We start from the raw sequence: 56,785 nt of genomic DNA, 5'->3' as shown, positions 1-56,785 counted from the left end.
CATCAGGTGATGGTGGTCCCCGCGTCCGGGCCGTCGCACAACATCCCCCTGAACGGGGGTGGGGCCGTTCTCGCGCAGTCCGTACCGTCAATGACGTACCCGAGATACCTCCCAGATCGCGGGTGCGTCCCCAAGTCGACAGCCCCGGCCATCCCCCCTCCGGCCGGGGCGTCGCTTCATTTCAGGGCAGTTCAGGACACGGTGCTCAGCGCCCAGCCGAGCGTGGCCGGCGCATTGAACCGGCCCTGCGGCAGGCCGGGGGAGTCCTTCAGACCAGCGACCTGTCGGGCCGGAGACGCGGTCAGTTGGACGGATCCGCACCCGCGGTGGTTGACGACGATGCCCGTGACCTTGCCGGTGGCGGAGACCAGGGAGATCAGTGTCCGGGTGGGGAATCCCTCGGTGCAGGACGTCATCATCCTCGGGGACGGCGTCGTGAGCCCGCGGACCCCGGCCAGCACACGACGCTGGGCGGCCCCGGTGACCTTGACTCTCTGCACGGTGCCGCCGGCGTCGGGGTAGGCGCAGACCCAGACGGCAGCGGGCGTCTCGAACTGGGGCACCACGGTGGCTGCAGCATCGGTGGTCCTCCAGTCAGAGGTACCGCTCGTGGCCAGCTTCGTCGGGCAGGCCTGCTTCGCGCTCAGCTTCTTGGGGGCCTGGTACTCGGTGGTCACCGGGCGCCGGGGCAGGGTGGCGATGAAGTCGGTGCGGGCCTTGAGCAGTGCCTTGTCGGAGACCAAGACCTTCGCCTTGCCCAGGGAGTACTTCTTGGCCTTCGCCACGACGCGGCTGCGCGACACGCTGCGCGACGTCTTCTTGCTCGGCGAGATCGCGTGCGCGTCGATCGTGAACGACACCTTCCCGGAACGCTTCGCCGACGCGACGACGCTGCGCTCGGCGACCCCACAGTCCGCTGAGGCGTACCGAGTGGTCGCGGTGGCCGAGCCGGTCGTCGTCCACGTCACGGTGGCCTTGGTGAAGGTGCGCCACCCCTTCTTCTTCGGGTTCTTGCTGCGGTGCGTGACCCGCTCGTGGATCTTCACCTTCGGGTTGCTCAGGGTGACGCCGGAGGTGGTGATTCGGGTGGCGTCGACGTCCTGGGTGACCGCGCAGCCACCGCGTGGGGCAGCGGGGTGGGGCGTGGCGGCGACGCCGTCGTCAGGTGCTGCCCACGCGCCGGTGCTGGCCAGGGCAGGCACGGTGAGGGCGAGAGTTGCCAGTACGGACATGGTGCGGGGCAGTCGGTTCACGTGGTCTCCTCGGGTCGGCTTCACGAGTCTGACGCCTTCGGTGGCGGGAACGTGTCGGGCCGGGAGCAAGGTCTGGACCGGGCGAGGTGCAGCCAGTGCCCACGCTGTGACGCGCACCATGCCAGTGTGGATTCGGAATGTCATGCGCGTCGGTGGTGTTGTTGAGTCGTGACGTACTTCCAGGGACACGAAGGCGAGCTGCTGACGCGCCGCCTCGTCGTCGACCTCGGACGTACCAACAGCACCCGTTGTCGCTGAGGGCTTCTGGTGCGAGGCTCGTAGGAGGACTCCTCGAAGGAGGTACCCCCGGTCTCGCACGTCCACTGAGTCGACCCATCGGCCGACGTGTGCCATCTGGGCCCGTCGTGCCGTCATCGAAAGGCACCCCCATGAGTTCTGCCCCCGCTCCCACGACCGGGAAGGACGCTGAGGCCCCGCGTCGCAGGCGTCGTTTGCCGTCGTTCGGCACCCAGGTCCTGCTCGGTCTCGTCCTCGGCGTCGTGCTGGGGCTCGTGGCCCGCGAGATGGGCGCCGACGGTGTGGACGCCGAGACCGGCGTCGTCGACCCGAACTGGCTCACCGAGACTCTCGCGACCATCGGTTCGACGTTCGTGACCCTGCTGCGTGCGATCGTCCCGCCGCTGGTGTTCCTGGCGATCGTGGCCTCCATCGCCAACCTGCGTGAGGTCACCGGCGCTGCCCGCCTGGCGTGGAAGACGCTGCTGTGGTTCGCGATCACCGCGCTGATCGCCGTGGCCATCGGCATCGTCCTGGGTCTGGTCATCCAGCCCGGCGCCAACACCGACGTCACCGCCGACATGGCGGCCGAGCCGTCCAAGACCGGTTCCTGGATCGACTTCCTCACGGGCCTCGTGCCCGCCAACTTCCTCGGCATCCAGGCCGCGGCCGGTGGCGACGGATCGATCTCGCTCAGCTTCAACGTGCTGCAGATCCTCGTCATGGCGATCGCCTTCGGCATCGCGACCCTCAAGATCGGTGACGCCGCCGAGCCGTTCCTCGTCGTCGTGCGTTCGCTGCTCAAGGTCGTCCAGAAGGTCCTGTGGTGGATCATCCTGCTGGCCCCGATCGCCACCGTGGGCCTGCTCGGCAACGCCGTGGCCACCTACGGTTGGGACGCGTTGGGCTCGCTCGGCAGCTACGCCGTCGCCATCTACATCGGTCTCGCGATCGTGCTGTTCGTCGTCTACCCGGTGCTGCTCAAGAGCAACGGCCTCTCGATCAAGCAGTGGTTCTCCGGCGCCTGGCCTGCGATCCAGCTCGCGTTCGTGTCGCGTTCCTCGATCGGCACCATGCCCGTCACCCAGTCGGTGACGGAGAAGAACCTGGGCGTCCCGCGCTCCTACGCCTCGTTCGCCGTGCCGCTGGGTGCGACCACCAAGATGGACGGTTGCGCCTCGATCTACCCGGCGATCTCGGCGATCTTCGTGGCCCAGTTCTTCGGCCTCGAGCTCGGTTTCACCGACTACCTGCTGATCGCGTTCGTCGCCGTCATCGGCTCGGCCGCCACCGCTGGTGTCACCGGTGCCACGGTCATGCTGACCCTGACGCTGTCGACGCTCGGCCTGCCGCTCGAGGGCGTCGGACTGCTGCTCGCCATCGACCCGATCCTCGACATGGGCCGCACCGCGGTCAACGTCGCCGGCCAGACCGTCGTCCCCGCGATCGTCGCCAAGCGTGAGGGCATCCTCGACCAGGACGCCTACGACGCCAAGCGTGACGGCCAGGCGTGGCGTGAGGACGACGAGGAGTCGGCCACCGTCGCTGCCTGATTGACGTCGTCCGTTCAGGCGAACCCCGGACGAGGGCTCTGCCGCACTGCGGTGGGGCCCTCGTCGTGTCCCGGGTGCCCCGCGGGCGGTTGCAAAGGTGTCGGCGCGAGGTGTTGGAATCCTCCGCGTGGAGTTGACGGACGTCCGGCGCATGGCCGAGGAGTTGATGGAGCAGCACGGCCTGAGTGGCTGGTCGTTCGTGTTCGACCGGGCAGTGCGTCGGGCCGGGAAGTGCTCCTACCGCGAACGCACCATCTCGTTGTCGGCTCCGCTGGCGAAGCTGCACGACGAGGCCGAGGTCCGCGAGACCGTCCTGCACGAGATCGCGCACGCGCTGACGCCCGGTGAGGGGCACTCCGCGGTCTGGCGCCGGACGGCGTTGCGGATCGGCAGCAACGGTGAACGCTGCGTCGATTCAGCAGCACCTCAGGTGCCGGGGGCCTGGCAAGGAACCTGCGCCGCCGGGCACACCGTCCAACGTCACCGGGCCCCGCAGCGCGTCGTCTCCTGCCGGCAGTGCGCTCGCGGGTTCGACCCCGCCCACGTCTTCACCTGGACCCACCACGGTCGGCCGGGCGAAATGCCTGCCTCCTACGTCCTGGAGGTGGCGCGTCTACGGGAGGGACGTCCCGCGGTGCTCGTCGGTGTGGGCGCGAAGGTCCGGATCGTCGTGCCGGGCAGGTTCGACGGCGTCGTCGCCACCGTCACCAAGCGCACGGCGATCAACTACGTCGTACGGATCCGGGGGAGCCTGTACCGGGTGCCGCACGCGGGCGCAGTGCCGGCCTGAGGTCCGAGGTCAGAGGACGCCGCTCAGAACGGCATGAGCGACACCACGGCGCCAGCGGCAACCATCAGTGTCCCCAGTGCCACCAGGACGACGTGCATCAGGGCGTTCTCCCGCATGACCGCAACCCATTCGCGCAGGAACGCGCTCGGGACGTAGTACGACGCGGTCGGTGCTCCCACGACGACGGCCGGCATCCGCAGCCGCTTGGTCAACAGTGCAGCCCGGAAGACGTGGTAGCTGGTGGTCACCACGATCGTCGGGGTGCTGGGGGAGGGCAGCAAGGCTCGGGAGAACTCCAGGTTCTCCCGGGTGGTGCGGGCCCGGTCCTCGACGAGGATCCGTTCGGCGGGGGTGCCGTTCTCCTGCAGCCACGCAGCCATCGCGGCACCTTCGGAGGTGTCCTCGTCGGCGCCCTGACCACCGCTCGGGATGATCACCGCAGGCGGGGTCTGCGCGTCGGCGACCTTCTGGCCGGTCCGCAGCCGAGAGGCCAGCAACGGCGGGACCCGCGAACCGATCAGCCCTGATCCCAGGACGATGACGTGACCGGCGTCGGTGCGCCGCGGCACCCGTCGGTACGCGATCGCGGACGCCAGGAAGACGACGAAGCAGAAGCCGAGGTAGGAGCCGACCCCGAAGATCACCAGCACCAGGGCGGTGAAGACGACGTCGAACTTGCTGGAGGTGTCGATGCTGCCCAGCGCCCACAGCACCACCGGCAGGACGGCCAGGGCGACGCCCACCAGCAGTGACAGGGCGTTGCCCAGGGAGCGGCGTTCCTTGCGCAGCATCGTGACACCGTTGACCAGCAGGAACAGTGTCAGCAGCGGGTAGCCGATGAAGTACAGGCCCACCACCGCGAAGATCAGCAGGACGTGCCAGGTGCGGGCGCTGCCGTCGGGGTTGGCGGTGTTGAGCATGAGCATCGGCAACGCGATCGTCGCGCCGACGAGCACCAGTGCCGTGTTGGAGAGCCGGCGCCGATCACGAGCGAACCGGAACACTCCGAACGCCATGAGCCCGACGCCGACGGCGAAGACCACCCAGATGTGCCACATGCAGCGATCCAATCATCCCCACGGGGTGGAGCGCCCGGGAGCGCAGCAGAACGGGTGCGACGGGCGTGGCGCCCATGCGGTTAGCGTCGGGGGATGAGCTTGGACATCGGACACGTCACGATCAACAGCACCGACGCGATCGCGTTGGCTGCCTGGTGGGCCGAGGTCCTGGGAGGGACCGTCGAGGATCCGTACGGCGGATGGTTCGTGAAGGTCAATCTCCCGACCGGGCCGGGGGTGGCGGTGCAGAAGGTCGAGAACCCGATGCCCGGGGGACGCGTCCACCTGGACCTGGTCGCCGAGGACCTCGCCGTCGAGACCGAGCGTCTGCTTGCCCTCGGCGCCCGCGTGGTTGCGGAGCGAGGCGAGCCTGGAGGCTTCCGGTGGACGGTGTTCGCCGACGTCGACGGGAACGAGTTCTGCGTCGTCCCGGGGTGACAGGCCACCTCGGGACGACGGGTCAGAAGCGGTCCAGGTCCCACTCACACACGTGGTGGTGCACCAGCCGCTGGGCGTCGCGTCGGTCCAGGGCGCGGGTGCTCGTACGGCAGGCCTGGCACGCCATCGCCCACCAGCCGTCGTGGTCGGCCGCGATGTAGGTCGCTGCGGGCTCGACGCCGTCGAAGTCCCGGTGTCCTCCGAAGCCACGGATGTCTTCGGTGACGAGGCCGCACGAGCAGGCACCCGCCGTGAGTCGGTGCACTTGGGCGTGCTGGTCGTCGAGAACCGTCAGGAACTCCTCGCCGAGCGGGGCGCCACTGCCGTCGATGATGCCGTCGAGCACGGCTCGTTGGGTGGTGGCGATGATCGAGAGCATCACCAGACGCGGTGCGGTGTGGTCCACCGAGTAGCGGTGGCCGTCGATCTCGAGAACGTGCACGGCGCCTCCTGGTCTGAACTGCAGCGGAATGGTCCTGGGGGAGAAGAAGATGAGGGGACGGTCGGGCGCGTGCTCACCACGGCGTTGCGTCCGACCGTCCCGGGAGGCCCGAGGGCCTCGCCCTGTCGGTCTGGGCCCCGCGCCCTGACCGACCGCGTCGTCCCAATGGGGGTGGGACCACGCGTGGGCTGATCGTGGAAGCGGTCAGGTGACCGCAGGGCGTCGGGAGGACCCGGCCGTCGCGGGCGCCGGGGAGATCACGACGCCGAAGAGGGAGAGGAAGGAACTCAGCAGTACGCCGAGCGGAGTGGAGGTGATCCGGTGGAGGAGTGTGCTGGTGTCCACGATGACCCCGCTCCTGATCGCCGTGGCGATCGAATCGTTGCGAAACGGTCTGCATGACCGTTGCTGATGTACCTATCGTCATGCGGAGAAGGGCTACGGCGCCATGTGCCGTGGTCCAGAGTTCTGGAAGGTGAGTTGTGACTGCTTCACAAACACGTCTGGGGCCGCAGATATCGTTGGGCGGAAGGCCGTTGTCAGCGCGGATCGCGGAACGCAAGGGCCTTCTGGTCGAGACGGTTCTGGCGGGGCTGGCCGAGGAGATCGTGACCTACGAGCAGATGCCGCGTGAAGCCCTGACCGAGGACATCGTCCGGGCGATCCGACTCGGCATCGACCTCTTCCTCACGACGCTGCAGACCGGAGACCTCCCCTCGGAGGACGAGTGGCTCGACCTCGGGGAGTCCGCCGCACGGCGTGCCGAGGAAGGCCTGCCCCTGTCCTCGGTGCTCACGGCCTACCACACGGCGTCGCGGCTGGTGATGGAAGACCTGCGCCAGTTCTGCGGACCCGACGACGCCCAGGGCGTGATGGACGCGTGCGTGCTGGTGATGCGGTTCACCGGGATCGCGTGCGACATCGTCGCCGAGCGGTACATGGCTGAACGGGTGGCGATCAGTGACGTCGACGCCGACCTGTCTGCGGACCGGTTGCGGCGCCTGCTCGACGGTGACCCCGACCCGACCGACGTCGCTCCGGCGCACGTCGTGGTCCGGTTCGCTACCGGGCGTCTGCCTGACGAGGAGGCCGATGGCCTCACCGGTGAGATCGCGTTGCGACGCAAGCTGCGCCGGCTGCGACGGGTGCTGCGGGGGATGAGCGACGACGTCCTGGGATCGGTGACCCGCGAAGGCGGTGTGCTGGTGCTGCTGGTGCGCGACGGAAACCTCAAGGCGGCGTGCGACCGGGTACCGGGCAAGATGGCTCGCCTCGAGAGCGCGGCGGGTGTCGGAGTCGGGTTGCACGCCGCTGTGGTGCCGACCGGGAGCGCGACGGTTGTCGATGCCACTGAACTCTCTGCCGAACTGCTCGACCTGGTGCTGCAGTTGGGGCGCGAGCCCGGGATCTACCGGGTCGAGGACGTCGCGATCGAGTACCAGATGACGCGTCCCGGACCGGCCCGGACGCTGCTCGCCCAGACCGTCGCGCCGCTCGCAGCCCGCCCCGACCTGTTGGAGACACTGCGGATGTTCCTCCGCACCGGTCAGGATCGACGCGCCACCGCGCAGCGTCTCCACGTGCACCCCAACACCGTCGACTACCGCCTGCAGCGGGTTGCCGAGGCCATCGGCGTGGACCCGACCGACTCGCGGCAGGCGGTGTCGTTGGTGGGGGCGATGTTGGCGTTCGGGGCAGAGCAGCGGGACGCGAGCGAGTAGGGTGCGAGGTAGCGGCCGCTCTGGTTCCCTGGTGGCCTGCGGTGAACAGCGAATTCAGTTGCTCTCGTAGGGTTTAATGGTGAAACTCCCCCGCGAACTGACCCACCCGACCTCTTTTGAGTTGCGTGAAGGCTGGCGTCAAGTCCTGTCTCGTCCGGCACCTGACCCGGGCAAGCGGCAGAAAGCCTTCGTCCCCGTTGAGACACTGGCGGCCTACTTTGCAAGCAAGGTGGTAAATCATCGCAGTTATGGGGGAAGCACCGCGCACGCTGCGCCCACCCCTGTGCCGCAGTTGGCGAAGCTGGGAGGACGCCCTCGTTCAAGCATCTTGGCGAAGATGGCGAATCTCGACATGTCGCGTGTCAATGGTGCCAAGCATGACGGGGCTTGGGGAAGCTATCTCGATGCCTTGAGTACTGAAGAATTTTCGGACTTGTACAGGCGAATGATTGGAGCAGCCAGAAGTCTGAATATCGACGCCTTTGATCTTCCTGATTTCTTGGCTCTGGAGGTGGGTGGAACCTGGTCGCATTGAAACAGGATTCCGACGCCTTCTTCTCTGCTGCAGAGAGGGCGGGATTGGCCTCGCAAAGCCGTGGAATTAATGAAACACAGCACGGCAACTTGCACGCGAGAGAGGTCTGAATTTGACCTCGAGTCCTCGGGTGGGTCGGTTTAGGAGTCCCGAGTTTAAGTCATAATGGGGGCATAATATTGGTGCCCTAGTGGTCCGGATTCCCACTCGGGTTGGATGGCTTCGCTCCCGAAGCACTTCACTGAGTTCCGAGCAAATCGCCCTCCCGGATATCCGTCATCTCGATGGCTCGAAACAAGACGGATCGCCGGGAGGGCAAACTGTTTCTGGCTCTAGTCGTCGAACCCGTCGTGGAAGACGTTGCCGACCAATGCGGTGGTATCGATGGCATCTGCCGGAGCTCTCCGGCGCCCTTCGACATAAGCCAGGCGTGCTGCTGCGAGGTCTGCCAGTCGGATGGCCTGAATGACGACGACGCGCCGGAGTCCTGCGGACACTTCCCCGCGTTCGTGGGCGACAGCGGCTACGCGCGCGAGGGTTTCGGCGCGCCTTGCGATTCGAACGTCCGGGTGCTCACGGTCTTCGCGCATCTCCTCAGGCACCAGGCTGAACGAGTATGACTCGGGCAGTTCAACGGTAGGGGAGATTGGGGGGATCTTCTCGTTGAGGATTGCCCTGTATTTAGAGTCTTTGATCGCCTGAACGTAAACGGAGTACTCCAGTGCATCGACACGCGAACGCCGCTCGATGGCAGGGAGTCGGCGGTAATTCTCGACGGGGAAAAGTTGCACCTTGGCGACCTCAAAGGGGTCGAGGATTCGATAAGCCAAAGTATCGGAACGCTGCCCGCGAAGGTGTCGGCCAACTCGCGTGGCAAAGTCTTCGGTAGTTTGTCCTACGTAGATAGGTTCCCCGTCATAATCGTAAAAAGCATAGACGCCGATGCATTTGCCTAGCTTTACTCCTGAGTCTCGATCTACCGTATCGAGTGCCTCGGAAAGGAGTTCGCGAAATCCGCGGACGAAACGCGTGGGTAGTGATTTTTTTGCGGGCGGCCTGGATTCTGGATCGCTGTAACTTGCGATGCCGCGACTTCCCATTGGATCCTACCTTTTCGTTATTTGTCGAAGTGCTGTGCCTGCTTGACGAGGGGTGTTAAATAGTTCTCGGCAAGCCAGGTGACCGCAGGTACGGCGACGGCGTCACCAAAGCCGAAAAGCGCCTGGTTATTTCGGACCTTCGAGAGATTATAGTCCCCGGCACCCATAAGGCGGGCGTACTCTAGTGGAGTCATCCAGCGGACCTGGAGTTTATTCCGGCCAAGTCGGACGACTGCCTGCTTGGACGATCCTCCGCGGGCAGTGCGGAGACATCCCGAGATGTCGTCGGCTCTCACCTCCCAAACAGGCTTGCCGTGGCGGGTCCGTCGGTAGGCAGTCCGAAAGCGCACCGTTTCGGAAGATATCAGCGTGTCCACACGCTCACGCTGGGTGGGAGAGAGAGACTCGGTGAAGGCGTCCGTACGTTCGCTGTCCCACCAGCGCTCGTCATGGGGGGACATTGTCTCCACCAGTTGGCCCAAGCCTTCCGTTCGAATCTTCGGAAGGTCCGGGAGCGGAGCGCGATGGGTGACTAGTTCAGGGTCGGCATGGACCCAGCGCAGCCATGCGGGACGCAGTTCCGATTCTTGGGGTCCGCCGCAGCTCTCTGGCGGTGTCTGGGCGGCAACGAGGAAGATGCGAGGCCGGGATTGGGGCAGGAAATGTCGGGCATTAATTGCTAGTACATCCACGGAATAGCCGAGTTCGTTGAAGGCCCTCACTGCGGCCCTCAAATCTTCGCCGTTGTGGGAGGTTGCGAGTCCGACGACGTTTTCGAGAACGGCTACGGGCGGACGCTGTTCCCCGAGTTCCTTGAGGAGTCGCACGAAGTGCCAGAAAGTCCCCGACTGCTGTCCGTTGAGGCCGGCCCGCCCGCCAGCCAGGGAGAGGTCGGTGCATGGGGACGATGCCCAGGCGAGAGACGTCCCTTTGGGAAGGTCCTCGGCTTTGACTGCGGATACGTCGCCCAGTGCGTATTTGTGATGTGAGACACCGAACTGAGCGTCGTACATGGCCATCTTGCTAGGCTCGTAGTCGTTGGCCCACGCGACCTCGAACCCTGCCTTCTCAAGACCCATGCGTGCCAGGCCGATACCTGCAAAGAACTCAAGTGCTCGGGGTGCTTCGGTGGCCGTCTCCGCGGTGATGCTCATGCTCGAATCGTACGGGGAAGCACCGACATTTGAGTTGGCCGCGTGCCTGGCTGGCGGTCGTCTGCGAGGCATCTCCCAGTCTCTCGGGACAACAGTCGAGGCTTGGCCCCAGTTGGTTGAGCCGGGCTCGTTCGAGCCTCGGGTTCTATGGTGCCTGCGTTGTGCGAGGCCGAAATACAACGGTTGCTGATGCCGCGTGCAGTGGGAGGTGAACCCTCCTGCGCGTGTGGGATGTTGAAGCCGGGAGAATGTCACGGCCTACCGGCGCCGGACTGGTCAGCGGGGCTCTTCTGAATCCGATTGGGAGCACGCGGCAACAGAGCGACAACGTCTCGTACCGCGCCTACCCTGGGTCGCTGACGGACTGCGGGCAGATGGCACCTCTCGACCGACGTGGTTGTTGACTACATCATTTCACCGAAGGCACTCACCATGATCGAACGTGAACTCACCACCCGCCTTTCCCTGACCCGGCCCGACGGCCGGCTCAACCCCGATGCCGTGGGCTGGGCACGTCAGCCGCTCATTGACACGTCGGGAATCGGCCGAGGCCTCGTCGGCAAGGGCCGCACCAAGCGGTGGGAGTACTGGGCCGTCACCACGCCCACGCACGTCGTGGCGTTGGTGATCTCGCACCTCGACTACGCCGGCGTCAACAGCCTCTGGGTCCTCGATCGCGCCGCCGGCGAGACGATCCTGCGTGAGGCGACCACGCCGTTCGGCCTCGGCGTGAGCCTGCCCGGGACGCTCGGTCGCGGCGGCGCCGCCCTGCGGACCCGTCACCTGGACGCCGACGTCACCGAGACCTTCGACGACGACGGTCGTGAAGCCACCCGGATCCGGGTCCGCACCGACCGCGTCACTGTCGACGTCCTGGCTCACCGCCCCGTGTTCGACGACGGCCAGCATCCCGGTGGCCAGCGCCACGAGTCGCTCGCCGTCGTCGTGCCGTGGACAGAGCGGCTCTTCCAGTACACCGTCAAGGACGTCTGCCGACCCGCCACCGGCACCATCGCCGTCGACGGAACCATCCACGACGTCGTGCCGGGGGAGTCGTGGGCGACCCTCGACCACGGGCGCGGCCGCTGGCCCCACGACATCACCTGGAACTGGGGCGCAGGCTCCGGAACCGTCGACGGCCACACGGTCGGCATCCAAGTGGGCGGGAAGTGGACCGAGGGCACCGGCAGCGTCGAGAACTCGCTCTACCTCGACGGTCGCCTGACCAAGATCAGCCAGGAGCTCGACTGGCGCTACGACCTCGCTGACCCGCGCGCGCCCTGGCGCGTCACCGGTGACGACCTCGACCTCACCCTGATGCCGTTCCACGTCAAGGAGTCCCACCTCGACCTCAAGGTCCTGGGCAACGACACCGTCCAGGTCTTCGGCCACTGGTGCGGCCGTGCCCGCTTCGCACTGCCCGACGGAACCCGTGAGTGGCGCCAGGTGCGTGACCTCGTCGGGTGGGCCGAGGACGTCCACAACCGCTGGTGACGTCAGCGGAAGGCGCACCCCTCGCTCACGCCGAGCGTGCGGAACACGATCGCGGCCGGGCAGAACCCGGTGAACGACGCCTGCAGCAGGTTGAGTCCGACGAACGCGGTGAGCAGCAGCCACCACGTCGAGACGAGCGCGACCAGCAGCACGCTCACCAGCACCACGGTGCCGGCCATCGCCATCACGGCTCGATCCAGATTCATGACGTCCTCTTTCATCAGTGCGAGAAGGTGATGGCGGGCAGGATGCGCGTGAGCCACGCCGGGGTCCACCAGGCGGCCCGACCGGTCAGACGCAACGCGACCGGCAGCAGCACCAGGCGCACCAGGAACGCGTCGAGCAGGACCGCCACACCGAGCACGATGCCCATCTCCTTGGGCGGAATCGGGCCGGAGATGGCGAAGGTGAAGAAGACCGCCACCATCACTGCGCCGGCCGCGAAGATCACCCGACCCGACGACGCGAGCGCGCCCACCATGGCCTGCTGCGGGTCACCGGTCCGCTCGTAGTGCTCCTTCGCGGAGGCCAACAGAAACACGGTGTAGTCCATCGCGATCGCGAAGATCATCGCGAAGAAGAAGACCGGAGCCCACGCGTCCAGGAATCCTTGGGACTCGAAGCCGAAGAAACCGGCCAGATGACCGTCCTGGAAGACCAACTTCGCGACACCGAACGCGGCAGCCGTCGAGAGCAGGCTGGCCAGGGTGCCCAGCAACGAGATCAGTGGTGCCTGCAGGGCAACCAGCAGGAGCACGAAGCCGAGGACGAGCACCACTGCGATCACCAGTGGCGTGGAGTCGTCCAGCTGGGTCTTGAGGTCGAGGTTCTCCACAGCGGCGCCGCCGACGAGGGCGGAGCCGGGGAGGTCGGCACGCAACCGGTCGACGGTCGCGCTGAGGGCAGGGTCGGACGGGTCGACCGTGGGGACGGCCTGGATCAGCACCACGTCGGATCCGTCGGCGGCCGGCATCGCGGGCATGGCAGCCAGGACGCCCGGGTCAGCGGTGAGGCCAGCGGCGGTGGCGTCGGCGTCGGTGGCGTCCGCGACGACGAGCAAGGTGCCGGGAGCGCCGTCACCGAACTGCTCCTTGACGATGTCGTAGCCGATGCGGGCTGAGGCGTCCTCAGGCAGCACCTTGATCGACGGCATCGCGGTCTTCAGCCCCAGCACGGGAGCGGCGAGGACGAGAAGCAGCACCAGCGCCCCCAGGCCCCAGACGACGGGACGTCGCCAGAGGTGTTCACCCCAGGCGCGGAACCGCGGCGATTCGACGGCGCCGGGACGCGACCACGGCAGGGCCACCTTGTTGATGCGGTGGTCGAGGCCGAACACCACCAACGGCAGCAGCGTGAGGGTCGCGACGAGGATGAACACCACCGCGATCATGATGCCGCCGGCCATGGAACGGAACGACGGCGACGGAACCAGCATCACTGCCGAGAGCGAGACCAGCACGGTGACGCCGGAGAGCAGCACCGCCTTGCCGGCGGTGTCCATCATCTCGGCAACCGACTGCTGCTTCGAGTGTCCGGCGCCCCAGCGGGCTGCGCGGTAGCGCATCACCATGAACAGGGCGTAGTCGATGCCGAGCGCGAGGGCGAACATCATCGCGAAGTTCATCGCCCAGATCGAGATCGGCACGATCTCGTTGAGCAGCACCAGCGAACCTGCTGACGCGACGAGGCCGGCGATGGTGAGGATCAGGGGGAGGCCGGCGGCGACCAGGGCGCCGAACGCCAGGACGAGGATGCCCAGAGTGATGGGCCAGCTCATCATCTCCGACTTCAGCATCGCGGAGAGGTTGGCGTCGTTGAAGTCCGACCACAGCAGGGACGCGCCGGTCGGGTTCACCGAGACGCTCGCGGTGCCGAGATCGGCGAGCTCTTCCTTGACGTCAGTGGCGACGCGGACCATCTCGTTGGTGTCGACGCCGGCACCGGCGATCAGCACGGCGGTGTGGCCGTCCTGGCTGAGGGTGGCGCCGGGGACGGGGTCGATCACGGTGGAGATCCGCGACTCGTCCTCCAGGAGTGCCTTCACGTCGGCAAGGACGCGGGGACCGTCGCCGGAGGTGAGCGGGGCGGCGACGGAGTGGACCACCACCTGGATTGCGGAGGAGGTGTTGCCGTCGAAGTGTTCCCGGGCCAGTTCGCGGGCTGCGACGGACTCGGAGCCGTCGGCCTGCCAGCCGGCGCCGGACAGGTTCTTCTCGACCTGTGGCGCGAAGACGCCCAGGGCGACGACGACGGCCACCCACAGCAGGGCGACGAGTCGGCGGTGTTCGGTGACGAAGACGCCCAGACGGCCCAGCGGGCCGTGGGTCCGTCCGGCGTCGGGATCGGTAGTGCTGAGGGACATCGGTGCTCTCTCGTGTCGACGACGTGGAACCCCCTGGGGGGTTGTTGCATCAGGAAACCATAACCCCCCAGGGGGTTCCACTTCGTCACGGAGATCTGCCCCATGTCACGCTCGGGTGCGTAAGGAAATGCCTATCTCTGGGGGTGTTGTTCGCCCCTCTCCTCCTGCACACTGATGGGCACATCTGCCCACGCGCTTGGGTGAGACGCCTGGGGCATCCCACCGCGTGCGGGGACGTCGGAGGGGGAGTCTGATGGAGTCGTGTGCGTCCTGCGGAAGTGAGCTGGAAGCACTCCAGGCGTTCTGTGTCGAGTGCGGCGCGACCGCGAAGGACCGCGTGGTCTCGCTGGACTCGCTGCTGGACAGTCAGACTCCGTTCGTCGCTCCCGTCGAAGAGGACGCGGCGGAGTACTTCACCGAGTTCGACCACCCCGAGTGGGAACCCGCCACCGTCGAACTCCCCGCCCACGGCCCCGGAGCCGCCTCCGAACCCGACCCGAACGGATCCGACGACGTCTGGGACGGCGACCTGCCGCATGGAGTCCCGCTGCGCCTCGTCCCGTTCATGGGCATTGCTGAGGGGCCGGCCACGTCGGGGGAACGGCCGGAGGACTTCTGGTGGCCCGAGCACACTCCCGCCGTGCCCGACCACGCGAGTTCCGCTGACGTGTCCGACCCCATCTGGAGTCCTTCCTCGGACGCAGACCAGACGCGCGCAGATGGCCCTCCGGAGACGTCGTCACCGCCGCCGGTCGATCCGTTCTCGTTCCCGGAACCCGACGACGCTGCCTCGACTCCCAGCGCCCCCGCCGACCTCGACGCCGGCCCGTGGGTCCAGCCGTCGTTCGGCGAGTTCAGTTCGCCGCCCCCGGGGCGCCCCGCATTCCCCTCCGGGGAGTCGTCAGATCCGTACGAGCCGCCTCCCGTCGTGTGGAGCTCCTCGCTGGCTCCGCCCGTCCCGCCGCCGCTTCCCACCGCTGGGCCGTTCGCGGCCACTGGTTCGGGTCCGGCCCCCGGCCCGACCTCCACCCCGCCGCGAGGGACTCCCTCGGCTGACGCGATCTGGGGGCCGAGCGCCCCGTCCGCGCAGCAGGAGAAGCCGCGTCGTCGGGTCCCGGCCACCGCCGTGGTCCTGCTCGCGCTGGGGGCCGTGGCCGGTGCCGGAACCGTCGGTCTGCTCACCGTGCCCGTTGCGAGTGCCGACAACTGCGCGCCGCCCGTGACGAGGATGGGCGCCCAGGAGGCGTCGTCGAGCCAAGCACAGCCGCCGTCGCCCGTGGCGGAGACGGTGCCCTCGCCCCCGACCGACGCGGACCTCGCCGCCCAGCTCGCCGAAGCCGACGCAGCACTCGCCAAGGCCGATGCCAAGGTCGCGGCTCGGGAGAAGGCACTGGCCTCCGCCCGCTCCGCACTGACCGCCGCCAGCGCGGTGGTCACGAAGGCCGGGGTCGACAAGACAGCCCTGGCTGCGGCCGAGGCCGAGGTGACACGTACCGCGTCAGCACTGACCTCCGCCCGCGCCGCCCAGAGCGCCGCCGCCGAGCAGGTGCAGAACGTGGCCGACGCCGGGGAATGGGAACTCGGCATGCTCCGGGCCGCGGAGAAGGAACGCGACAAGTACGCCGGCCTCGACCCCACCGACACCTACTGGGACGACGAGGTAGACAAGGCACGCGTCGCCTACGAACAGGCCCAGGAACCCAAGCGTCAGGCCGACGCCGCCCTCGTCGAGGCCAACCGTGCGGTGGTCGCCGCCCAGACGGCCAACGATCGGGCCAAGGCAGCGAGCGCGCAGATCACCGCTGCGGGAAAGACCGCCGTCGCCAGCGCCAAGGCCCAGCAGACAGCAGCGACGAAGAAGGTGGCCCGTGCGGAGAAGAGACTGAGCAAGGCACAGGCAGCCCGGGCCAGGGCCAAGGAGTCACGTGACGCAGCCGTCGCGGCTCAGGAACAAGCAGCCGCTGAGGAACAGGCCCGCATCGCCCGGGAGCGGGCCGCCGAGCAGCAGGCCCAGGCTGCCGCCGCAGCCACCTGCGCGGAAGACCGTCGCGCTCGCACGACCGCAGCCGGCATCGTCGGTGTCTCCTCGCTCGGGCTCCTGGGGGCCGGGGGCGTCACGGCGGTCCGTCACCGCCGGAACGTCCTGACGTAGGACGCCCCGACTCACTGCTGGGTGAGCACCACCAGCGTGTTGTCCTTGTCGTCCTTGAGCTCGAGCTCGCCGTCCTCGTCGTCGATCTCGAAGTTCACGACCTTGGCGAGCTCGCTCAGGAACCGCTCCTCCTGCGCCTGGGCGGCAGGCTCGCCAGCCATCTTCGTGCTGGCCACAGGGCTGAAGGAGACCTTGCCGTCCTCCGGGGCGTCATAGGTCCCGTTGAGGGTGTTGACGCCGCCGTTGCCGGTCATCTTGCCGCCCTCGAGGGTGATCGTCGTGGTCACGCCGGGGGCAGCCGGGAGGTCTGCCTCGTCGAACTCAACCAGGACCCAGTTGCCTTCGAGGGCCTCGGGTGAACGGTTGTCGTCGTCGGCACATGCCGTCAGCCCGAATCCGAGGGCGAGGACGGTGAGGGCGCTGGCGGTACGACGGACGAGTTGCATGGATGAGCCTCCGGGAAGTGCAGGGCCGCGCGTCTTTGCGCGAGCGTGGCACCACCATAGTGGGGAGGAGGTCAGCGCAATGTCACGGATGGGCGGCGTTCTCCCGTGCGACTGTCATCTGTGGCGGCCCGGCATGATCGCCTTCGCGGATCCCGAACCGGGCGTGCACCCGTCGCAACCAGCCCGGCGCCCACCAGTTCCACCGACCCAGCATCGTCATCGTGGCCGGCACGATCACCATCCGCACCAGCGTCGCGTCGAGCAGCACGGCCACCGAGAGCGCGATCCCGGTCTGTTTGATGACCAGCATCTCCCCGGCTGCGAACCCGGCGAAGACGATCACCATGATCAGTCCGGCCGAGGTGATGATTCGGCCCGATCGCTGCAGCCCCAGCCGAACCGCGGTGTCGTCGTCGTACCCCTGCTCGTGCAACTCCAGGATCCGGGCCAGCAGGAAGACCTCGTAGTCCATCGAGAGCCCGAACCCGAAGGCCAGCACCATCAACGGGATCACCGACTCGATCGCCCCCACCGACTCGAACCGCAGCAGCCCCTCCAGATGCCCTTCCTGGAAGATCCACACCAGCACGCCCAGGCTCGCGCCCAACGAGACGACGTTGAGCAGCAGCGCCTTCACCGGGATCACCAGCGAACCCGTCATGAGGAACAGCAACACGAACGTCGCCAGCACGATCCAGGCCACCGCCCACGGCGCCCGCTCGGCGACCGCTGCGACGAAGTCGGTCAACGACGCCGCCTGACCGGTCGTCCAGGTGGTGAACGGCGGGTGGGAGTCACGCACTGCCTGCACGGTCTCGCGGGCTGCGTCGTCGGTCAGGCCGCCTTCGGTGAAGATGTCGATCCGCACCACGGGGGCGCCCTCGAGGTCGTACCCCTCGGGGATGGCCCGACCCACCGCGGCGAGCTGGGCAGGCGTCGTGGTGACGATGCGTGGCGCCCGGACCCGCGTCACTCCGGGAAGCTCTGCCCAGGTGTCGGCCCAGACGGCTGCCTCCTCGAGGTCGGTCTGGGCCACGACGGTCACCGATGCGCTCGCCAGCGCCGGGAAGTCGTCCTGGAGGTCCTCGAAGAAGATGCGTTGGGCGGAGTCGGACGGCAGGAGTTCGGTGCCGGAGGCCGTGATCCGCAGCCCCAGCGCGGGGAGCGCGAGGACGATCAGCAGACCGACGCTGACCACCGTCGTCAACGCCGGACGCCGCTGCACCCAGGCGGCCAGCCGGCTGAAGACGCCGTCGTCGGGCGCCTTCTCCGTGCCCCCTGCGCGGCTGAGGCGCCGCCCACCGAAGGCACACAGTGCGGGAACAAGAGTCAGCGCGACGGCCAGGGACGCGGCCACCACGGCCAGTCCGGCCGCACCGATCGCCCGGACCAGGGGAGCGTCGAAGATCATCAACCCTGACAGCGACACCCCGACGATGACGGCCGAGAACGTCACCGTCCTTCCGGCGTTGCCGACGGCGGAGGCCACGGCGTCCTCGATCTGGGCGTCGGTCAGGTCGGTCGGTGCGGTTCCGGGCGCGATGCGGTGCAGCTCCTCCCGGAACCGGCTCACCAGCAGCAGCCCGTAGTCGATGCAGAGCGCCAGGCCCAGCACCGTGACGATGTTGACCACCGTCACGTCGAGCTCCATCAGGTGCGAGAACCCGAGCAGCAGGGCCAGCGAGCAGCCGATCACCGAGATCGCTCCCACGATCGGGAGTCCGGCCGCCACGAACCCGCCGAACACCACCAGCATCAGCAGCAGCGACAACGGGAGCGCCAGCCCCTCGCCGACCACGAGGTCGTGCTTCATCTGGTCGATCACCTCATCGACCAGCAACCCGGTTCCGCCCACCGCGACGTCGTCGGCCAGGGGCGCGAGCAGTCGCTCGCCTGCCTCCTGCAGCGCTTGCGCCGCACGTTTCTGGGTGTCGCTGCCGGCAGCGTTGCCGGCATCGACGCTGATCAGGAACGCGGAGCGGTCCTCGGCCAGCAGCAGTTGGGACACCTCTGACGTCGGCCATCCGGGCGTCGTCATCGGGCTCACGACGCTCTTCACCCCGTCGACCTCGCCGACGGTGGCGGCCACCTCGGCCACCGCTGCAGCCAGGGCGGGGGAGTCGACGTCGGCGCCGTCGACGCGCAGCAGCACCGGGACGGTGGCGGTGTCGAGGTCCTGCAGCAGGGTGCGGGCGTCGATCGCCTCGCCGGGGGCCACGACGTCGCCGGTCTCGAGCCGGTCGAACAGCGAGGTCCCCACCACCCCGGTGCTGCCCAGGAAGGACAGCACGACGACGGCCGCCCAGGCTGCCACCCACCCACGACGGTGGTGTGCAACGTGACGTCCCAGACGGTGCAGGCGTGAAGCGGGCGTGCTCATCCGCACACTGTGGCAGTGCCCAGCGACACTCCGACGGGCTTCCCGAGAGATGGTCTCCTGTGGCGACGTCCTAGGATGCTCTCGCGCCCGCACGCCGATGCGGACGTGGCGCGCCGCGTTAGCTCAGTTGGCAGAGCACCGTACTTGTAATACGGATGTCGTCGGTTCGATTCCGACACGCGGCCCAGCACGCAGCAGCCCCCGACACCGCCTGGCGTCGGGGGCTGCTGCGTCGGTGTGCGTCGAGGTCAGGGCTTGAAGACCCGGACCCAGTCGACCTTGGCGGTGTCGCCGTAGTTCTTCAGGTCCATCAGTTCCCAGTTGGACGTCAGGTTCGACAGGGCCAGGAACTGCGGAGCGTGCGACAGGTTGGTGGTGCTGCGCAGGTACTCGCGTCCGTCGATGCGGAAGACGTACTCCTTCGGCGTCCACTCCATCGAGTAGACCGAGTACTGCTGGGAGTACGACGTCGAGCCGGGGAGCAGCAGCTGCTGGGTGACGCCGTAGACCTGACCGGTCTTGATCACGTCACCCTTCAACGGGGCGCTGTGGGTGTAGGTGCCGATGCCCTTCTGGTGGAAGTCGTCACCGAAGTACTCCATGACGTCGATCTCGACGCCGAGGTCGTTGCGGCCCGGCGTCAGCGCCTGGTTGGGGTGTGACCAGAACGAGGAGTGCATGCCCTGGGCGGAGTGGGCCTGGATGCGGGCGGCGGCGAAACCGTACTTGAACGAGAACTTGTCCTGGGAGTCGATCTGCGTGTTCCGCATGTAGGGCAGGGCGACCTTCTCGCCCTTCGGTGTGGTGTGCCAGCAGGTCTCGTGGGTGCGCCGGGGGTCCTTGGAGACGCCCATGCTCAGGATGCCGCCGGACACCTTCGAACTGGAGCCGTCGGTGATGGCGCAACCGCGCAGACCGTTGCCCAGCGGACGGTGCTGGAACGACCACTTCGCGTCGTCGAGAGACGTGCCGTCGAACTCGTCCTCGAACAGCACCGGGTGCACCTTGGTGGTCACCTCGGTCGAGGTCTCGGCGGTGCCTCCCATGCCCGCCGAGACGACGGCCCGGTGACGCAGGCCTGCTGTGGTCGGGAAGAGCACGTTCCCGGTGGAGTCGGTGCTCTGCCGAGGCCCGTTGACCCAAGCCCCGTTGGTGTACGTCTGCAGTGTCACGGTGCGCCCGGCGCGAGCCGGGACGACCCGGACGTTGACGAGAGCACCGGTGGGGTCAGGCGCTGCTGCCGGCGTGCGACTGGCCTGGGCGAGCGGCGGGATGGCGCCGATCGTCATGCGCTGCTTCTCGACGAGAATGTCGACGGCGGGGGAGATCGACCACTTCGCGGTGACGGGCTTGATCCGCGACTTCCCGCGAGCCTGCAGGAAGACCTTGCGGGCTGCGTCTCGCTTCTTGCCCAGTGACTTCTGGGTCGCGAGACGCTGGTCCCGCTTCGCGGTGGCGTCCTTGATCTTGGACTTCTTGCCGCTCTTGCGCGCCTTCTTGAGGGCGTCGCGTGCCGCCTGGGTGCGCTTCTTGGCGGCGTCCACCTTGGCCTGTGCAGCGTTGAAGTTGCGTTCGGCCTTGGTCAGCGACTTCTTCACCTCCGCGACAGGGGTGTTGCCGATGAAGTCCACGGCCTTGGACTCGACGCGGACAGTGGCGGTGCTGGCGAACTTCACGTTCTTGAAGGTGAAGGTGCCCTTGGTGGTGGTCTTCGTGGTGTGTCGGGTGACCCACTTGCCGCGGGTGAGGACCTGCAGGTCGATGGGGCGCACCTTGGGCGAGCCGATCACGCCGGTGATCGTGCCGGCCTGGTTCGGGAAGAACGACGCGGTGGGCTCGGTGACACGGGCGTAGCCGGTGGCTTGGGCTGCTGCCACCGGAACCACCGCGAGGGATGGATCGGTGCTCGACGCCTGCTGCAGCGGCCCCACGCTCACGGCGAGTGCCACGACGAGTGCGGACGAGGTGAGTGTGGTGACGGTGGTGATCAGGGGGCGCCTGGCGGTGCGGCCCGTGGGCTGAGCGAGTCCGGACATGACTACTCCAAAATTTGCGGGGATTTGAGAGTAGTGCGATCCCTAGATTCGGGTATCTCGTTTCACGTATTCACCCTTTGTTGTCGTTCTTGGAGGATGAATAGGGGTGGGCACGGGAAATGCCGGATGCGCGGAGTGCCGCCCCGGGGTGGGACGGCACTCCGCGCATCTGGTCACGGGCGGCCCGTCAGGAGAAGCGGTGGAGCAGGCTGGGATCAGCGCACGCGCTCTGCGGTGAACTGCATCCTCGGCGTCGCGAAGACGTCCTGGGACTGGACCAGTTGCAGCTCGCGGTCGCCGGAGTCGATGGTGTTCTTGAGCAGGTCCCAGACCGACGACGTCGTCGCCTCGAGCGCCTGCTTGATCGAGCCGGTCTCGTGCAGGTGCGCGGTGAAGAGCGCCGCGGTGACGTCGCCCGAACCGTTGGCCTTGAACGGCAGGTGCGGGGTCTGGACGATCCACGCCTCGTCGGCGGTCGCGGCCAGCATCTCGATCGTGCCCTCGGGGCGGTCGGGACGCTCGACGCTGGTCACCAGGACCACGCGCGGACCCATGGCGATCGCCTTGTCGACCGAGGCGAGGGTGTCCGACAGCGTCAGGGGCTCGGTGCCGGTGAGGTAGCCGAGCTCGAACTGGTTGGGGGTGATCACGTCGGCCACGGGAATGACGCGCTCGCGGATCATCACCGGGACGTCGGGGTGAACGAAGCACCCGGACTTGGCGTTGCCCATCACCGGGTCGCAGGCGTAGATCGCGTCGGGGTTGAGCGCCTTGACCCGGGCGACGGTGTCGATGATGACGTCGGCGATGCCGGCACCACCCTGGTAGCCGGACAGGATCGCGTCGACCTGGGCGAGGCCGCCGCGGGCGTCGATGCCGTCGATCACCGAGCGGACGTCCTCGGGGGCGATGATCGGGCCGCCCCAGTCGCCGTAGCCGGTGTGGTTGGAGTAGTTGACCGTCAGGACGGGCCAGACCTCGTGGCCGCGGCGCTGCAGCGGGAAGACCGCAGCAGAGTTGCCGACATGGCCGTAGGAGACGTGGGACTGGATCGACAGGATCTTCACGCACAGGATTGTCCACCCGGCGACCGTGCTGGAACGACACGGCACGCCGAGCGGACCTGATCAGTGTTCAGGAAGGCCTTCGTTGGCCGTCCTGGACGCGGTCAGGCGATCTTGAGAGAACGCTTCGAGAGGCCCATCCAGAAGCCGTCGATGATCTGCTCCGCAGGTGCGTCCACCGACGTGCCGGCGCCGAGGGCGACGAAGAGCGGGGTGTAGTGCTCGACGGTGGGGTGGGCGTACGGCATGCCCGGCGCCTTGGAGCGGTAGGCGGCGAGCTCGTCGACGTCGCCCTTGCTGATCGCTTCAGCGGCCCAGGCGTCGAAGTCCTTGCTCCACCCCGGCGCCTCCGCGTCGATCCGGAACTCCTTGAGGAACGGCAGGCCGTGGGTGAGGAAGCCGGAGCCGATGACGAGGACGCCCTCGTCGCGCAGTTCGCGCAGGCGGGCGCCGAGGCCCACCAGCGAGGCGGGGTCGTGGGTGGGCAGCGACATCTGCAGGACCGGGATGTCGGCCTCGGGGAACATGATCTTGAGGGGTACCCAGGCGCCGTGGTCGAGGCCGCGAGTGCGGTGCTGGTGGACGGTCTCGCCGTCGGGCATCATCTGCGCGATCCGCTGCGCGAAGGCCGAGGCGTCGGGGGTGTCGTAACGCATCTGGTAGTAGTGCGGCGCGAACCCGCCGAAGTCGTAGACGAGCTCGGCGCGCGAGGCCGAGAGCGTGACCGGTGCGGACTCCCAGTGTGCGGAGACGATCAGGATCGCCTTCGGGCGGTAGGGGAGTGAGCCGGCGAGCTGCTTGAGCTCCGCGCTCCAGACCGGGTCGTCGAGCAGCGGCGGGGCTCCGTGGCCGATGTACAGGGCAGGCATACGTTCCATGCCACCCATAATGTTTGAACTTTAAATAATATTCCAGTCCTCCTGCCCACGGTCTGGGGCAGCGAGGTCGGAAAACGGACGAACGGGCTCCGAAGAGCCCGTTCGTCGTGGCGTGGTGGAGTCACCAGTGCACCGGATCGGCTCCCTGCTCGGCCAGCAGCGCGTTCACCTGACTGAACGGCCGTGACCCGAAGAAACCCCGACGTGCCGACAGCGGCGACGGGTGCGCCGACTCCACCCGCGGCACCGCACCCAGACGTGGTGCCACCGCTTGGGCGTCGCGCCCCCACAGCAGAGCTACGCAGGGCCCCTCGCCCACAGCGTGACGACGAGCCAGGACGTCCACCGCCGCGTCAGTCAGCGACTCCCAGCCACGACGACGGTGCGAACCGGCCTCCCCGGGGCCGACGCTGAGGACCCGGTTGAGCAGCAGCACACCCTGGTCTGCCCACGCCGACAGGTCGCCGTGGACGGAGGGCGGGACACCGAGGTCGGCCTCCCGCTCGGTGAAGACGTTCACCAGCGAACGCGGCAACGGACGTACGTCCGGCGCGGTCGAGAAACTCAGTCCCACCGCGTGGCCGGGCGTCGGGTACGGGTCCTGCCCGATCAGCAACACCCTCACCTGGGCCAACGGCTGCGCGAACGCCCGGAGCAGGTGATCTCGGGCCGGGAGCACACCCCGGCCCGAGGAGATCTCGCCGTCGACGAACGCCTCCAGGCCGGCGAGCAGTTCGTCGAGGTCAGGGCGGACACGCACCAGCGCCTCGTGCCAGTCAGGGGCGATCTGGTCGACGAGTCGGGACACGGCCGGGCCTCAGGCGGTGCGTCGGGCCAGCAGCGTCGAGTCCTCGAGCTGCATCTCAGCACCCTCGCGGACCACCGTGCGGGGACGCTGGTCGAGCGTCACCACCTCGAAGCCCTCAGGAAGGAACTCCACCAGGTCGGCGGCGAAGAACATCGCCGCGCGCTTCTCCTCGTCCATCTGGGCGATGAACGACTCGATCGGGGCGTGCCCGACGACGAGCAGGTGCCCACCCGGTGCAACAGCAGCAGCCAGACGCGGCAGGACGTGCGACATTCCGCCCGCGGCCGGGTGCAGGAAGTGGCTGGTGACGAGGTCCCAGGTACGTCCGCCATCGCCCAAGGGACCAGTGCCCAGCGTGGAGGCGTCGAAGGTGCGGGCGTCGGTCTCCAGCCAGTCGCAGCGCTCCGCGACCCCGGCGCCTTCGGCAGCACGGGCGGCGCGGGCCAGGCCGGCGGCGGAGAAGTCCGCTCCGGTGGCCTGCCAGCCCTGCGTCGCGAGCCAGATGACGTCGGCGCCCTCGCCGCAGCCCATGTCGAGTGCGGTGCCGGGGGTGAGGGTGGAGACCTCGGCGGCCAACTGCGGGTTCACCTTGCCGCTCCAGGTCTGGCCGTCACCGGCGTAGCGCTCCTCCCAGGCGTCGCGTTCGAAGAAGTCAGGGGTGGTGGTCTCGCTCATGGACCCACCTTGCGGCTTTCCACCGGAGCGGGCAAACCATCGTCGCGGTTGCAGTGCTGCGCGTCATGAGGTGGTGCGAAGAGGGGTGCGCGCGGCCCGTGATCCGGGTAGACCTGTCGCATGGGACGCAGACTGAAGCGGATGGCCGGGATCTCGGTGGCAGCAGTGGGAGGGGTCGCGGCCTACGACCTCGTGCAGAAACAGCACGCGATCCTGCGCAACTTCCCCGTCGTGGGGCACTTCCGGTATCTGCTGGAGAAGGTCGGGCCGGAGTTGCGGCAGTACATCGTCACCTCCAACGACGAGGAGCGGCCGTTCTCCCGCGACCACCGCAGCTGGATCTACGCCTCGTCCAAGGGCGAGAACAACTACTTCGGGTTCGGCACCGACAACGACGTCGAACGCAACGTCGGCTACCCGATCATCAAGCACCGCACGTTCGCAGGGACGGGGGCCTCCACCGCACCGCACGCTCGTGAAGGAGTGCCGGTCCCGGTGGCGAAGGTGATGGGGGCCGCCCGCGGACGGCGTCACGCCTTCCGGCCGGCGTCGGTCGTCAACGTCTCCGGGATGAGTTTCGGGGCGCTGTCGGGCGCAGCGATCCGAGCGTTGAACGAGGGCGCGGCGCTCGCCGACTGCCTGCACAACACCGGCGAGGGGGCCTTGTCGCCGCACCACCAGAGGGGCGGCGACCTCGTCTTCCAGATCGGGACGGCCTACTTCGGGTGCCGCGACGAGGACGGGCGGTTCGACCTCGACCGGCTCGTCGACGTGGTGACGTCCAACCCGGTCCGGGCGATCGAGATCAAGCTGTCCCAGGGCGCGAAACCCGGACTGGGCGGGATGCTCCCGGCCGCCAAGGTGAGCCCCGAGATCGCCGCCACGCGCGGCATCCCCGAGGGACAGGACTGTGCCTCGCCGTCGCGGCACACCGCGTTCGGTGACATCGACGAGATGCTCGACTTCGTGGAGCGGATCGCGGACGCCACCGGGCTGCCCGTCGGGATCAAGTCGGCCGTCGGAAACCTCGACTTCTGGGACGACCTCGTCGACCGGATGCGTTCGGGTGAGCGGGGCGTCGACTTCGTCAACGTCGACGGTGGTGAGGGAGGGACGGGTGCTGCGCCGTTGGTCTTCGCCGACTCGGTGGCCTACCCGTTCCGGGTCGGGTTCGCGGAGGTCTACAAGCGGTTCGCGGCCGCCGGACTCCAGGACGACGTCGTCTTCATCGGCGCCGGCAAGCTCGGCCTGCCCGAGAACGCCGTCGTCGCGTTCGCGCTCGGGGTCGACATGGTCAACGTGGGCCGCGAGGCGATGCTCTCGATCGGCTGCATCCAGGCTCAGAAGTGCCACACCGACCACTGCCCGGTCGGGATCGCGACCCAGGACCCGCGCTACACCCGCGGTCTGGACGTCGAGGCGAAGAAGCAGCGTCTGGCCAACTACGTCGTCGCGCTGCGGCGTGACCTGATCAAGGTCTCCGAAGCCGTCGGGGTCTCCCATCCGTCGTTGATCACGGCCGACGACGTCGACCTGCTCGACGCCCAACGCACCGCCACGTCCCTGGGCGAGGTGTACGGCTACGAGCCCGGCTGGGGCGGGTTGCCCACTGAACTGGCCACCGAGATCGATCGTCTGATGACCACCCGCCCCTGACTCGCAGACCCCACCGGTTTGAGTCGTGAAAACCTCGTTTTCACGACTCAAACCGGTGGGGTTCGACCTGCCACGAGCGCTGGTCGCGGAGCTGTTGACGGCGTTGTGCGCGCGTGTAGGCGTTGCTGAGCCGTCGGTCGAACGACGTGCGGTCCACGAGATCGGTGGAGTTCATCGAGACCACCTCGATTCCCGCCTGACGCGCCCGCTCCTCGCGGTCGAGGTCGCGTCGCCTCACGCTCAACGAGTCGTGCACGACGCCGTCGTACTCACCGGCCACCCCGAACTCAGGGTCAAACAGGTCTGGCGTCAGCATGTGCTGTCCAGCTGTCCAGCTGTCGACAGGATCGGGGTGTTGCAGAGCAGGTGCGCCGCGGGGCGAAGGGTGAGCCAGTGCAGGCGCAGGGTCGTCTCCATCGGAGACCACACGTTCTCGCGAGCTTCGCCCACGGCGGAGAGCAAACGGCGTGAGCGCGGCCGACCGCGCAGGCGTTCGGTGTACTCGATGAGTTCCGGGAGCGTCATGACACCTGACCCCACGGCCATGTCTGCCACCTGGACGGCTTCCTCGAACGTCCTCGCGCGCACCATCTCTGCCACTGCCGATCGTTCCGGCCGGGTCAGCGGCAATCCGTCCGACTCGCGCACGTCGTCGTCGAAGAGCCACTCGTGGCACGGCAGCACACCGGGCCTTCGCGGTGTGTGTTGACGGTCTCCGAGCGCCAGCGGAACAGGAAGGAGGGAGCGGTCGGACGCCGTGCCGGGGAACCACTCGGCTCCGAGCCAGTGGAGGGCTGCCCAGCCCGTGACTGCCGTGCCCTGCGGCGCGCCCGCCCATGCCTCGACGATCCGTTGAGCCGTGAGCGTGGGCTCGACGCGTGCCGGGACGTAGAGCCCCGGAGAGGTGCGTCGCCACCCCGCGCCTCGTGCCTGTCCCTTGGTGGGACCGTGCAGGCCGGTGGAGTCGGTGGGGACGGGGATGACGACGTCGGCGCGCGTGATGGTCGTGTCCATGCGTGCAGCCTGAGGCGTCGGCGTCCCGGGAGGGGAGCGTCGTCCACAGGCCCTGCCGCACCCCACCGGTTGGGGTCGTCAAACGGCTGTTGTGACGACTCAAACCGGTGGGGTCTGGCGTTCAGGGGCGGAGCTCCGCCAGCGCGCTGAGGAAGTCCGAGGCCCACTTCGCGACGTCGTACTCCGCCACCTGGGCCCGCATCGCGCGCATCCGTCGGGTCTTGTCCTCGTCGCTCGCGTGGAACGCCTCCAGCAGCGCGACCTTCATGCCGTTGATGTCGTAGGGGTTCACCTGCCAGGCCTGACGCAACTCGTGGGCGGCGCCGGCGAACTCGCTCAGCACCAGCGCACCGTTCTCGTCCCAGCGGCAGGCGACGTACTCCTTGGCCACCAGGTTCATGCCGTCGCGGAACGGGGTCACCACCATCACGTCGGCGGCACGGTAGAGCGCAGCCATCTCCTCGCGCGGGAAGGAGGAGTGCAGGTAGGCGATCGCGGGGGCCCCGAACCGTCCGAGGTCGCCGTTGACCCGACCCACCAGGCGGTCGATGTCGTCACGCAGCAGGCGGTACTGCTCGACGCGTTCGCGCGACGGTGTCGCCACCTGGACGAAGACGCTCTCGCCGACGTCGAGATGACCCTCGGCGACCAGCTCGGAGTAGGCGCGCAGACGGGCATGGATGCCCTTGGTGTAGTCGAGCCGGTCGATGCCCAGGAAGACCGTGCGCGGATTGCCGAGGCGCTCGCGGATCACCCGCGCGCGCTGCTCGACCTCCTCCGAGCGTGCCATCGCCTCGAACTCCGCGGCGTCGATCGAGATCGGGAACGCGGCCGCACGCACGGTGCGTCCCTCGGGCAGGTGCACGAACTCGCCGTCCACCTCGTGCCCGAGCCGGTCCCGGACCAGCCGCACCAGGTTGGCTGCGCCGCCGGGCAGCTGGAAACCGATGAGGTCCGCCCCGAGCAGGCCCTCCAGGATCTGCCGACGCCACGGCAACTGCACGAACAGCTCGTGCGGCGGGAACGGGATGTGCAGGTAGAAGCCGATCTTGAGGTCGGGGCGCAGGTCACGCAGCATCTGCGGGACCAACTGCAGTTGGTAGTCCTGGACCCACACGGTCGCACCGGGGGCAGCGACCTCGGCAGCCCGCTCGGCGAAGCGTCGGTTGACCCGGACGTAGGACTCCCACCACTCGCGGTGGAAGACCGGCTTGGCGACGACGTCGTGGTAGAGCGGCCACAGGGTGGCGTTGGAGAACCCCTCGTAGAACTCCTCGACCTCGTCGCTGCTCAACGACACCGGCACCAGGTGGGTCCCGTCGACGTCGAACGGTTCGAGCTCCTGGTCCGCGCCGCCGGCCCAACCGATCCAGGCCCCGGAGTTGGTGCGCAGCACCGGTTCGAGAGCTGTCACCAGTCCACCCGGCGAGGTCCGCCACGACGTCGTCCCGTCGGGTTCGACCACCTCGTCGACGGGCAGGCGGTTGGCGACGACGACGAGGCTCGGCTGCGGTGTGGGTGTCACGCGGGTCACACTAGCGAGGCGGTCCAGGACTCGCTCGGAACCCGGCGGCGCGGCCCCTTGTCGGGCTGGCCCGACACGGCACTGGCCGGGTGACAGGATCGTCGGCGAGTCACGGCGACGCGAGACTGGAGCCATGCTGAACAACCAGGACGCCACCGTTGGCGTCACGCCGGAGACCCCCGTGCGACGTCGACCCCTCGGCCGTCGTCTCCTCCTCGACTCCGCCTACTCCGTCACCAGCCTGCCGATCGGGGTCGCCACCCTGGTGATCGTCTCGGTCGGGCTCACCGCGGGCGCTGGAATGCTCGTCGTCTGGGTCGGCCTCCCGATCCTGGTGGCCACTCTGGTGACGGCTTCGTGGTTCGCCCGCTTCGAACGCTGGCGTCTGGAGCAGTGGCTCGACCGCGACGTCGCCAGGCCGCTCTACCGCCCGGCCCGCGCCCACCAGCCGCTGTTGACCCGGCTCCTGATGCCGCTGCGGGACCCCCAGAAGTGGCTCGACGTGCTGTGGAGCCTCGTCGGATGGCTCCCCGGAACGGTCTCCTTCATGGTCGTGGTCGTCCTCTGGGCAGAGGTGCTGGGTGGGGCCACGTACGCCCTGTGGGGCAACGTGGGCCGGGAGAACTTCACCTTGGTCTCGGACCTGACGAAACTGCTCGGCGCGGAGTACGGCCGGGCCGAAGCGATCTGGTTCCACGCTGCCTCCGCCGTCGTGGCTGCGCTCGTCCTGCCGTGGGGCGTGCGTGGGGCAGCATGGGTCAGCGCGGCGTCGGCCGACCTCGTCCTGAACGCCCGCGGCGCCGTCGATGCCCGGGTGCGCCGCGCCGATGAGGCACGCGCAGCGGCCCAGAGCGCCGAGGCGGTGGCTCTGCGTCGCCTCGAACGCGACATCCACGACGGACCCCAGCAGCGTCTCGTGCGCCTCGGCATGGACCTGGGGCGGGCGAAGCGTCTTCAGACCACCGACCCGGAACGAGCCGAACTGATCCTCGACGACGCTCTGCGGCAGGCTCGCGACACCCTCGACGAACTGCGTTCCCTCTCGCGCGGCATCGCGCCGCCACTGCTGGTCGATCGCGGTCTGGGGGTCGCGCTCGACGAGCTCGCCGCGCGGAGCGCCGTGCCCGTCACGATGACGCACGCCGTTCCTTCGGGTCTGGGGCCGCACGTCGAGACGGCCGTCTACTTCACCGTCTCCGAAGCACTCACGAACGTCGCCAAGCACTCGGGCGCCGAGTCGGCGACCGTCGAGGTCGGTCCTGACGGCGACGTGTTGCTGGTCCGGGTCACTGATACTGGCGCCGGAGGTGCACACCTGGGCAAGGGGCACGGACTGGCAGGGCTGCGACAGCGGGTCGCGGCGGTCGAGGGAACCTTCGACGTCCGCTCGCCGCTCGGGGGGCCGACGGTGGTGACCGCACGGATCCCGCTGCAGTGACCGGGCCGGGCGTCGGCGAGGCTGGGCGCATGCGCATCGTGATCGCCGACGACTCCGTCCTGCTGCGTCAGGGGCTGGCCCTGCTGCTCACCGAAGCGGGCCACGAGGTGGTCGCTCAGGCCGGGGACGGGCCGGGGTTCGTCAGCTCCATGGAACAGCACCGTCCCGACCTGGGGATCGTGGACGTGCGGATGCCGCCGAGCCACACCGACGAGGGGTTGCGGGCGGCGGTGAAGGTCCGTGCCGAGTGGCCGCAGGCCCGGATCATGGTCCTGAGCCAGTACGTGGAGGTCTCCTACGCCGACGACCTGCTGGCCGCGGACGCCTCGGGCGTGGGCTACCTCCTCAAGGACCGTGTCGCTGACGTCGACGACTTCCTCGCCCACGCGGCGTCGGTCGCGGACGGCGGGACGGTGCTCGACCCCCAGGTGGTGCAGCAACTCTTCACGCGCCAGCGCCGACGCCAGGATCCGGTGGACTCCCTGACGCCGCGCGAGCGTGAGGTGCTGGGGCTGATGGCCGAAGGTCTCTCCAACGGGGAGGTGGCGCGTCGTCTGGTGGTCACCGAGGGGGCCGTGGAGAAGCACACCCAGCGGATCTTCGCCAAGCTCGGTCTCCACGCCGACGGGGGAACGCACCGGCGGGTGCGGGCGGTGCTGAACTGGCTCGGTGCGGGTGCCTCCTGACCCCAGGGGCCTCATCCGTCACATCCACGTCGGCTCCGTGCGTCGCGATGACATGGCTGGGACCTCTCACCTACAGTGGCGCACGGAGCAGCACCGGGTCGCTTCACGAGCCGTAGAGGGAGGACGCATGGAAGCCGCTGAATCTCTCCCCGAGAGTGTCGAGCAGCCGCACGCCACACTGAGTGACCGCGAGATCGCCGTCCTCGCCTTCGAGCGGCAGTGGTTCAAGTACGCCGGAGCCAAGGAACAGGCGATCCGGGAGACGTTCGACATGTCCTCGACCCGCTACTACCAGGTGCTCAACGCGTTGATCGACCGTGACGACGCGCTCGAGTCAGACCCGCTCCTCGTCCGTCGCCTGCGTCGCCTGCGTGAGCAGCGTCAGCGTCAGCGTTCCGCCCGCCGCCTCGGCCTCGAGATCTGAGTCAGACCGCATGTCTTCCCCCTCCCGTCAGGTCAGCTCCCGTACCCGTCGTCGTGACGAGTCCGGCGTCGCCGTGCCGTCTCCCGTCGTCCTGCTGAGCGTGGCAGCGGTGATCGCTGCCGGTGGCGCGTTCGCGCTCACCTCGGGCAACGCGAGTGACGAGGTCAAGGTCCCGATCGCGTCGCCCGAGACGGTCGCGCCGACGCCGAGCGCCACCCCGACTGCCACGCCGAGCGCCACCCCGACGAAGAAGCCCAAGCCCAAGCCGAAGATCAACCGCGGGAAGGTCTACGTCGAGGTCTTCAACAACTCCGGCATCACCGGTCTCGCAGGGCGGACGGCGGCGAAGATCACGGCCGCAGGCTGGCAGGTCGTCGGCAGCGACAACTGGGTCGGCAACATCCCCGCCGACACCGTCTACTACCCGACCCGCCTCAAGGCCGAGGGGAAGCAACTCGCCCTGGACCTCGGGATCGACCGGGTCAAGGTGGCCGTCGAGCCCATGAAGGGCGACCGACTCACCGTCATCCTGACCGGTTGATCGCCGCCCAGGGCCCTCGACGGCATGGTTGAGTGAGCCCATGAGCCAGCACGGGGACCCTCTGGAATCCGGTGACGCAGGGGAGTGCGCCCCTGCGTGGGACGTGCTGCTCGCAGAGCCGCAGCGCTTCGTCGTCGGCCTCGACTTCGACGGCACCCTGGCGCCGATCGTGGACGACCCGACCGCGGCCCACATCCACCCCGACGCCCCGGCGCTGATGGCGGCGGTGGCTGCCCGCACCGGCGGCCTGGCCGTGGTCACCGGACGTCCGGTCCGGCAGGCGCTCGCCCTCGGCGAACTCGAAGAGGTCGGTGCCCTGGTCGAGCGATCCGGTGGTCGCTTCGCGGTCCTGGGGCAGTACGGCAACGAACGCTGGGACGCCCACACGCGGCGTCTCACGACGCCGCTCCCGCCGCGCGGTCTGGCCACCTTCCTGGCCGAACTTCCCGTCCTGCTCCGTCACGCCGACGCGGCCGACGCGTTCGTGGAGTCCAAGGGCCTGGCCGTCGCCGTGCACACCCGCCGGATGCCTGACTCACTGGCCGTCTACGCGCGCCTGGAGGAGCCGTTGACCGCGGCCGCGAAGGCGCACGGGCTCACCGTCGAACCCGGCCGTCAGGTGATCGAGGTCCGGGCCCCCGGCATGGACAAGGGCGTGGCGCTGCGCCGTCTGGTCACCGAGTGGGACGCCGCGAGCGTGCTCTACGCCGGTGACGACCTCGGGGACGTCGAGGCGTTCCTGGCTCTGCGTGACCTGCGATCGGGAGACGGGTTCGACGCCCGGGTCGTCGCGGCCCACACCGGGGACGGCCCTGCCCAACTCCTCGACCTGGCCGACCACAGGGTCGACGGTCCCGCCGGCGTCGTGGCGATGCTGCGCGATCTCCTTGCGCGGCTCGACGAACTCGGCGCCGCCTGAGGTCAGTCCTCGCGGACGTCCACCACGGCTGCGTTGCCGCGGGAGTCGACCTTGACCTCGGCGACGCCACCGTTGCGCAGTCCCTGCTCCAATGAGCGGGCGCGGTCCTGGGAGACGAAGAACGACTCGATGCCGCACCGGGCCCGCCAACCGTCGGAGACGCAGGCCAGGTACGGGCCGGCGTCGGGTGCGGCCGTGAGCCAGCGGCCGGGCTCCAGCACGTCGCTGCCCTCCGCCTCCGGCAGCAGTTCGACGTAGACGTCGCCGTTGGGGGTCTCGAAGGTCTGCTCGTCTCCGGACTCGTCCCAGTCCGCCTGCAGGCCGGGGTAGGAGAGCGTCACGTAGGCGCCGCGGAACGGGTCGATCGGGTCGATCGGCTGGGTGCGCAGCAGATGGGTCTCACCCGTCGCGCGGGCCGAGAGCTGGGGCGCGACCGCCACGGCGACCAACGCGAGCTGGGCCACGACGAGGCCGGTCAGCACGACCGGACGGGGGACGGCGGACAGCCGGTTGCGTGCGGTGCTCATGCCTTGCTCCCGGTGGCGAGCGGGGTGGCGAGTGGGGTGGTGAGTTCGTCGGCCAGTTCGGTCGCCAGACGGCGGCGCGTGCGGTCGAAGCCGAAACCGGTGCCCAGCAGGACGATGCCGAGGGCCACGAAGAGCCAGGCGCCGGTGATGATCTCGCCGAAGACAGCGAAGCTCTGGAACGTCGTGAAGACGACGAGCCCCGCCGTGGCGAGCGTGGTCAACGCACTGGAGTCACGCAGGGTGCCGGAGACGGCCAGCGCGATCGCGAGAGCGACGTAGACCAGGACGCCGACCGCGGCATGGGCCACGTCGCCGGCCCCGATCCGCGAGGTGTCGTCCGCGGCGATCCACGCCGCCATCAGCAGGGCGATGGTGGCGGAGGCAGCGACCACCAATGTTTCGACGGCGTCGAGCCGGTCGCCGCGCCACAGCCCTGAGCCGACGGCGCCGACCGAGATCACGAGCAGCGTCACGTTCCAGGTGCCCCAGGAGAGCTCGAGACCCTCCGACATCGGCAGGCACCCGATGAAGAGCGCGACCAGTGCCAGGGCCGCGCCCACGGTGCGCCACGGCCGGGCGAAGTCGCTCCAGCCGCCGCGGTGCACGGCGGCCAGTGCCACCATCGCGGTGCCGGTGAGGCCGAACGTCCAGATGAAGTCGCCGAAGGTCGATTCCGCGGCGACGCCTTGCCACACACTCCACGCGGCGGTGCCGGCCAGGCCGACGAGCAGCGGACCCCGGGCACGGGTGACGTAGGCGTGCAGCAGTGCGGCTGCACCCCAGGCGCCGAGCAGGCTCGGTTCGTACGCGGGCACCTGCAGGCTCTGGGCGGCTTGGAAGACCACGGCTCCGATCGCGAAGGCGGCGAGCGTCCGGCCGGCTCCCACGACGACGCGTGAGGTGCCGCGCTGGTGGAGTACCTCGGACCCGAGGAGGAAGAACAGCCACAGGGCCGTCACGACGCCGAACCTCAGGCCGGGGGAGAGGTCCTCCAGGTTGCTGGCGACCAACCAGATCAGCCCGACGCCGAAGAAGGCGGCACCGAGACCGAGCAGGAGACGTCCGAGCGAGAAGCCGCGACTGGGGCTGTAGCGGGCGAGGACGACCTCCATCTGTGCCGACGTGACGAGGCCTTCGGCCTGCCAGGCCAGGGACTCCTCCCGCAGCCAGACCAAGCGGTCGCGAGGCGCCGTGCGAACGGGTGCGGGCAGCCCGGGCGGGGCGGCGTCGGGGGAGGCCGACGAGACGGTCGAGCCCGTGGGTGGCATGGTCATACGGCCATCGTGGTGCAGACCGGTGCGGGCCGTCATGAGTTCGGGTACTCATCGCGGCATCGGCATCGGCATCGGCATGACGTCGTGCATGCCCTGTGGTCGCGGATCGAGCCGGTCCAGACGTGCGTCAGGCCATTTCACTGATTTCGGGGACCGCGGTGCTAAGGCGTTCCTAGACTCCCCGGAGCAGCGCGCGGCGGCTCAAGGTCGCAGGGAGGGGAGCCCGAGCGTGCACGAGGCACTCGGAGGTCCCAAGACATGCGACGACTGACGGCGCGGAGACGCGCACGCGGCGAGAACGGCGTGGCCGCTGTCGAGTTCGCGTTGATCCTGCCGATCTTCCTGATGCTGCTCTTCGGCATCATCGACTTCGGTTACATGATCAACCGGGCTTCGGTGATCAACAACGCTGCGCGAGACGCGGTGCGCGTCGCCACCTTTGAGGGCGCCACTGAGACGCAGGTGCTCAACACCGCACGCCAGTCCCTGGACGGCATGAGGGGGGCGAACCCCACGTTGGGTTGCCGCCCCGGCCCCCGCAACCGCGAACCCGTCTGTGTCTTCAACAGCCGCAAGACCGACGACGAGGTCTTCGTCAGGGTGTCCTACACCCACGAGTTCATCAGCCCGATCTCGATCTTCTTCCCCGGTGGGATCAGGCTCGATCGCACGTCCGAGATGAGGGTCGAATGAAGTCCGTACTGAACGCTGCCCGACGCAGACTCGCCACTCGCGGCGAGGACGAGCGGGGCGCCTACGCGATTCTCGTCTCGTTCGTTCTGCTGGTGGTCCTGGCGTGCGCCGCGATCGCCGTGGACATCTCTCTGCAGGTCGAGTCCAAGCAACGTCTCAAGGACACGATGGACGCGGTGGCGCAGTCGGCGGTGTTCGAACTGGACAACGGTAGAGCCGCAGTGGAAACGCGCGTCCGCACCACCGCTGCACGCCTGGACCCTGACGCAGCACCTGTCGTCGACACCTGGTGCGTGGTCGCCGCGACCGACACGACGCCGCCGGCCCCTGACCGCCGTCAGATTCCCAGCACCTGCAACCCCGGCAAGGGTGAGCCCTACACGGCCGCGCGCTACCCGGGGCAGGTCTGTGACGAGTCGCTCTGCTTCATCCCGTGCGACACCACGATCGCCAAGGCCAAGTGCAACACCGTGCGCGTGTCGGACGAGAAGGTCGTGCCGTTCAAGTTCGCTCCCGCGATCGGGTACGACGAGGGGCGCACCGGTGAGGTCGTCTCCATCGCCTGCCGTGGCACCTGCGGCAACGAGGTCTACCGCCCGATGGACATCGTGATCATGGCTGACCGCACCGTCTCGATGGAGCCCGAGGACGTCACCGAGATGACGTCGGGAATCCGTTCTTCGCTCGAGATCATGAATCCGGCACTGCAGTACGTGGCGCTCGGGACCATCCACAAGAGCGAGACGCGCGCCTACACGAAGAACGGTGTGCCCTGTGCGACGGCGCCCGCGGGCGTCAAGCAAGGGCGGTACCTGAACTCCGGGAACACGACCAAGACCCACCGGAAGTCGGACGTGAACTACGGCGAGACGGTCTACGTCCCGAAGACCAGCAACACCTCGGGCACGCACTACTTCACCAACTCCTCCGACGCGGACAAGTGGGACGGCACGAAGCCCCGTCTGGTGAAGTCGGACGGCAAGGCGACGCAGGGTTCCTGGGTTCCCGTCGGTTTCAGCAACGGCTTCCTCGCTGACCCTTCCACCGGCGCCATCAACGCCAACGACCCGTTGGTCAAGGGAATGGACTGCATGGTCCGGGCCGAGGGGCAGTCCAACAACGGCACGCATCTCGCTGCTGCGCTCAAGGGTGCCGCGCGGTACCTGCTCTACGACGGCAACGCTTCGCTGCGTGCCCTGCCGGACCGCGGTGAGGACCTGACGCCGCAGAAGGTCATCATCTTCGAGACCGACGGTGAGCCCTCCGAACACACGCTCGACGCCGAGCATCGGCTCTCGACGACGTACTCCGGGATCAACAGCCCCGGCGACTTCGGAGGCTCGTCGACCGAGACGGGATGCACCAACCTGGAGAAGATCGCCACCGAGGCCAAGAATGCTGGCATCCGGATCATCTCGATCGCCTACGGCAAGGCCAACACGGCCGAGTGCAAGAAGAACTCCCCGGTGCGCAACACCTTGGCCAAGATCGCTTCGCCCGACGCGGACGGCAAGGCGGCGACGGCCAGCGACTGTTCCAAGGAGGCGGAGCGGATCGCGGAGAACGCCGACGGTGACGACTTCTACTGCGCCGCCACCGGTGAAGAGCTCAAGGACACCTTCCGATCCGCTCTCACGTCCCTGAGCAAGTCCGTCAAACTCCTGCGCATGCCCTCCTGAGCGCATCGCCCGAGTCCGAGACGAACCTCGCTGACGCCACCCCGGAACACTCCGGGGTGGCGTTTGCACTCGTTGGGGGCGAGTGCTAAACATGGCATTGGCACTCTCCCTGTGAGAGTGACAACAGCACTGGTGGTGTTGAGGCCGCAGGCGCAGGCGGGAATGGTCCGTCGACGCCACGGTCGTCCGTCGCGGGCAACACACCGGGGCCACCATCCCGACTCCCGAAAAGGACTCGCAGGAGCTATGCCGAAGCTGATTGCTTTCAACGAGGAGGCCCGTCGCGGCCTCGAGCGTGGAATGAACACCCTCGCCGACGCCGTCAAGGTGACCCTCGGTCCCAAGGGCCGCAACGTCGTCCTGGAGAAGAAGTGGGGCGCCCCCACGATCACCAACGACGGCGTCTCCATCGCCAAGGAGATCGAGCTCGAGGACCCGTACGAGAAGATCGGTGCCGAGCTCGTCAAGGAGGTCGCCAAGAAGACCGACGACGTCGCGGGTGACGGCACCACCACCGCAACCGTCCTGGCTCAGGCCATGGTTCGCGAGGGTCTCCGCAACGTCGCTGCCGGCGCCAACCCGATGGGTCTGAAGCGCGGCATCGAGGCTGCAGTCGCCTCCGTCTCCACCCAGCTCCTGGCCATGGCCAAGGACGTGGAGACCCGCGAGCAGATCGCCGCCACCGCCACCATCTCCGCCGGTGGCGACACCACCGTCGGTGACGCCATCGCCGAGGCGATGGACAAGGTCGGCAAGGAAGGCGTCATCACCGTCGAGGAGTCGAACACCTTCGGCATCGACCTCGAGCTCACCGAGGGCATGCGCTTCGACAAGGGCTACATCTCGGCCTACTTCGTCACTGACACCGAGCGCATGGAGACGGTCCTCGAGGACCCCTACATCCTCATCGCGAACTCGAAGATCTCGAACGTCAAGGACCTCCTCCCGATCCTCGAGAAGGTCATGCAGTCCGGCAAGCCGCTGCTGATCCTCGCCGAGGACGTCGAGGGCGAGGCCCTGTCGACCCTGGTCGTCAACAAGATCCGTGGCACCTTCAAGTCGGCCGCCGTCAAGGCTCCCGGCTTCGGTGACCGCCGCAAGGCCATGCTCCAGGACATCGCCATCCTCACCGGTGGTCAGGTCATCTCCGAGGAGGTCGGCCTCAAGCTGGAGACCGCTGGTCTCGAGCTGCTCGGCACCGCCCGCAAGGTCGTCATCACCAAGGACGAGACCACCATCGTCGAGGGCTCGGGGGACCAGGCTCAGATCGAGGGTCGCGTCAACCAGATCCGCGCCGAGATCGAGAAGTCGGACTCCGACTACGACCGCGAGAAGCTCCAGGAGCGCCTCGCCAAGCTCGCCGGTGGCGTCGCCGTCATCAAGGTCGGCGCAGCCACCGAGGTCGAGCTCAAGGAGCGCAAGCACCGCATCGAGGACGCCGTTCGCAACGCGAAGGCTGCCGTCGAAGAGGGCATCGTCGCCGGTGGTGGCGTCGCTCTCGTCCAGGCCGCCGCTGTCGCCTTCGACGACCTCGGTCTCGTCGGCGACGAGGCCACCGGTGCCAACATCGTCCGCGTCGCCACCGAGGCTCCGCTCAAGCAGATCGCGATCAACGCTGGTCTCGAGGGTGGCGTCGTCGCGGAGAAGGTGCGCAACCTTCCCTCCGGCGAGGGCCTCAACGCGGCCACCGGCGAGTACGTCGACATGATCGCCTCCGGCATCATCGACCCCGCCAAGGTGACCCGCTCGGCTCTGCAGAACGCTGCCTCCATCGCGGCTCTGTTCCTCACCACCGAGGCCGTTGTCGCCGACAAGCCGGAGAAGGCTGCCGCTGGCGGCGACCCGACCGGTGGCATGGGCGGCATGGACTTCTGATCCTGACGCCTGCGTCAGCATCACCCGCACCAGCGCGACCCCGTCGTTCCCTCGCGGAGCGGCGGGGTCGCTGCGTTCGACCGGTGCCTCGCTAGATTCGGGGCCATGACGAACGACCTGTTCCGCGCCAACCTCCGTACCCGAAGGTCCACGCCACTCGCTTGGCAGAGACGGTCTTCACCGGCCTCGGGACGGCCCTGATCGCTCCCGCGCAGCTCAATGCTGCGGTGCGTCGAGGACTGCACGGCGCGACGGCGCTCGCCGGTGCCGCAGGTACTGCTCTCGTCGTCTCCCAGCAGGAAGGGCAGAGGTCTCGCGCTGTCCCTGCCGGCGTCGCCGCCGGGGCCGTGCTGCTCGGCGTCAGCGTGGTCGGGGTGAAACTCGACGCGAGCCTCGAGCAGTGGTTGAGGCGCCGCGGCGTGAAGCGTCCGCGTGTCTGGATGGGGGCGGTGGCCGGAGCGGTGACGCTGGTGAGTGCATGGGCGGGTGACTTCTCGCCTGAAGTGACGGAATCCGAAATCCGGGAAGGTGCCGAGGGCAGCGGCGACGGCGGTAACGAGAGTGCGTCGGCCTAGAAGACGTTGCGGGCCCGGAACTGCACCGAGATCCGCGGCCCGGCCTGGGCCTGTTTGGGCACTGCGTGCTCCCAGGTGCGCTGGCACGACCCGCCCATGACGACGAGATCCCCGTGGCCGAGTGTGAGGCTCAACGAGCCGCCCACGCCGTCGGCAGGTACGACCCCCTCGCGCGGACGCAGCGCAAGGCGTCGTGGATCGCCCAGGGAGACGATCGCGATCATCGTGTCGTGGGTGCGCCCGCGTCCGACCGTGTCCCCGTGCCACGCCACGGAGTCCTGGCCGTCACGGTAGAAGCAACACCCGGCCGTCACGAACGGTTCGCCGAGCTCGGGCAGGTAGTGCTCGTTCAGGGCCGACATCGCCTCGGTCAACGCGGGATGAGGCAGCGTCGCACCGATCCCGTAGGTGTGGAGCAATCGCGGGACGTGGACGAGGCGCTCGTACATCTGGCGTCGTTCGGCATGCCACGGGACCTCCTCCGCCATCGTGGCGAAGACCCCGTCGGGATCGCCCAGCCAGCCGCGCTGGACGTCGACCCAGGCGGCGCTCTGGTGCTCGGTGCCGGACGAGAGCCACGTCCGATCGGGGCGCAGTGGCGCCGGAGTGGTCGCGTCGGAGGCGAAGAGCGTCGACTGGAAGTGCATGCGAGCGACGCTATCGAACGCATGTTCGAATCTGCAAGGCTCTCCGTTCTGGCCGTGACGGGCTCGGAAGACCGCTCCGGGCCTTGACGCGGCGCGGTAGCGTGGCGCCGACGTCGACTCCTGGGGAGGGGGGACATGACGGGCACTTCTGCTCACGCGCCGACGCCGGCTCGAGGTGTCGTGCTGCCGACGACGCCCCCTGCGGCCCGTATCCGGGACCTCCGCAAGAGCTACGGCAAGGGGGCTGCGCGGGTCGACGCGCTCGCCGGGGTCAGCCTCGACATCGAGGAGGGTGAGTTCACGGCCGTCATGGGTCCCAGCGGTTCGGGGAAGTCGACGCTGATGCACTGCTGCGCCGCCCTCGACCACGCCGACTCCGGGGAGGTCTGGATCGGGAACTCCGAGATCATGCGGCTCGGCGACGACGCCCTGACCCGGATGCGACGCGACGAGATCGGGTTCGTCTTCCAGTCCTTCAACCTCGTGCCCACACTCACGGCCGAGGAGAACATCCTGCTCCCGCTCTCGATCGCGGGCCGCAAGCCCGATCGTCGGTGGTTCGGGAAGGTGATCCGCACCGTCGGGCTCGAGGACCGTCTCGGGCACAAGCCCAACCAGCTCTCCGGTGGCCAGCAGCAGCGGGTCGCCGTCGCGCGGGCGCTCGTGAGCCGTCCGACGATCGTCTTCGCCGACGAACCCACCGGCAACCTCGACTCCCGCTCGGGAGCGGAGGTCCTGGGACTGCTGCGCCGCAGCGTCGACGACCACGGACAGACCGTCGTCATGGTCACCCACGACGCCGCGGCGGCGGCCTGGACCGACCGAGTCGTCTTCCTGGCTGACGGACGGGTGGTCGAGGAGATCCGCCGACCCACCCGTGAACGCGTGCTCCAGGTGATGACGGCGATGACCGACCTCGTCGGTTCCGATCCCGCCACGGACGGCTGAGCATGTTCCGGGCGGCGCTGCGCAGCCTGCTCGGTCGCAAGGTGCGGTTGCTCATGAGCACCTTCGCGATCGTCCTCGGCGTGGGTTTCGTCGCCGGGACGTTGGTCTTCACCGACACCCTCAACCGCAGCTTCACCGCACTGTTCGCCTCGACGGTCGGCGACGTGGTCGTCGAACCGGACCTCACTGCGCATGCGAACGAGAAACGCAACGCCGCGGCGGCCCGCAAGGACCGGACCCTGCCCGGGTCGCTGGTCCGTGACCTCGAACGGGTCGAGGGCGCAGCGCGTGCCGACGGGAACGTGCTGGATGCCGCCTACGTGGTCGACGTCAACGGCAAGGTGATGGGCGGACTCGGCACGGCGCTGGCCAGCAACTGGACCGGGGCGCCGGCCGGGCACGGCCTCACCGGGCTGGAGATCGTGACCGGCCGGGCTCCCGAGACGCCGGACGAGGTCGTCCTCGACGCTGCCACCGTGCGTCGGTCCGGGCACGTCGTCGGCGATGAGGTCACCGTCGTCACCAGCGGCGACGACGGTGTCCTGCGGCCCGAGCTGGTGGGCGTGGCCGACTTCGCCGAGGGCGGCTCGTTCAGCGGCGCGACCTGGCTGGCCATGACCACCGACGCCACCCAGGATCTCTTCCTCTCCGGCAAGAACCGCTTCACCAGCATCTGGGTCACTGCCGCTCCCGGTGTGACCCAGAGCCAGTTGCGTGACCGGGTGGCCGCGGTCGTCGGCGACGACGTCCGGGTCCGGACCGGCGACGAGGTCGCGGACGAGTCGGCCACCCAACTGCTCACCGCGGTCTCGTTCCTCACCACGTTCCTGCTGGTCTTCGCCGGGATCTCGCTGGTGGTGGGCGCGTTCCTGATCGTCAACACGTTCTCGATCCTCGTGGCGCAACGCAGCCGCGAGCTGGCGCTGCTGCGGGCGCTGGGTGCCTCACGACGCCAGGTCACCGCCTCGGTGATGCTGGAGGCGGTGGTGCTCGGGATTCTCGGGTCCACGTTCGGTGTACTGCTGGGCATCGCCACCGCAGCCGCGATCCGTGCCCTGTTCAGCACCTTCGGACTCGACCTCTCGGGTCAGCCCCTGGTGCTCGGCGCACGTACGTTCGTGGCCTCCTACGCTGTCGGAGTGGCGGTCACGGTGGCGGCTGCTTGGTTCCCGGCCCGACGATCGGCCCGGATCGCGCCGGTGCAGGCGATGCGCGACGACGTCGCGATGCCGGAGACGTCCCTGCGCCGCCGGTTCGGTCTGGGCCTGGGGTTGGTCGCCTTCGGCGTGCTGGCCTGGGTGGGGCAGGGAGTCCTGCCGCACCCCGGATGGTGGGTGGGGGCCGGTGCGCTGGCGATCCTGTTGGGTGTCGCCTCGGCACTGCCGGTGCTGTGCCGTCCCTTCCTCGCGCTCGCTGCGGGGCTCTTCGCGGCCCTTGCCCAGACACCGGGACGCCTGGCGGGCCAGAACGCGTTGCGCAACCCTCGTCGTACCTCCGCGACCGCTGCCGCCCTCATGATCGGGCTGGCGTTGGCCGGCACCATGTCGATCGTGGGGGAGTCGGCGCGGGCCAGCGTCGACAAGGCACTCGCGGACTCGTTCACCGGCGACTACGTCGTCCAGGACGCGGTGGGGCAACCGTTCGCGCCGTCGGTGAAGCGTGCGCTCGCGAAGGTCGACGGGGTCACCGAGGTGGCTGCGCAACGCTGGACGCTGGCGCAGGTCGGGACGTTGCCGCAGCTCCTCGTCGCGGTCGACCCCGATGACCTCACCGGTCTGTTCGCCGTCGACCGGGTCGCGGGGGAAGTGACCCGGCTGCGCCGCGACGAGGTGATGGTGTCGCAGGGAGAGTCCGCGCGCACCGGTCTCGGCGTGGGAGACACCTGGACGGCGGAGGTGGATGGCAAGCCCGTCTCGTTGGACGTGGTGGGCGTCTTCGCCGACACCCCGGTGCTCAAGGGCGAAGTGGTCACCGGGTTCGACTCGCTGGCCGGGATGGGGTTGCCGCGGCGGGACAACTTCGTCGTGGTGGCCGCAGGCTCTCCCGGGCTGCTGGTCGAACGCGGCATCCGTGACGCGGTGGCTGATCTGCCCACCGTGAACGTCTCTGACCAGGCCTCCTATGCGGCGGAGCAGCGCCGCCCGATCGACCAGATGGTGACGATGGTCTTCGCGCTGCTCGGTCTGGCGCTGGTGATCGCGGTGCTGGGGATCGTCAACACTCTCGTGCTGTCGGTGATGGAGCGGACCAAGGAGATCGGCCTGCTCCGGGCGGTGGGGCTGTCCCGGAGCCAGACCCGCCGGATGGTGACACTGGAGTCGGTCGCGATCGCCGCATTGGGGGCCGCGACGGGGCTGGTGCTGGGCGTCGTCTTCGGCGTCGTCCTCATGGGCTCTCTCCGGGACCAGGGGCTGGACGTGGTCCGGGTGCCGTGGGGACAGTTGGCCGTCTTCGGCGCGGTGGCGCTGGTGGTGGGCGTGCTCGCTGCGGTGGCACCGGCCCGACGAGCCGCCAAGCTCGACGTCCTCGCAGCGATCTCCGCCACCTGAGGTTCGGCACGCCGTGGCGTGCGCTGATTCTTCCGTCCGCGGATTTGTTCCCAATCTGGGTACGGACACGATGTATCGCTAATAGCCTCAGCGGCGTGGGGCAGACGACGGAGACTCGTGAGTTGAAGCACGTGGTGGTGCGCGAGCACGTCCGCGAACTACTACGTGGAGCGGCACCGGGCACCCCGGCGCCGTCCGAACGGGAGCTCGTCTCCCAGTTCGGGGTGGCGCGGATGACTGTGCGGCAGGCACTCGACGCGCTCGTCGTCGACGGCCTCCTGGAACGCGTCCCGGGACGTGGCACGTTCGTGGCCCCGCCGCGGGCGAGGATGATCCAGGTCTCCTCGTTCTCCGAGGGGCTGGCCCGTCGCGGTCTGATGGCACAGTCCCAGACCCTGCTGGCCCGCTACGAGCAGGCTGGCCCGGGTGTGGCCCGTGCGCTCGAGATCGAGCCCGGCATGACCGTCGTGCACTGGAAGCGTCTGCGTCGTGCAGGTGGTCAGGTGATCGGTCTCCAGGACGTCTACCTCGACGAGACGTTGTTCCCCGGATTCCTGGACCGCCCGCTTCCGGACAGCTTCTACGAGTCGCTCACGGCGCGGGGCATGCGTCCCACGTGGGCCGAGGACTCCCTCAACGCCGAACTGCCCACCCCCGAGGAGCAGGCGCTCCTGGAGATGGAGGCCGGTCAGCCGGTGCAGCGCGTCTCGCGTCGGGCCCTGTGGAACGACAAGGTCGTCGAGGTCTCCCGTTCGGCCTACCGCTCGGACCGGCACACCCTCTACCTGCAGCTGGGCGACTTCACCTGAGCCGCCCCGCCTGACGTGCCGCGCCTGACTGACCGTGCCGGGGATCAGAGGTCCCCGGCGTCGACGATCCGGTAGGCGTACCCCTGTTCGGCCAGGAACCGCTGCCGGTTGGCAGCGAACTCCGCGTCGACGGTGTCGCGGGCGACCAGCGTGTAGAAGTGGGCGGTCTTCCCCTCCGCCTTCGGACGCAGCAGGCGACCCAGACGCTGGGCCTCCTCCTGACGTGAACCGAACGAGCCCGACACCTGGATCGCGACCTCGGCCGAGGGCAGGTCGATGGAGAAGTTGGCCACCTTGCTCACCACCAGCAGCGAGATCTCGCCACTGCGGAACGCGTCGAAGAGTCGCTGACGTTCCTTCACCGACGTCTCGCCCTTGATCACGGGTGCGTCGAGCGCGGCGGCGATCTCGTCGAGCTGGTCGATGTACTGACCGATCACCAACGTCGGCTGCTCGGGGTGGGCCTGGACCAGCCGACGCACGACGTCGAGCTTGCGCGGGGAGCAGGCCGCGAGACGGTACTTCTCCTCCGGTTCGGCGGTGGCGTAGACGAGCCGTTCGGCGTCGGTGAGGGAGACCCGCACCTCGACGCAGTCGGCCGGAGCGATCCAGCCCTGTGCCTCGATGTCCTTCCACGGGGCGTCGTACCGCTTGGGTCCGATCAGGGAGAAGACGTCGCCCTCACGGCCGTCCTCACGCACCAAGGTGGCGGTCAGGCCGATCCGGCGTCGGGCCTGGAGGTCGGCGGTCATCCGGAAGATCGGGGCCGGGAGCAGGTGCACCTCGTCGTAGACGATGAGGCCCCAGTCGCGGGCGTCGAGGAGTTCGAGGTGCGGGAAGACGCCCTTGCGACGCATCGTCAGCACCTGGTAGGTCGCGATCGTGACCGGACGGATCTCCTTGACGGCACCGGAGTACTCGCCGATCTCGTCCTCGGTCAGGGTGGTGCGGCGCAGCAGTTCGTCCTTCCACTGCCTCGCGGAGACGGTGTTGGTGACCAGGATCAGCGTGGTCGCGCGGGCCTGTGCCATCGAGGCGGCCCCCACGATCGTCTTCCCGGCGCCACAGGGGAGGACGACGACGCCCGAACCGCCGTGCCAGAACGCCTCGGCGGCGTCACGCTGGTAGTCCCGTAACTCCCAGCCGTCCTCGACGAGGTCGATCGGGTGCGCCTCACCGTCGACGTAGCCCGCCCAGTCCTCGGCAGGCCAACCCAGCTTGAGCAGCGCCTGCTTGAGGTTGCCACGCTCGGAGGGGTGCACGGCCACGGAGTCGTCATCGATCCGTTCACCGAGCATGCCCTTGACCTTCTTGGCGCGCAGCACCTCCTCCAGCACGGGCCGGTCGGTGCTGGTCATGACGAGGCCGTGGACGGGGTGCTTCTCCAACCGCAGGCGCCCGTAGCGGTCCATCGTGTCGGCGACGTCGACGAGCAGCGAGTGCGGCACCGCGTAGCGCGAGTACGTCAGGAGGGTGTCGATCACCTGTTCGGCGTCGACACCGGCAGCGCGGGCGTTCCACAGGCCCAGCGGGGTGAGCCGGTAGGTGTGGATGTGCTCGGGCGAGCGTTCGAGTTCGGCGAACGGGGCGATCGCCCGGCGGCACTCCCCGGCGCGTTCGTGGTCGATCTCCAGCAGGAGGGTCTTGTCGGACTGCACGATCAGGGGGCCGTCGTTCACGCCGCGATCCTACGCAGGGGCAGGTGCGCGGCTCGTCGGTTCGGCCACGTGGCGCCTCCCGCTTGGTGAAAACTGTACGAGTGACCGCACGACGACGTTCTCTGCGCCGGGCCTCCGGCAGACCCACGTTGAAGGAGCGCCTGACGTGGGACCGGGTCCCCGTCGTGGCGTGGCTGGCCTGGAGTGCAGGATGGTTGGTCGCTGCCGTGATGGTCCTGGGACATGTGCCCGACGAGATCCAGCGCGCGCGGACGGCCGGCGGTGAACGTCTCTGCTCCGAGGTCGCTGCACCGTGTCTGGTCGAGGCAGAGGTCCCGACGTACCTGGACGAGGACGACGTCTACGAGTCGGGCTACAAGGGAAGCAGTGGCCGCTACTACGACCTCTGGGCGCTCACCGACCCCGAGGGCGTCACGCACACCGTCGAGGAGGACGAGGACTCCTCGGACCGCCACGGGCAAGAGTGGGAGCGTGACGTGCGCTGGTACCAGTACCCCGACGGGAGGTGGTCACTGGAGCACGTGCTCGACGAGGACGGTTCCTGGCGCCAGCTGAGCATCGCAGGCGGAATGGCGCTCAACGGCACGGCCGCGATCGTGCTCTTCGCCGTCCGCGGCGCCGTCGGCCTGACGCGCACCCTGCCCGGGTTCCTGCGGGTGGCGATCCCGGCCCTGGGACGTCGTCAGGCGTGGTGGGGATGGAAGGACTTCGGTGTCGACCTGCCGCGGATCGACCGCTACGCGTTGCTCTGGATCTTCACGCTGGGGAGTGCTGCCTGCCTGGGCATGGCGGCGCCCTGGTGGGTCGTGTGGGGGTTGGCCGCGATCGTGTACTGCCTCGGTCGGGTGATGAGTGACGCGTTGGACGAGAGCTCGCAGTGAACGGTCAGCCACGAGGCGTTCGTGGGAGGTGAGGAGTCGCGATCAGCGTCCTCTCCCCAGAGGGTGATTCCCCTGCCCGGGGGATGACCCAGGTCGGGGAGTGACGCCACGATCGAGCCATGGACCTTCTCGGGGACGTGGTGCGGATCCCGCGACAGCGGTGGTCGGCGGAACAGGGCGGCCCTGACGACGCCTCACACCCGCGGGTTCCTCGCGCCGGAGAAGCGGGCACAGGACTGGGCCGGCGCCCGGGGCGAGGGTGGGTACCGCGTCGCCGGTGCCTCGTCGCGTCGTGGTTGCTCGTCGTCGCTTCCCTGTGGGCGATCCACGCGGCCGTCGACGCCTGGGGATCGATGCGGGCCTGGGACGCGTCCCTGACGTGCTCAGCCACCGACTCCTCGTGTCTCGCCCAGCACGACGTCACCGCTCAGGCAGCGCGTGCCCGGGTCGACGTCACCGACCACGTCGCCCGGATCGTCCTGCAGCCCACCGCGGGCGGTGAGGACAGCGAAGCCCGCACGACGTTCCTGCGTCTCGCACCGGGCAGCGCCGAGGAGTTCGCCCGCACGACGTTGGCCGACGTCGACCTCGACTCCGAGCTCCACGTCCTGCGCCACGACGGCACTGCTCTGGGACTCGTCGACGCCGACGGGACCCGCTGGTCCGGCCTGCACGTCACCGCCGCGACCGTGCACCTGCTGGTGCAGTTGGCACTGCTCGGACTGGTCGCAGGGTGGTTCGCGGTCAGCAGCCCCGACCGGCGCCCGCTCAAGGTGATGGGGGTCAGCGCGGCTGTGCTCTCCTGCGTCGCCGTCCTCGGCGCCCCCGCCACCTCGACGTGGGGCATCTTCGCGGCGCTGCTGCTCGCGGCCGGGATGCTCAGCGTCCGGTCGGAGCCCCGTGTCCAGTCCCGGGGGTGGGCACCACCTGGGTGATCCGGTGCACCTGGAACACCTTGCGGTCCTCGCTGCGATGGTCGTAAGCACTCAACTGCCCGCCCTCCAGAGCGAGCGGATCGACGATCCGTTCCGTCGACACCCCGTGGTTGTCGACGTAACCGATCAGCACCGTCGCGCGTGCCTCGATCGCCTCCCGCAACGCCTGCAGGGCATCGGCCGGAGTGGTCGCGGTGGTCGGGCGCGGCGTCGTGTTCGCCGCGATCCGGTCACCGGTGCGGACAGTGGCGACCACCGTCTGGATCCGGGCACTCTCGCGCGCCTCGACCATCCCAGCGCTCGGGGGAGCCTTCGGCGTCCGGGAACGCTGGACGTCAGGTCGCGCCACCCGGACTGTCCCGTCGGGTGCCTCCACGACGGGTGCCTGACCCAACTCACGCAGACGCGGCAGCAGGAGATCGACCGGCACCGTCGAGATCAGCACCGTCGGCGCGATCCGACGCAACCCCAACGACTCCGCCTTGGGGTGCAGCAACAGTTCGGTGAGCGCGTTCTCGTCGTCGGCCCGCAAGAACGCCTCTGCGTGGCCCACCCGCACGGTCCCGAAGGTCCGCACGACGTCGTCGACCAGGTACGTCAACGGCTGCGGGACCGGGGTGCGTGAGGTCTCGGCGAGGAACCCGTGGACCTCCGCCGCGCTCCACCCGGCATCCAGGGCACGACGTAACGACGACGCCGAGAACCGGTAGACCGTCGCCCCGCCGCGCGACTCGACCTCGGCCAGCAGGTGCAGGGTCCGGGCCACCGACGTCTCCAAGGGGCCGGGGGCGACCGCGGTCAGGTCGGCCTGCAGCAGCACGTGGTCCACCGGCGAGGGCATCAGCGCGTCGAGGGCATCGAGCCCGGCGTCGGTCTCACCCAGCGCGAGTGCCCGCCCGTACGACGACATCGCGTCCATCCCGGTCAGCCCCAGGGCTGCAGCCTCGGTGAGCGTCCACAGCGCGATCTCGTCCCGGGTGGAGGGACGCCGTGGACGACGCCAGCGCAGCACCTGCACCAACGACGGTGCCCCGGTTCCCGACGCCAGCGCCTGACCGCTCGGCAGGTCGGCGAGCTCGGCCAGGACCGCCTCACGCGTCTCAGGACCGTGGACGCTCGTCAGGTCGGCTGCGAGTGCGTTGCGGGTCCGTCCCTGGGCGTCCTTGGTGCCCACCAGGGCCGCCAGACGCGGGGTGTGCAGCCACGCCTTCACCAGCGTCCACCAGCGTCGGGCCGGGGACTGCAACGCCCAGGTGTCGTAGGCGTGGGTGGGCATCCAAGCGGTGACGCCGTCGGAGTCGAGGCCCTCGGCGAGCAGCCCGGCCGCGGCTGCGGTCTCCAGCAGCAGCGCGGCGGTGTGGGGGTCGACCTGGAGTTCGTCAGTGACGGCCTTGTGGTCGCGCACCGCGAGTCCGCCGCTGCGCAGGACCGTCGGCGGATGCACACCCCACTGGTCCAGGAGCAGTTCGACGCGGCGGACCGTCTCGAACGCTGCGCCGGCCGCGACCCGGTCGACGATGCCGGCAGCGCGGTCCGTGGTCGAGATCTCGGGGAGATCGTCGCACGGGGTCACGGTGGTGTGCCCACCGCGCAAGGCGAGACCGACCTGGCCGGGCACCACGAGCGTGCCGTCGACCGAGGGCAGCAGCAGTCGGTGGAAGAGGAGCTCCTCGATCGGGCTGCGGGCCTCCTCCAGTGCCACCGGGGTGCGGGCGCGCCCTGAGGTGCCCTGCCCACCGGAGTCGGTGACATGGGCGAGCAGACTCGCGGCCTTCGGGGTGAGCAGCTCCAGGCGGGCGCGGGCCTCGTCCTGGCTCTGGGCGTGCGGCATCACCGGTCGCAGACCGCTGGTGGCGCCGGTCGGGTCACCGCGCAGGGCGTCGGTGACAGTACTGAGCGCCCTGACGCCGTCCTCGACCTCCCACAGGAGCGCGAGGTCGCACAGGTTCTTCACGGCCGCCTCGACGGCTGCGGGTGCGGCGTTGACCGCGGCGACGAGCCGCTCGCGGGGGGCGTCCCCGAGGACCACCGCGGCGTCGAGGACGGCGAGTTGGAGTCGGTCCAGCTGGTCGACCACGCGCAGCACCGAGGCACGCACTCCGGCCCGGGAGGCCAGTTGCGCGCTGTCACGCGGTGCGGGCGCAGCGAGGTCAGGGCGGGCGCGCAGCAGCGCGGCGAGTCGGGTCTCGGGCCAGGTCCGCAGCACGTCGGCCAGGGTCCGGGCCGGCCCGGCGGGGCGGGTGGGTTCGGTCTGCGCAGCCATCGAGGTGCAACGCTACTCGGGACGACGCCGTCGCGGGCGGCTCCGGGCATCCACGGACGGGCGGACACCCTGACGCGTGAGGTCGCGGTCGTGGTGTGATGCGTCGGTCAACACGGAGGACGCGATCGGGGCGTCCCTGCGGAGAAGGAGACGACGTGGTTGCGTTCGGTGCTGGTCTGGTGAACCGCGGTGAGTGGATCGGTGTCCTGGGGGAGAGGGTGGCCGCTGTGCTCCCGCCCCAGAGTGCCGAGCTTGCTGCGAACCTGTGGGTCTCCCTCGACGCGGGGGAGTCCTTCGAGGACGCTCTCGACGTCGTGCTGCGTCAGGGGCTCTCCGGGGTCCCCTCGCTGGTGCTCGTCGAGGCCGAGGGCGAGGGCCGGGTCCGGCTGCTGGTGCGTGGAGCGCCGATCGTGCGCGTCCGCACCGCCCGCACGACGGTGGTGGGCGAGAACGTCACCGAGGTCGGTTCGGGCACCGGGACGTGGCAGGAGCAGCGCTTCTCCGACGTCCTGTCGCTCGAGGTCGAGCTGGGCGTGGAGGGCGAGGCGAACGAGCAGTTCACCCCCGGCCTGCGACGTCTCGGCGGTCTGGTCCTGGAGTCCCCGGTGGGGGCGTCGTCGCGTCCGATCAGTCAGGCGCTGCCCAAGCCGGTGATCGCTCCGGTCGTCGCGCCCGTCGAGCCTGTCGTCGAGGAGAGCCCCGCCGAGCCGGAGCCCGTGACCGAGCCCGAGGCCGTCCTCGACATTGCCCCCTCGCCGGTCCTCTCCGTCCTCCCTGAGCCGGGTCTCGACACCTACGGCGGCGAGGAGACGGCTCCGCTGGTCGCGGCTCAGTGGGGTGACGAGCCCGTGGAGGCCGCCGCCCCCGTGGCGCCGGTCGCGGAGTCCTCGTCGTCCGAGCCCGCCGATGCTCCTGACGTGCTCGACGGCCTGCCCGCTCCTGTCATCGCACCGGTTCCGGCCCCGGCGATCGCTCCGGTGGTCGTTTCCAGCGTCTCGGCCGAGGACGCACCCGCCGCTGGGTTCGTCGATGCTGACGACATCCCCACGGGCGCCACCGAGGTGCTCTCCGTGGCTGCCGTCACGGGCGAGCAGCCCCAGGGCGACGCCCCGGCCCGCACCGCCGGTCTGCCGCAGGTGGTCTTCGAGCACGGTGACGTCCTCGACCTCGACCGCGTCTACGTGGTGGGCCGTGCGCCGTCGCCGACCGCGTCGGGCAGCCCGGACGCTGCAACCCTGGCCGTGCCGAGTCCGCTCGGCGAGGTGTCGGCCAACCACCTCGAGGTGTTCGCGGGCGTCGGCCCCGACTCCGACCGTGTGGTCGTCGTCGATCTCGGGTCGACCAACGGCACGGTGGTGCGTCGTGAGGGCCACTCCCCGCGTCAGCTCAAGCCGCGGATCCCGGTCCTGCTCAGCGACGGTGACGTCGTCGACCTCGGCGACGGCGCCACCTTCCGCGTCGTCAGCGGCTGACTCCGGGACGTCGGCCACGAAATCGAATGGCTCCGTGAGGTGCCACCCCCTATCCTTCGACTGGTCCGCGGGCAACACCGCGGCCGTTCAGAGGAGAGTGTGAGCAGTGCCCACTGGCAAGGTGAAGTGGTTCGACGCCGACAAGGGATTCGGTTTCCTGTCGCACCCGGACGGACCCGACGTGTACGTGCACGCCGACGCTCTTCCCGAGGGCGTGAGCACGCTCAAGCCGGGCGCTCGCGTGGAGTTCGGGATCGCCCAGGGGCGCCGTGGTGAGCAGGCGCTGCAGGTGCGGGTCATCGAGTCTCCGAGCTCGATCTCGCGTGCGCAGCGCAACGCCCAGCGCAAGAGCCCCGAGGCGATGGTCCCGATCGTGGAGGACCTGATCCGTCTGCTGGACGCCGTAGGAGAGGGATTCCGGCACGGCCGGCACCCCGAGACCAAGGCTGCACGCGGCACTGCGAAGCTGCTCCGCGCGCTGGCCGACGAGCTGGACGCCTGAGCGATCCGAGGAGACGACGCATGAGCACGCACCGACGACACACCCCCGCCCCCGACGCACCGGTCTTGGGTGGCGTCGTCGGCGCGTGCCATGATGCCGACGTGAAGCTCGCCCTGTCTCCGGCCACCGACTCCGTCCTCACCGGCGCCGTCGAGGTGGCCCGTGCCGCCCTCCTCGAGGGGACGCCGGCAGATCAGGTGGGAGAGCACCTCGGCATCTGGGCCGAGGACGGCCTCACCGCCACCCACGTCTTCGCCTGTGTGCACCCCGGCTACGTCGGCTGGCACTGGGCGGTCACCGTCTCCCGCGTGGAGGAGGCCGAGCTCGTCACCGTTGACGAGGTCGTGCTGCTCCCGGGCGACGCTGCGATCGTCGCCCCGCGCTGGGTTCCGTACAAGGAGCGTCTGCAGCCGGGTGACCTGTCTCCCGGCGACCTCCTTCCCGTCGACGACGACGACCCCCGTCTGGTCCCGACCTACCTCGTCGGTGCCGACGAGGACGTCGACCGTGGTCAGGTCAAGGTCGTCGCTGCTGATCTCGGCCTGGGACGGGTCCGCACCCTGTCGGTGGAGGGACGCGACCTCGCGGCCCAGCGCTGGCACGACGGTGTGGGCGGCCCGGAGGCTCCGATCGCCAAGCAGGCGCCGCACAACTGCTGGTCGTGCGGGTTCCTGGTGCTGCTGGCCGGCCCGATGTCGTCGACGTTCGGTGTCTGTGCGAACGGCAACGCCAACGACGACGGCCGTGTGGTCACCCTCGACCACGGCTGTGGCGCCCACTCCGAGGTCAAGCTGACCCGTACCCAGCAGCCGGCTCCGATGCCCGACCACGTCTTCGACTCCTTCACCGAGGACCGCGAGACCTTCTGACCCCGGTCGGTCCACCCACGGGCGGCCCACCACGAGAGAACGCCACCGCGATGTCGCGGTGGCGTTCTTCGTCTCGCGCTGCGCACGGGCGGCAGAGGCGTGGGGGATCCTCAGGCTGCTCGTCGGCGTCCGCCGCCGGTGACCGAGTGGGTCTGCTCCGCGACCTCAGCGTTGCGGTTCGCGTCGCGTCGTCGTCGGCAGTACTCGATCCCGAGGAGTCCCATGCCGAGTCCGGCGCTGCACACCCAGATCCACCAGACCCGGCCCGAGGCCTGCAGAGTCGAGTAGAAGGGGAGCATTCCCAGGAGTGCGATTCCCCACAGGGCGGTGCCGACCTCGGCGGTGCGCACGCCGTCGGCGTCGAGCGGTTGGATCTCGACGACGGCCGGGGGCAGCGTGATCGACAGGGTGCCGGGGGAAGGGCGGGACTCGACGCGGGGGAGGCTGCTGGTGTCGTTGCTCTCGTACAGGTCCACGCGCCCGAGGGTAACCAGCGGAGTTCACGCGGGACGCAACTTCGAGGGCACTGATTCTGGCAGTGAGACGCTGCATCCACGATGCGGCTGGTTTGTCACAGGGTCCGGCGGAGGCGGATCATGCCTTCGTGACCAATGCTGCAGAGCAGACCGCTCCCCCCGCTTCAGGCGGCCTGGACCGGTTCTTCAAGATCTCCGAGCGAGGGTCGAGCGTGGCCCGCGAGGTGCGGGGCGGCATCGTCACGTTCCTGGCGATGGCCTACATCGTCGTGCTCAACCCGCTGATTCTCGGCCTCACCCCCGACTCCACCGGTCAGTACCTCGGTGGCGGCACCGTGGCCGGCGCCAACCTCGCCGCGATCACTGCGGCGACCGCCCTCGTGGCAGGTCTGCTCTCGATCCTCATGGGTGCAGTGGCCAACTTCCCGCTCGCGCTCGCCGCGGGCCTGGGCCTCAACGCCTTCGTGGCCAACAGCATCGCCCGGGACACCACCTGGGAGGCCGCGATGGGCCTCGTGGTCCTGGAGGGTGTCGTCATCCTCGTCCTGGTCCTCACCGGCTTCCGCAAGGCGGTCTTCAAGGCGGTCCCGCAGCAGCTCAAGGTCGCCATCTCCGTCGGCATCGGTCTCTTCATCGCTCTGCTCGGCATGGTCGACGCCCGCTTCGTCACCCGCATCCCCGACGCGTTCGGAACCACCGTCCCGGTCCAGCTCGGCGCCGATGGTCACCTGCAGGGCTGGCCGGTGCTGGTCTTCTGCGTCGGCCTGCTCGTCATGATCGCCCTGTGGGTCCGCAAGGTCCCGGGCGCGATCCTGCTCGGCATCGTGGTGGCCACGGTGCTCTCGATCATCGTCGACAAGCTCTTCACCCCCGGTTCGTCCATGGACTCGGCCGGAGGCTGGGCCCTCAACCAGCCCTCCCTCTCGGGTGACTGGGGTCTCCCGGACCTCAGCACGCTCTTCCGCGTCGACCTCTTCGGTGCCTTCTCCACGCTCGAGGGTGGCGTGCTCGCCGCTCTGCTGCTGATCTTCTCGCTGCTCCTGGCGGACTTCTTCGACACCATGGGCACCATGACGGCCATCGGCGCCGAGGCCGGCCTGAACGACGAGGACGGCACCCCGCCGCACGCGCAGCGCATCCTGATCGTCGACTCCGTCGCCGCGATCGCGGGTGGCGTCGGTGGCGTCTCCTCCAACACCTCGTTCATCGAGTCCGCCTCGGGCGTCGGCGAGGGTGCTCGCACGGGTCTGTCGACCATCGTCACGGGTCTGCTCTTCCTGGCCACGATGTTCCTCTCGCCGCTGGTCTCCGCGATCCCGTCCGAGGCCGCCGTTCCGGCGCTCGTCCTGGTCGGTTTCCTGATGATGCAGCAGGTCACCGAGATCGACTGGACCGACGTCGAGATCGCCATCCCGGCCTTCCTGACCATCATCGTGATGCCTTTCACCTACTCCATCTCGGCCGGCATCGGCGCGGGCTTCATCGCCTTCCTGGTGATCAAGCTCGTCATGGGCAAGCTGCAGGAGATCCACGCACTCATGTGGGTCGTCGCTGCTCTGTTCGTCGTCTACTTCGCGTACACGCCGATCAGCGGCTGGATCAACTGACCCCAGCGCCGCCTCGGAGAGGCCCGTCACGCACCGCGTGACGGGCCTCTCGTCGTTCACACTGCTTCAAAGATGTTTCACCGGAATAGTTAGCGTCGGCAATGAGTTGTACCCATCGATGACCACCGACACCGCTCCCGAACCGTCGCCCGACGACGACCTCGTGGCCGATCTCCGCCTCGGTGTGATGCGGATGCGACGACGTCTCGTCAACGAGCGCCACCCCGACAACGACCTCTCGATCAGCCACATGGGCGTGCTTGCGATGCTGCACCGCCACGGGGCCTGCACGCCGTCGCGGCTGGCCCAGCTCGAGCGGGTCCAGCCGCCGTCGATGACCCGCACCGTCAACCTCCTGGCCGACCGGGGCCTGGTCTCCCGAGCCCCCGACGCCGTCGACCGCCGGGTGACGCACGTGCACCTGACCGACGCCGGCCGCGCCGTCCTGGCTGCCGACCGTCACCGCCGCGACGCCTGGCTGGCCCGTCGTCTCGACGAACTCGACCACTCCGACCGGGAGGCCCTGCGCCGGGCCGCCTCGGTGCTCCTCCGTCTGGCGCAGGAAGACTGAAGCCCCTGTTTTGAGCCCCACGTTCAAGTCCCTCTCCAACCCCAACTACCGCCTCTACGCAGCCGGTGGTGTCGTCTCCAACCTCGGCACCTGGATGCAGCGCATCGCCCAGGACTGGCTGGTCCTGCAGTTGGCCACCGACGGCGCCGTTGCGCTCGGCATGGTCACCGGCCTGCAGTTCCTGCCTGCCCTGTTGCTGAGCCCGTTCGCCGGCATCGTCGCCGACCGGGTCCCGAAGCGTCGCCTGCTGCAGCTGACCAACATCGGCATGGCGGTGCCTGCGATCGTCCTCGGTCTGCTCGCGGTCACGGGACACGCCCAGGTCTGGCACATCTACGTGCTCGCCCTCGTCCTCGGGGTCGCCTCGGCCTTCGACGCCCCGGCCCGGCACTCCTTCGTCTCCGAGATGGTGGCCGAGGAGGACCTGACCAATGCGGTCAGCCTCAACTCGGCCTCCTTCAACGTGGCGAGGCTCGTGGGCCCGGCGCTGGCAGGTGTGCTGATCGCGGGACTGGGTGGCACGGCCGAGGCGACCGGTTGGGTGATCCTGCTCAACGCGGTCTCCTACGTCGCGCCGGTGCTGGCTCTGCAGCGGATGGACGAACGACGTCTCGACGTGCCCGCGCCGAGCACCGCCCGTGGGCTCGACGCACTGCAGGAGGCGTTGGTCTACGTCCGACGCCGCCCTGATCTGATGCTGGTCCTGGCGGTGGTCTTCATGGCCGGCACGTTCGGGATGAACTTCCAGATGACGTCGGCGCTGATGGCCACCGAGGTCTTCGGCAAGGGCGCGGGGGAGTACGGGGCGCTGAGCACCTTCCTGGCCGTGGGTTCACTCACTGGTGCCCTGCTGGCGGCACGACGCTCGCGGAGCAACGTCAAGCGCGTGACGGTGGCGGCCCTCGTCTTCGGTGCGCTCGTCGTGGTGGCGGGCCTGGCTCCGTCGTACCTGACGTTCGCCCTGCTGTGCCCCGTGATGGGCTTCGCCTCCCTGACCATGGCGACCAGCGCGAACTCCTACACGACGGTGGCGACCGATCCCGGGGTGCGGGGTAGGGTCATGTCGCTGTACCTGATGGTCTTCATGGGTGGCACTCCGATCGGGGCGCCGCTCCTGGGATGGGTCGGGGAGGTGTGGGGCGCACGCTGGACGTTGCTGCTCGGCGGTTCCGTCA

Annotated in this window: 52 protein-coding genes and 1 tRNA gene (1 of these 53 cut by a window edge); 29 read left to right on the top strand and 24 right to left on the bottom strand. The window is 68.9% G+C overall.

Features of this window, described 5'->3' with window-relative positions:
* Positions 1-191 precede the first annotated feature (191 nt).
* Positions 192-1,253: a hypothetical protein gene (locus EOV43_RS12570; protein WP_128221599.1), complete on the bottom strand. Its 1,062-nt coding sequence runs from the start codon at positions 1,251-1,253 to the stop codon at positions 192-194.
* A 389-nt stretch (positions 1,254-1,642) separates the two neighbouring features.
* Here EOV43_RS12570 and EOV43_RS12565 point away from each other — a divergent pair, with 389 nt between their 5' ends.
* Entirely contained in the window at positions 1,643-3,043 is a 1,401-nt protein-coding gene (locus tag EOV43_RS12565) for a dicarboxylate/amino acid:cation symporter (RefSeq protein WP_128221598.1), read from the top strand.
* A 127-nt stretch (positions 3,044-3,170) separates the two neighbouring features.
* Positions 3,171-3,833: a SprT-like domain-containing protein gene (locus EOV43_RS12560; protein ID WP_128221597.1), complete on the top strand. Its 663-nt coding sequence runs from the start codon at positions 3,171-3,173 to the stop codon at positions 3,831-3,833.
* A 23-nt stretch (positions 3,834-3,856) separates the two neighbouring features.
* On the opposite strand, the gene EOV43_RS12555 is transcribed toward EOV43_RS12560, so the two are convergent.
* Complete coding sequence (locus EOV43_RS12555; protein ID WP_128221596.1) at positions 3,857-4,891, bottom strand: YdcF family protein; 1,035 nt, start codon at positions 4,889-4,891, stop codon at positions 3,857-3,859.
* A 93-nt stretch (positions 4,892-4,984) separates the two neighbouring features.
* On the opposite strand from EOV43_RS12555, the gene EOV43_RS12550 reads away from it, so the two are divergent.
* Positions 4,985-5,329, top strand: coding sequence for a VOC family protein (locus EOV43_RS12550; protein WP_128221595.1), 345 nt, complete (start codon positions 4,985-4,987; stop codon positions 5,327-5,329).
* Positions 5,330-5,351: 22 nt separating this feature from the next.
* On the opposite strand, the gene EOV43_RS12545 is transcribed toward EOV43_RS12550, so the two are convergent.
* Positions 5,352-5,771 (bottom strand): hypothetical protein, encoded by a 420-nt coding sequence (locus tag EOV43_RS12545; protein WP_128221594.1) that lies wholly within the window; start codon positions 5,769-5,771, stop codon positions 5,352-5,354.
* 204 nt (positions 5,772-5,975) lie between these two features.
* Positions 5,976-6,116 carry a hypothetical protein gene (locus EOV43_RS15475; protein WP_164878668.1) on the bottom strand — a complete coding sequence of 47 codons (141 nt, stop codon included), beginning with the start codon at positions 6,114-6,116 and terminating at the stop codon, positions 5,976-5,978.
* Between the two features lie 191 nt (positions 6,117-6,307).
* Between EOV43_RS15475 and EOV43_RS12540 the strand changes: the two genes are divergently transcribed.
* Positions 6,308-7,492 (top strand): PucR family transcriptional regulator, encoded by a 1,185-nt coding sequence (locus EOV43_RS12540; RefSeq protein WP_128221593.1) that lies wholly within the window; start codon positions 6,308-6,310, stop codon positions 7,490-7,492.
* A gap of 79 nt (positions 7,493-7,571) precedes the next feature.
* Positions 7,572-8,027, top strand: coding sequence for a hypothetical protein (locus EOV43_RS12535; protein WP_128221592.1), 456 nt, complete (start codon positions 7,572-7,574; stop codon positions 8,025-8,027).
* A gap of 332 nt (positions 8,028-8,359) precedes the next feature.
* Here EOV43_RS12535 and EOV43_RS12530 read toward each other — a convergent pair whose 3' ends face one another.
* Together EOV43_RS12530 and EOV43_RS12525 are read right to left on the bottom strand one after the other, a co-directional pair.
* The gene (locus EOV43_RS12530; protein WP_128221591.1) at positions 8,360-9,127 is read right to left on the bottom strand and encodes a GIY-YIG nuclease family protein; all 768 of its coding nucleotides are present in this window, start codon (positions 9,125-9,127) and stop codon (positions 8,360-8,362) included.
* 17 nt (positions 9,128-9,144) lie between these two features.
* Positions 9,145-10,281 (bottom strand): DNA cytosine methyltransferase, encoded by a 1,137-nt coding sequence (locus EOV43_RS12525; protein ID WP_128221590.1) that lies wholly within the window; start codon positions 10,279-10,281, stop codon positions 9,145-9,147.
* 432 nt (positions 10,282-10,713) lie between these two features.
* Here EOV43_RS12525 and EOV43_RS12520 point away from each other — a divergent pair, with 432 nt between their 5' ends.
* The gene (locus EOV43_RS12520) at positions 10,714-11,775 is read left to right on the top strand and encodes a DUF2804 domain-containing protein (protein WP_128221589.1); all 1,062 of its coding nucleotides are present in this window, start codon (positions 10,714-10,716) and stop codon (positions 11,773-11,775) included.
* Between the two features lie 2 nt (positions 11,776-11,777).
* Here the strand turns inward: EOV43_RS12520 and EOV43_RS12515 are convergent, their stop codons facing one another.
* The gene (locus tag EOV43_RS12515; RefSeq protein WP_277745777.1) at positions 11,778-11,996 is read right to left on the bottom strand and encodes a YgaP family membrane protein; all 219 of its coding nucleotides are present in this window, start codon (positions 11,994-11,996) and stop codon (positions 11,778-11,780) included.
* Positions 11,996-14,137 (bottom strand): MMPL family transporter, encoded by a 2,142-nt coding sequence (locus EOV43_RS12510; protein WP_128221587.1) that lies wholly within the window; start codon positions 14,135-14,137, stop codon positions 11,996-11,998. Before EOV43_RS12510 ends, EOV43_RS12515 begins: the two co-directional genes overlap by 1 nt.
* Before the next feature lie 253 nt (positions 14,138-14,390).
* Here EOV43_RS12510 and EOV43_RS12505 point away from each other — a divergent pair, with 253 nt between their 5' ends.
* Positions 14,391-16,289, top strand: a complete 1,899-nt coding sequence (locus EOV43_RS12505; RefSeq protein ID WP_128221586.1) for a hypothetical protein — start codon at positions 14,391-14,393, stop codon at positions 16,287-16,289.
* Between the two features lie 11 nt (positions 16,290-16,300).
* On the opposite strand, the gene EOV43_RS12500 is transcribed toward EOV43_RS12505, so the two are convergent.
* Both EOV43_RS12500 and EOV43_RS12495 read right to left on the bottom strand, forming a co-directional pair.
* Entirely contained in the window at positions 16,301-16,735 is a 435-nt protein-coding gene (locus tag EOV43_RS12500) for an META domain-containing protein (protein WP_128221585.1), read from the bottom strand.
* Positions 16,736-16,817: 82 nt separating this feature from the next.
* Positions 16,818-19,115 (bottom strand): MMPL family transporter, encoded by a 2,298-nt coding sequence (locus EOV43_RS12495; RefSeq protein ID WP_128221584.1) that lies wholly within the window; start codon positions 19,113-19,115, stop codon positions 16,818-16,820.
* A gap of 112 nt (positions 19,116-19,227) precedes the next feature.
* Here EOV43_RS12495 and EOV43_RS12490 point away from each other — a divergent pair.
* A tRNA-Thr gene (locus tag EOV43_RS12490) sits at positions 19,228-19,300 on the top strand.
* Between the two features lie 63 nt (positions 19,301-19,363).
* Here the strand turns inward: EOV43_RS12490 and EOV43_RS12485 are convergent.
* The 5 genes from EOV43_RS12485 to EOV43_RS12465 all read right to left on the bottom strand — a co-directional run bounded on the left by EOV43_RS12485 (position 19,364) and on the right by EOV43_RS12465 (position 24,576).
* On the bottom strand, positions 19,364-21,151 hold the full coding sequence (locus tag EOV43_RS12485) for a glycoside hydrolase family 16 protein (protein WP_128221583.1): 1,788 nt from the start codon (positions 21,149-21,151) through the stop codon (positions 19,364-19,366).
* 215 nt (positions 21,152-21,366) lie between these two features.
* The gene (gene pdxY, locus EOV43_RS12480) at positions 21,367-22,218 is read right to left on the bottom strand and encodes a pyridoxal kinase PdxY (RefSeq protein ID WP_128221582.1); all 852 of its coding nucleotides are present in this window, start codon (positions 22,216-22,218) and stop codon (positions 21,367-21,369) included.
* A gap of 101 nt (positions 22,219-22,319) precedes the next feature.
* Positions 22,320-23,093 (bottom strand): dioxygenase family protein, encoded by a 774-nt coding sequence (locus tag EOV43_RS12475; RefSeq protein ID WP_128221581.1) that lies wholly within the window; start codon positions 23,091-23,093, stop codon positions 22,320-22,322.
* Positions 23,094-23,214: 121 nt separating this feature from the next.
* A complete protein-coding gene (locus tag EOV43_RS12470; protein WP_128221580.1) occupies positions 23,215-23,901 on the bottom strand; it encodes a uracil-DNA glycosylase in 687 nt (228 codons plus the stop codon).
* Positions 23,902-23,910: 9 nt separating this feature from the next.
* Positions 23,911-24,576, bottom strand: coding sequence for a class I SAM-dependent methyltransferase (locus EOV43_RS12465; protein ID WP_128221579.1), 666 nt, complete (start codon positions 24,574-24,576; stop codon positions 23,911-23,913).
* 120 nt (positions 24,577-24,696) lie between these two features.
* Here EOV43_RS12465 and EOV43_RS12460 point away from each other — a divergent pair, with 120 nt between their 5' ends.
* The gene (locus EOV43_RS12460) at positions 24,697-26,232 is read left to right on the top strand and encodes an FMN-binding glutamate synthase family protein (RefSeq protein WP_239022117.1); all 1,536 of its coding nucleotides are present in this window, start codon (positions 24,697-24,699) and stop codon (positions 26,230-26,232) included.
* A gap of 40 nt (positions 26,233-26,272) precedes the next feature.
* On the opposite strand, the gene EOV43_RS12455 is transcribed toward EOV43_RS12460, so the two are convergent.
* The 3 genes from EOV43_RS12455 to EOV43_RS12445 form a co-directional block, all read right to left on the bottom strand.
* The gene (locus tag EOV43_RS12455; protein ID WP_128221578.1) at positions 26,273-26,548 is read right to left on the bottom strand and encodes a hypothetical protein; all 276 of its coding nucleotides are present in this window, start codon (positions 26,546-26,548) and stop codon (positions 26,273-26,275) included.
* Entirely contained in the window at positions 26,542-27,246 is a 705-nt protein-coding gene (locus EOV43_RS12450; protein ID WP_128221577.1) for a hypothetical protein, read from the bottom strand. The genes EOV43_RS12455 and EOV43_RS12450 overlap by 7 nt, the downstream gene beginning before the upstream one ends.
* Positions 27,247-27,367: 121 nt before the next feature.
* Positions 27,368-28,771, bottom strand: a complete 1,404-nt coding sequence (locus EOV43_RS12445; RefSeq protein WP_239022116.1) for an alpha,alpha-trehalose-phosphate synthase (UDP-forming) — start codon at positions 28,769-28,771, stop codon at positions 27,368-27,370.
* 133 nt (positions 28,772-28,904) lie between these two features.
* Between EOV43_RS12445 and EOV43_RS12440 the strand changes: the two genes are divergently transcribed.
* The 5 genes from EOV43_RS12440 (at position 28,905) to otsB (ending at position 32,779) form a co-directional block, all read left to right on the top strand.
* A complete protein-coding gene (locus EOV43_RS12440) occupies positions 28,905-30,209 on the top strand; it encodes a sensor histidine kinase (protein ID WP_128221575.1) in 1,305 nt (434 codons plus the stop codon).
* A 29-nt stretch (positions 30,210-30,238) separates the two neighbouring features.
* Positions 30,239-30,895: a response regulator gene (locus tag EOV43_RS12435; RefSeq protein ID WP_128221574.1), complete on the top strand. Its 657-nt coding sequence runs from the start codon at positions 30,239-30,241 to the stop codon at positions 30,893-30,895.
* A 127-nt stretch (positions 30,896-31,022) separates the two neighbouring features.
* On the top strand, positions 31,023-31,319 hold the full coding sequence (locus EOV43_RS12430; RefSeq protein WP_128221573.1) for a DUF3263 domain-containing protein: 297 nt from the start codon (positions 31,023-31,025) through the stop codon (positions 31,317-31,319).
* Positions 31,320-31,329: 10 nt separating this feature from the next.
* A complete protein-coding gene (locus EOV43_RS12425) occupies positions 31,330-31,860 on the top strand; it encodes a LytR C-terminal domain-containing protein (protein WP_128221572.1) in 531 nt (176 codons plus the stop codon).
* A 40-nt stretch (positions 31,861-31,900) separates the two neighbouring features.
* Positions 31,901-32,779: a trehalose-phosphatase gene (gene otsB / locus EOV43_RS12420; protein ID WP_128221571.1), complete on the top strand. Its 879-nt coding sequence runs from the start codon at positions 31,901-31,903 to the stop codon at positions 32,777-32,779.
* Between the two features lie 2 nt (positions 32,780-32,781).
* Here the strand turns inward: otsB and EOV43_RS12415 are convergent, their stop codons facing one another.
* Positions 32,782-33,306, bottom strand: coding sequence for a GDYXXLXY domain-containing protein (locus EOV43_RS12415; RefSeq protein WP_128221570.1), 525 nt, complete (start codon positions 33,304-33,306; stop codon positions 32,782-32,784).
* Positions 33,303-34,580: a DUF2157 domain-containing protein gene (locus EOV43_RS12410; RefSeq protein ID WP_164878669.1), complete on the bottom strand. Its 1,278-nt coding sequence runs from the start codon at positions 34,578-34,580 to the stop codon at positions 33,303-33,305. Before EOV43_RS12410 ends, EOV43_RS12415 begins: the two co-directional genes overlap by 4 nt.
* A 258-nt stretch (positions 34,581-34,838) precedes the next feature.
* Between EOV43_RS12410 and EOV43_RS12405 the strand changes: the two genes are divergently transcribed.
* The 4 genes from EOV43_RS12405 (at position 34,839) to EOV43_RS12390 (ending at position 39,402) form a co-directional block, all read left to right on the top strand.
* A complete protein-coding gene (locus EOV43_RS12405; RefSeq protein ID WP_128221568.1) occupies positions 34,839-35,273 on the top strand; it encodes a TadE family protein in 435 nt (144 codons plus the stop codon).
* A complete protein-coding gene (locus EOV43_RS12400) occupies positions 35,270-36,952 on the top strand; it encodes a Tad domain-containing protein (RefSeq protein WP_128221567.1) in 1,683 nt (560 codons plus the stop codon). Before EOV43_RS12405 ends, EOV43_RS12400 begins: the two co-directional genes overlap by 4 nt.
* Before the next feature lie 246 nt (positions 36,953-37,198).
* Complete coding sequence (groL, locus tag EOV43_RS12395; RefSeq protein ID WP_128221566.1) at positions 37,199-38,827, top strand: chaperonin GroEL; 1,629 nt, start codon at positions 37,199-37,201, stop codon at positions 38,825-38,827.
* Between the two features lie 161 nt (positions 38,828-38,988).
* Positions 38,989-39,402 (top strand): hypothetical protein, encoded by a 414-nt coding sequence (locus EOV43_RS12390; RefSeq protein ID WP_128221565.1) that lies wholly within the window; start codon positions 38,989-38,991, stop codon positions 39,400-39,402.
* On the opposite strand, the gene EOV43_RS12385 is transcribed toward EOV43_RS12390, so the two are convergent.
* Positions 39,399-40,049 carry an alpha-ketoglutarate-dependent dioxygenase AlkB gene (locus EOV43_RS12385; RefSeq protein WP_128221564.1) on the bottom strand — a complete coding sequence of 217 codons (651 nt, stop codon included), beginning with the start codon at positions 40,047-40,049 and terminating at the stop codon, positions 39,399-39,401. The genes EOV43_RS12390 and EOV43_RS12385 overlap by 4 nt on opposite strands.
* Before the next feature lie 135 nt (positions 40,050-40,184).
* Here EOV43_RS12385 and EOV43_RS12380 point away from each other — a divergent pair, with 135 nt between their 5' ends.
* The 3 genes from EOV43_RS12380 (at position 40,185) to EOV43_RS12370 (ending at position 44,355) form a co-directional block, all read left to right on the top strand.
* Positions 40,185-40,997: an ABC transporter ATP-binding protein gene (locus tag EOV43_RS12380; protein ID WP_128221563.1), complete on the top strand. Its 813-nt coding sequence runs from the start codon at positions 40,185-40,187 to the stop codon at positions 40,995-40,997.
* Positions 40,998-41,050: 53 nt separating this feature from the next.
* Positions 41,051-43,546, top strand: coding sequence for an ABC transporter permease (locus EOV43_RS12375; protein ID WP_239022115.1), 2,496 nt, complete (start codon positions 41,051-41,053; stop codon positions 43,544-43,546).
* A 95-nt stretch (positions 43,547-43,641) separates the two neighbouring features.
* A complete protein-coding gene (locus tag EOV43_RS12370; RefSeq protein WP_128221561.1) occupies positions 43,642-44,355 on the top strand; it encodes a GntR family transcriptional regulator in 714 nt (237 codons plus the stop codon).
* 44 nt (positions 44,356-44,399) lie between these two features.
* Here the strand turns inward: EOV43_RS12370 and EOV43_RS12365 are convergent, their stop codons facing one another.
* The gene (locus tag EOV43_RS12365; protein ID WP_128221560.1) at positions 44,400-46,034 is read right to left on the bottom strand and encodes a DNA repair helicase XPB; all 1,635 of its coding nucleotides are present in this window, start codon (positions 46,032-46,034) and stop codon (positions 44,400-44,402) included.
* Positions 46,035-46,114: 80 nt separating this feature from the next.
* Here EOV43_RS12365 and EOV43_RS12360 point away from each other — a divergent pair, with 80 nt between their 5' ends.
* Entirely contained in the window at positions 46,115-46,915 is an 801-nt protein-coding gene (locus EOV43_RS12360) for a hypothetical protein (protein ID WP_128221559.1), read from the top strand.
* 119 nt (positions 46,916-47,034) lie between these two features.
* Positions 47,035-47,850 (top strand): hypothetical protein, encoded by an 816-nt coding sequence (locus EOV43_RS12355; protein ID WP_128221558.1) that lies wholly within the window; start codon positions 47,035-47,037, stop codon positions 47,848-47,850.
* Here EOV43_RS12355 and EOV43_RS12350 read toward each other — a convergent pair.
* Positions 47,795-50,113, bottom strand: coding sequence for a helicase C-terminal domain-containing protein (locus tag EOV43_RS12350; RefSeq protein ID WP_128221557.1), 2,319 nt, complete (start codon positions 50,111-50,113; stop codon positions 47,795-47,797). The two genes, EOV43_RS12355 and EOV43_RS12350, sit on opposite strands and share 56 nt — an antisense overlap.
* Positions 50,114-50,268: 155 nt before the next feature.
* Between EOV43_RS12350 and EOV43_RS12345 the strand changes: the two genes are divergently transcribed.
* The 3 genes from EOV43_RS12345 to EOV43_RS12335 all read left to right on the top strand — a co-directional run bounded on the left by EOV43_RS12345 (position 50,269) and on the right by EOV43_RS12335 (position 52,956).
* On the top strand, positions 50,269-51,585 hold the full coding sequence (locus EOV43_RS12345) for an FHA domain-containing protein (protein ID WP_128221556.1): 1,317 nt from the start codon (positions 50,269-50,271) through the stop codon (positions 51,583-51,585).
* Positions 51,586-51,691: 106 nt separating this feature from the next.
* The gene (locus tag EOV43_RS12340; protein WP_128221555.1) at positions 51,692-52,087 is read left to right on the top strand and encodes a cold-shock protein; all 396 of its coding nucleotides are present in this window, start codon (positions 51,692-51,694) and stop codon (positions 52,085-52,087) included.
* A gap of 20 nt (positions 52,088-52,107) precedes the next feature.
* Positions 52,108-52,956 (top strand): DUF3027 domain-containing protein, encoded by an 849-nt coding sequence (locus EOV43_RS12335; RefSeq protein WP_128221554.1) that lies wholly within the window; start codon positions 52,108-52,110, stop codon positions 52,954-52,956.
* 110 nt (positions 52,957-53,066) lie between these two features.
* Here the strand turns inward: EOV43_RS12335 and EOV43_RS12330 are convergent, their stop codons facing one another.
* On the bottom strand, positions 53,067-53,432 hold the full coding sequence (locus EOV43_RS12330; protein ID WP_239022114.1) for a DUF2530 domain-containing protein: 366 nt from the start codon (positions 53,430-53,432) through the stop codon (positions 53,067-53,069).
* A 128-nt stretch (positions 53,433-53,560) separates the two neighbouring features.
* On the opposite strand from EOV43_RS12330, the gene EOV43_RS12325 reads away from it, so the two are divergent.
* The 3 genes from EOV43_RS12325 to EOV43_RS12315 form a co-directional block, all read left to right on the top strand.
* Complete coding sequence (locus tag EOV43_RS12325; RefSeq protein ID WP_128221553.1) at positions 53,561-55,039, top strand: NCS2 family permease; 1,479 nt, start codon at positions 53,561-53,563, stop codon at positions 55,037-55,039.
* A 118-nt stretch (positions 55,040-55,157) separates the two neighbouring features.
* The gene (locus tag EOV43_RS12320; protein ID WP_128221552.1) at positions 55,158-55,610 is read left to right on the top strand and encodes a MarR family winged helix-turn-helix transcriptional regulator; all 453 of its coding nucleotides are present in this window, start codon (positions 55,158-55,160) and stop codon (positions 55,608-55,610) included.
* A 10-nt stretch (positions 55,611-55,620) separates the two neighbouring features.
* Positions 55,621-56,785, top strand: the 5' portion of a protein-coding gene (locus EOV43_RS12315) for an MFS transporter (protein WP_128221551.1). It continues 92 nt past the right edge of the window; the window shows 1,165 of its 1,257 coding nt (coding positions 1-1,165); its start codon is at positions 55,621-55,623; its stop codon lies off the right edge, out of view.

It is taken from the genome of Nocardioides yefusunii, from assembly GCF_004014875.1.
Taxonomy (GTDB): Bacteria; Actinomycetota; Actinomycetes; order Propionibacteriales; family Nocardioidaceae; genus Nocardioides; species Nocardioides yefusunii.
Note: the sequence above shows the minus strand (reverse complement) of the source record. Positions and strands in the feature narration are given on the sequence as shown.

Coding starts and splice junctions, on each gene's coding strand:
- EOV43_RS12550 (WP_128221595.1), top strand. CDS start 4,985: ATGAGCTTGGACATCGGACACGTCACGATCAACAGCACCGACGCGATC.
- EOV43_RS12520 (WP_128221589.1), top strand. CDS start 10,714: ATGATCGAACGTGAACTCACCACCCGCCTTTCCCTGACCCGGCCCGAC.
- EOV43_RS12350 (WP_128221557.1), bottom strand. CDS start 50,113: ATGGCTGCGCAGACCGAACCCACCCGCCCCGCCGGGCCGGCCCGGACC.
- EOV43_RS12435 (WP_128221574.1), top strand. CDS start 30,239: ATGCGCATCGTGATCGCCGACGACTCCGTCCTGCTGCGTCAGGGGCTG.
- EOV43_RS12505 (WP_128221586.1), top strand. CDS start 14,391: ATGGAGTCGTGTGCGTCCTGCGGAAGTGAGCTGGAAGCACTCCAGGCG.
- otsB (WP_128221571.1), top strand. CDS start 31,901: ATGAGCCAGCACGGGGACCCTCTGGAATCCGGTGACGCAGGGGAGTGC.
- EOV43_RS12465 (WP_128221579.1), bottom strand. CDS start 24,576: ATGAGCGAGACCACCACCCCTGACTTCTTCGAACGCGACGCCTGGGAG.
- EOV43_RS12400 (WP_128221567.1), top strand. CDS start 35,270: ATGAAGTCCGTACTGAACGCTGCCCGACGCAGACTCGCCACTCGCGGC.
- EOV43_RS12380 (WP_128221563.1), top strand. CDS start 40,185: ATGACGGGCACTTCTGCTCACGCGCCGACGCCGGCTCGAGGTGTCGTG.
- EOV43_RS12495 (WP_128221584.1), bottom strand. CDS start 19,115: ATGAGCACGCCCGCTTCACGCCTGCACCGTCTGGGACGTCACGTTGCA.
- EOV43_RS12375 (WP_239022115.1), top strand. CDS start 41,051: ATGAGCACCTTCGCGATCGTCCTCGGCGTGGGTTTCGTCGCCGGGACG.
- EOV43_RS12455 (WP_128221578.1), bottom strand. CDS start 26,548: ATGCTGACGCCAGACCTGTTTGACCCTGAGTTCGGGGTGGCCGGTGAG.
- EOV43_RS12320 (WP_128221552.1), top strand. CDS start 55,158: ATGACCACCGACACCGCTCCCGAACCGTCGCCCGACGACGACCTCGTG.
- EOV43_RS12430 (WP_128221573.1), top strand. CDS start 31,023: ATGGAAGCCGCTGAATCTCTCCCCGAGAGTGTCGAGCAGCCGCACGCC.
- EOV43_RS12500 (WP_128221585.1), bottom strand. CDS start 16,735: ATGCAACTCGTCCGTCGTACCGCCAGCGCCCTCACCGTCCTCGCCCTC.
- EOV43_RS12530 (WP_128221591.1), bottom strand. CDS start 9,127: ATGGGAAGTCGCGGCATCGCAAGTTACAGCGATCCAGAATCCAGGCCG.
- EOV43_RS12450 (WP_128221577.1), bottom strand. CDS start 27,246: ATGGACACGACCATCACGCGCGCCGACGTCGTCATCCCCGTCCCCACC.
- EOV43_RS12565 (WP_128221598.1), top strand. CDS start 1,643: ATGAGTTCTGCCCCCGCTCCCACGACCGGGAAGGACGCTGAGGCCCCG.
- EOV43_RS12335 (WP_128221554.1), top strand. CDS start 52,108: ATGAGCACGCACCGACGACACACCCCCGCCCCCGACGCACCGGTCTTG.
- groL (WP_128221566.1), top strand. CDS start 37,199: ATGCCGAAGCTGATTGCTTTCAACGAGGAGGCCCGTCGCGGCCTCGAG.
- EOV43_RS12355 (WP_128221558.1), top strand. CDS start 47,035: ATGGACCTTCTCGGGGACGTGGTGCGGATCCCGCGACAGCGGTGGTCG.
- EOV43_RS12510 (WP_128221587.1), bottom strand. CDS start 14,137: ATGTCCCTCAGCACTACCGATCCCGACGCCGGACGGACCCACGGCCCG.
- EOV43_RS12385 (WP_128221564.1), bottom strand. CDS start 40,049: ATGCACTTCCAGTCGACGCTCTTCGCCTCCGACGCGACCACTCCGGCG.
- EOV43_RS12410 (WP_164878669.1), bottom strand. CDS start 34,580: ATGACCATGCCACCCACGGGCTCGACCGTCTCGTCGGCCTCCCCCGAC.
- EOV43_RS12515 (WP_277745777.1), bottom strand. CDS start 11,996: ATGAAAGAGGACGTCATGAATCTGGATCGAGCCGTGATGGCGATGGCC.
- EOV43_RS12525 (WP_128221590.1), bottom strand. CDS start 10,281: ATGAGCATCACCGCGGAGACGGCCACCGAAGCACCCCGAGCACTTGAG.
- EOV43_RS12485 (WP_128221583.1), bottom strand. CDS start 21,151: ATGTCCGGACTCGCTCAGCCCACGGGCCGCACCGCCAGGCGCCCCCTG.
- EOV43_RS12405 (WP_128221568.1), top strand. CDS start 34,839: ATGCGACGACTGACGGCGCGGAGACGCGCACGCGGCGAGAACGGCGTG.
- EOV43_RS12475 (WP_128221581.1), bottom strand. CDS start 23,093: ATGGAACGTATGCCTGCCCTGTACATCGGCCACGGAGCCCCGCCGCTG.
- EOV43_RS12555 (WP_128221596.1), bottom strand. CDS start 4,891: ATGTGGCACATCTGGGTGGTCTTCGCCGTCGGCGTCGGGCTCATGGCG.
- EOV43_RS12440 (WP_128221575.1), top strand. CDS start 28,905: ATGCTGAACAACCAGGACGCCACCGTTGGCGTCACGCCGGAGACCCCC.
- EOV43_RS12415 (WP_128221570.1), bottom strand. CDS start 33,306: ATGAGCACCGCACGCAACCGGCTGTCCGCCGTCCCCCGTCCGGTCGTG.
- EOV43_RS12425 (WP_128221572.1), top strand. CDS start 31,330: ATGTCTTCCCCCTCCCGTCAGGTCAGCTCCCGTACCCGTCGTCGTGAC.
- EOV43_RS12460 (WP_239022117.1), top strand. CDS start 24,697: ATGGGACGCAGACTGAAGCGGATGGCCGGGATCTCGGTGGCAGCAGTG.